A 56,850-nucleotide genomic window follows, 5' to 3' on the forward strand; every position below is an offset into this window, starting at 1 on the left:
CTCCTTTCGGAGTCAGCCGGCGTTGTAGTCGTACTCGTTTGTCGTCTGCTACTCGCTGACAGCGCTCTCGGCTGCTTCGGCCCACTCACGCCACTGCTTTGCCTGAGCGAGAGCCTTCTCCGCGTCCTTCGTCTTTCCGGCAGCCTGAGCCTTGGCGGCCTGCTCCTCGAACTGGCTCACCCGCTCCTTGAACTGCGCGACGCGGGCCAGCGCTTCCGGATCGGTGCGACGCCACTCGGCGTCGACGGCGTCGCGCACCTTGGTTTCGATGGCCCGGAGCTTCGCTTCGAGTTCCTGCATTCGTTCGCGCGGCACCTTGCCGATCGCGTCCCACTTCTCCTGCAGGTCGCGAAGCGCTGCGCGAGCGTTCTCGAGTCCGTGTGCCGGATCGATATTCGCGTTCGCAGCGAGCAACTCTTCCTTCGCGACTGCGTTCTGCTCGAATTCGGCGTCGCGCTCGGATGCGGCAGCGTTGCGGGCGGCGAAGAACACGTCCTGAGCGCCCTTGAAGCGCTTCCACAGGTTGTCGTCGGCCTCGCGCGGTGCGCGGCCGGCAGCCTTCCACTCGCTGAGCAGATCGCGGAATTCTCCAGCTGTCTGTCCCCATTCGGTGGAGGTCGACAGCTTCTCGGCGCGCTCGACCAGTTCTTCCTTCGTAGAACGTGCGCTCGCGCGATCACGATCGAGTTCGGCGAAATGCGCTCCACGCCGTCGGTTGAAGGACTCGCGAGCCTTCGAGTACCGCTTCCACAGTGCGTCGTCGACCTTGCGGTCGATTCCGCGAATCGTCTTCCACTCGTCGAGAATCTCGCGCAGTCGATCACCCGCGGTCTTCCACTGGGTCGACTCCGAACCGATCTGTTCGGCCTCGACTGCGAGGGCCTCCTTGCGGGCGGTGCTCGCCGCGCGAGACTGTTCCTTCTCTTCCTTCGCGTGCGCCGCGGCCTCGTCGGATCCGGCGATGATCACGTCGAGTCGGCGGGCCAAAGCGTCGAGGTCACCGATCACGGCGGCGGTGGAGAGGGATTCGGACAGAGCGATGGCGGCAGCCTTGGTCTTCTTTGCGTCTCCGGCGCCCGACGTCAGTCGCGCCTCGAGCAGTGAGACCTCGGTCGCGAGGTCGTCGTAGCGACGACCGAAATGGGCGAGGCCCTCGGTGGCGTCGCCGGCCTGCCACGAACCGATCTGACGTTCACCGTCAGCGGTCTTCACCCAGGCGGTGCCGTCGTCCTCGACGCGGCCGAATTTGCTCGGGTCGCTGGTTGGTGCAGCGGTGACGGCATGCGAGGCCGCTGGACCGGGGCGAGGTGCTCCGGGGCGGGGCGCACCGGGGCGTGGTCCACCAGGTTTGGGTGCTCCGGGTTTGGGAGCAGCCGGGCTCGGGCTGGCCGAATTGCTGTCGGCGCCGGTGGTGGGTTCACTGTTCTCGGTCATCGGTCCTCGTCTCTGCCGCGCGTCACGGCTGCCTGATCGCATTCCTGGTTCCATTGAACCCGGTACTCACGTTCTCCGACTATTGAATCAGGTAAGAGGGTGTGAGGTCGCCACCTCGGGGTCGACTAGCGTGGCAACTGTGTTGACTTCCGCTGTTCTCGTCCCCTCGGCGCCGTTGCTCGTGCCGGAATTGTCCGGTGATTCGGCCGAGTCCGCCCACGTGCGCGCTGCGGCATCGGCCGCCGTGCGCCGGCTGTCTCACGAGGCAGTTCAATGGGTAGGCGTCGGTGTCGACTCCGAGAAAGCAGCTGACGAACTCTGGCGAACTGGCGTCGGACGTGGACAGATCGGGACTTTCGCCGGATTCGGCGCCGATGTCCGGACGTCTCTGGACGCAGATGCGGCAGGCGAACCGGTGCCATCACTCGAACTCTGCGCCCTCGTGGCCGGCTGGCTGCGTGCCCGGACGGACGTGGAGATCACCGTCGACATGCACGTTGTCAGCCCGGAGGCGTCTGCGAGCGAGTGCCGTGAATTCGGGCATCAACTCCGCAAGCAACTCGACAGCGACGATCGACCGCAGGGACTTCTGATCGTGGCCGACGGTGCATCCACATTGACGGCAAAGGCGCCGGGAAGCTTCGACGAGCGTGCGGCGGGTGTGCAATCGATCATCGACGACGCCCTGGCTGCCGGTGACCCGGAGGCACTTCTTGCTCTCGATCCGCAGCTTTGCCGCAGTGTCGGAGTTCAGGGGCGTGCGGCATGGCAGGTCCTGTCTGGTGTCTTCACGGACTCGCCCGGGTCAGCTCGTCCTCGTTCGACGGTCGATTACAGCGGTGCGCCGTTCGGTGTCGGCTACCACGTCGGGACGTGGCGGCCGTGAACGTCCCTGAAGAACTTCGCCCGATTGCAGTTGTCGGTCCGACGGCGTCGGGAAAGTCCGATCTCGCATTGGCGTTGGCCGAGGAGTTCGGCGGCGAGATCATCAACATCGACGCGATGCAGCTCTATCGCGGCATGGATATCGGGACGGCGAAACTGACGCTCGCCGAGCGCCGCGGGATTCCCCATCACCTGCTCGACGTTCTCGACGTGACAGAGACCGCCACCGTTGCGCGTTATCAAAGCGACGCGATCGCGGTCGCCGAGAACCTGATCGCGGCAGGCAAGGTTCCGGTGATCGTCGGCGGCTCCATGATGTACGTCCAGTCTTTGCTCGACGAATGGTCTTTTCCGGCAACGGATCCCGACGTTCGTGCAAAGTGGGAAGCGGTGTTGGCCGAGGGTGGGGTCGATGCGGTGCACGCGGCGCTCGTTGCTGCCGATCCAGTCGCGGCGGCGTCGATACTGCCGACGGACGGTCGGCGGATGGTTCGGGCGCTCGAAGTCGTCGAACTGACAGGTCAGCCCTTCGCGGCCTCGGCGCCTCAGATCGGTGACCCTCGTTGGGGGACCCGCATTCTCGGCGTGGATCGTGACACCGAAGAACTCGACGCCCGGATTCGCTTGCGAACGGAGCTGATGTTCTCAGGCGGACTTGTCGACGAGGTTTCCGCACTTGTCGAGCAAGGATTGCGTGAGGGCGTCACAGCGCCGCGAGCGATCGGCTATGCGCAGGTGCTCGCATATTTCGACGGTGAATACGATCTGGCCGAAGCGCTCGAACGGACGTTCATCGGGACGCGGCGCTACGTTCGCCGCCAACGATCGTGGTTTCGTCGTGACACCCGCGTGCAGTGGCTCGACGGTGCCGATCCGGAGCTGGCCAACTCCGCCTTCGCGGCCCTCGCAGATCGCGGTCTGTAACACGGTCGAGCCGATCAGCTATCTTACAGTTAGCTGTTCGCGATCGATCCGTTTCGCGATCGACGGAGTGAAGGGCAACGAACATGGCGCAGACCGGGACACACGCGCGTCCGACACGTCGACGCGCGGGCCGGTTGCCGCTGGTTCTTCTGCTCGTCACATTTCTTGCTGTCGGCGGGGTGTTGATCTACTTTGCGGTGAGTGCGGCCGGGAAACCCATCAGCGCGCCTGTTCCCGAAGCGCCGTTCGACGTAGGTGCCCCAACCGATCCGGGGGCAACGTGGGCGCCCGCACCCACAGATCTACCGCCGAACACCTTGGCGATTCCCGACCTGGATGTGCGTGCCGACATCGTGACCAGTGGGTTCGGTGCGAACCGCGGAATGATCCTTCCTCATCCTGACAAGGTCTCGCACTTCACCAACGGTGTGCAGTTCGGATCTTCGGAGGGTACGAATCTTGTTGCCGGTCACGTCGACGACGGTGATCGCACACACGGCGCTTTGTGGGCGCTGCACCAGATCGAACCGGGAACACCGATCTACGTGAGTGACGACGCCGGAACGATGTTCACCTATCACGCAGCGAGCCTGAAACTGTACGAAAAGGTGGCTTTGCCTGCGGAGTTCTTCTCCGAAACTGGTGCGCCCAGGCTGGTCCTCGTGACCTGCGGGGGCGAGACGGTGCCCGACCCCTCGTTGCCGTCCGGATTCACGTATGAACAGAACGTGGTGGTCACCGCGTTACCCGCGTAGGTCGGTCGGTACGTCCGGATAGGATGGCGACCATGGATTTCAGTAAGGGCCACGGCACGCAGAACGACTTCGTCGTTCTCCCTGACCTCGACGTTCGGATCGATCTCGAACCGGCGCGGGTTTCCGCGTTGTGTGATCGTCAGCGTGGTCTCGGCGCCGACGGCATCCTTCGTGTCGCGCGGGCGGGTGCACTCACGGACGCGGGCGTGCTCACCGCGCTTCCGGACGGCGTCGCTGCCGAAGACTGGTTCATGGATTACCGCAACGGCGACGGATCGACCGCGGAGATGTGCGGAAACGGCGTTCGCGTGTTTGCGCACTATCTCAAGGCCTCCGGCCTGGAGAGCAGGGACGAGTTCGTGGTCGGCAGCCGCGCGGGAGCGCGTCCGGTCGTGGTGCACAGCTACGACGCCACACGCGGCGACGTGACCGTGGCGATGGGCCCGATCAAGGACCTCGGCACCAGTTCGGCAACAATCGACGGCCGCGTCTTCTCCGGCGTCGGCATCGACGTCGGCAATCCGCATCTGGCGTGTGTCGACGAGCATGTGACGGCCGAGGTTTTGAGTGCACTCGATTTAACTGTCTCTCCGGGCTTCGACCCCGGGTTCTTCCCGCACGGGGTCAACATCGAGATCGTGACACCGATCCACGACGGTGGGGTCCACATGCGCGTTCACGAGCGCGGTGTGGGTGAGACTCGTTCCTGCGGAACCGGAACGGTCGCGGCTGCGGCTGCGGCGCTGAAGTACGACGGCCGCGAGGAGGGTTCGGTCCTGGTTCGCGTCCTCGGCGGCGAAGTGCAGGTCACCGTCGAAAGCGGCGAAGGGTCCTTGCGAGGGCCCTCGGTTCTGGTGGCGAGCGGAACGATCAGCGACGCCTGGTGGCAATCGCTTGTGTGATAACCCCCGCGTGAAATACGCCTGCAGGAAATACGGATGCATCGTGCCAGGGTTTCGTGGGACCATGGATCTTGTATGACGAACACACAGGAAAACGAAGAGTCCACCGCTCGCGAGCAGTCCGAGTACGCGCAGGCCGAATACACGGCAGCGTCCGCATCGGACAACCCGTCGACCGGTGAGATGCAACTCGCAGATCGCGGCGCCCTACGCCGCGTGGCCGGTCTGTCGACCGAGCTCGAGGACGTCACCGAAGTCGAGTACCGCCAGCTTCGACTCGAAAGAGTTGTCCTGGTCGGCGTCTGGACGCAGGGAACCGCCGAGCAGGCTCAGGCGAGCATGACCGAGTTGGCCGCACTTGCCGAGACGGCCGGCTCCGAGGTCCTCGAAGGGCTGGTCCAGCGGCGCGACAAACCCGACGCCGCCACGTACATCGGTTCCGGCAAGGCGCAGGAACTGCGCGAAGTCGTGTTGGCGACCGGTGCCGACACCGTCGTCTGCGACGGTGAACTGACGCCGGCCCAGCTCACGGCGCTGGAGAAGATCGTCAAGGTCAAGGTCATCGACCGGACGGCCCTTATTCTCGACATCTTCGCCCAGCACGCCACTTCCCGTGAGGGCAAGGCGCAGGTCGCTTTTGCTCAGATGGAGTACATGCTCCCGCGTCTGCGTGGTTGGGGCGAGTCGATGTCGCGCCAGGCCGGTGGCCGCGCCGGAAGCAACGGCGGCGTGGGTCTACGTGGTCCGGGTGAAACCAAGATCGAGACGGACCGTCGCCGTATCCGCGAGCGCATGGCAAAACTGCGCCGCGAGATCAAGGGCATGAAAGCCGCTCGCGACACCAAGCGCACACGTCGACTGCAGAGCGACATCCCGTCGATCGCCATCGTCGGATACACGAATGCGGGCAAGTCGAGTCTGCTCAACTCGCTCACCGGATCCGGTGTGCTCGTGGAGAACGCGTTGTTCGCCACGTTGGACCCGACCACCCGACGCGCTGCGCTCGACGACGGCCGTGAGTACGTCCTCACCGATACGGTCGGTTTCGTGCGGCACCTTCCGACTCAGTTGGTCGAGGCATTTCGCTCGACCCTCGAGGAAGTGACCGACGCGGATCTGCTGCTACACGTCGTCGACGGCTCGGATCCGTTGCCGACCGAGCAGATCAAGGCTGTGCGGGAAGTTGTGACCGACGTTCTGCGTGAGACGGATTCGAAGGCTCCGCCGGAGTTGATCGTGGTCAACAAGATCGACGCGGCAGATCCGGTTACCTTGACGCAACTGCGTGGTCTGCTGCCGGGCGCTGTGTTCGTCTCGGCGCGGACCGGCGAGGGAATCGCCGAACTGCGAGCACATCTCAGCGAGGTTCTGGTTCGGCCGGAGGTCGAGGTCGACGTGCTGGTGCCGTATACGCGCGGTGATCTGATGGCTCGAATCCACTCGGACGGAACGATCTTGGAATCGACTCACGAAGAGGCGGGGACGCGGGTGCACGCACGCGTGCCGCAGATGTTGGCCTCGGCTTTGGTGGAGTACGCACCTAGTGCGTAGTTTCGGCGCAGTGGTCTCGGCGCTTGCTGTGACCACTGCGACTGTGCTGCTTCCCGGAGCGCTCGCACAGGCGTCGTCGTTCGAACCGAGCGAGTTCGCCCCGCTCTGTACACCTACTGATCCTGCGCTCCAGGAGTTGTCGGGGATGGTCGTCGTCGACGATCGGATCTACGCGATGGGCGACGGCGGCAGTGACGACTACGTGTTCGAGATGGATCTGAACTGTGTTGTCCAGAAACAGATTCCGGTCCCGATCGATCCCTACGACGTCGAAGATCTTGCGGTCAGTGGTCGGACGCTCGTTCTGTCGGACACCGGAGACAACCTCCGAACCCGCGAAACGGTGGCGTTCATCACGATGGACCTCGATTCAGGCGACGGTGCGTTGCACCGCCTGACGTACCCGGACGGTGCGCACGACACCGAGTCGATTCTGCTCGACCCCGACGGCCATGTCTTTGTCGTGACCAAGGAATTGTTCGGCGAAAGCAGTGTCTACACACCGGTCGGGGATCAGAAACTGAGTGACTTGGCGCAGCCCGGCCCGACGCCGCTCGAGCGCGTCGGAGCGGTGTCCCTCGGACCGGAGAAGCCCGTGTCGGTGATGTTCACCGGGGGAGCGGTGTCGTCGGACGGTTCGGCGATCGCACTCCGGAGTTACTCCGACCTGTACCTGTACCAGATCGTGGACGGCGGAATCGGCGCGACGCTCACCGGTACCGAACCCCTGCGGATCCCGCTCCCGACGGAGCCTCAGGGTGAGGCGGTGGCATTCAACAATGCGGGCGATGTTCTGATCGGTTCGGAATCTGCCGGTGGAGCGTTGCCACCGGTGTACGTGATGCGCGCGCTCGTGGACGCGACGGAAGCGACGGCTGACTCGTCTGCCGGTTCGGTCGGTGTCGGAGTCGATCCGTGGACATTCGTGTGGGCTGGACTGGTCGCGGCAGGATGTGCGATCGGGGCCGTGGCGTTCGTGAATTTACGACGACGCCGCTGATTCCCGAAAATTCCACGATTCGCAGACCGCCGGTAGATGTGGATACTGGAACGAATGCACGGGCATCAACTCCTGACGCGGCTCTCGCGTATGTCACTCGAGCACGGACACATCACCGCCGCGCTGCTCGTGGGTTCCGTCATCGTCGGCGTAGGTGCGCTGCTTCTGCTTCGGTGGTTGCCGCGTAGGGCCGCGTTAGCCGCGCTGGGTCTGTCAGTGGGCGGGTCGGCCATCGCTGCGATGTTGGTGTGGCTCAGCTTTCGGCCGTTGCCCGCGCAGCTACCGGCGTCGAGTTTTGTGTGGATAGCGCTGGCGATGTTCGGAGTCGTCGGCGCCGCACTTGTTCTCCGTCGGCGCCCAGGGCTTGCGCGTGGTCTTTCGGTGACGGCATTCGCCGGGCTGGCCGCGATCGTCGCGGTAGGTCAGGTCAATGCTCAGACCGGCACCTATCCCACACTCGGCTCACTGGTCGGGCACTGGCCGGTCGGCTCGGTCGAGAATGTTGCCTTCGATTCACTCCCCGGGGCCGAACCTCGGGTGCAGCGGGGACTGCCCACCGAAACTCATTGGCAGGTTCCGGTGCGGATGCCGAGCAACGGTGTCGTGACGGAGGCGGCGATTCCGGGAAACATCTCGGGATTCGACGCGAGGCCTGCGACGCTGTATCTCCCGCCGGCCTACCTTGCCGATCCGCGTGCCGAGTTGCCCGTCCTGGTGTTGGTGGCAGGTGAGCCCGGCAGCCCCAGCGACTGGCTGGACAGTGGCCGGCTCGCGACCACCGTCGACGCCTATGCGTCGAGGCATTCCGGGCTTGCTCCCGTGGTGGTGGTCCCTGACGCGTTGGGGGACTACGACGCCAACCCCGGCTGCATGGATTCTGCGCTCGGCAACGTCGCGACGTATCTGGACCAGGACGTCCCGAACTGGATCGAATCGAACCTTCAAGTGAATCCGGATGCAGCTCAATGGGCAATCGGCGGGTTTTCCTACGGCGGAACCTGCGCGATCGAGATGGCCGTGAACTTCCCGGACCGATACCCCTCGTTCCTGGACTTCTCCGGCCAGGACGAACCGTCGACCGGTGATCACGAGGACACAGTGGCGGCCATGTTCGACGGTGACGAAGACGCGTTCGACGCGGTCAATGCCCGAGACCTGATGGCGCAGAATCGGTATCCGCAGTTGTCGGGTGTATTTGTCGCGGGTGAAGACGACGACATCTACCGTCCCCAGCAGGAGATCATGTACGAGGCTGCGCGCGCCGCCGACATGAATGTGGACTACTACACCCTCCCCGGTGGACACTCGGGTGATGTGTGGGGCACTGCTCTGGAACTCGAAATGGACTGGCTGGGCCGGACACTCGCACTGACTCCGTGAGAGTGTCCGGCCCACTACACAGCACCGGCGGAAATCGGGTCAAGCGTCGAGATCAGCGGCTACCAGTTCGGCGACCTTGGCGAGCGCGTCGGCGTCGTCGGATTCGATCGTGACTTCGGTGTCCTTGGCGGCTCCGAGCGTCATGATCATCAGTGCCGAACCTGCATCCACGGGTTCGCCGTCGGCGACGGCGAGGGTGACCGTGGCGCCGGAGGCTCCGACTGCTTCGGCGATGAGGGCGGCGGGACGGGCGTGTAGGCCGACTGCGGAGCCGACGGCAACTGTCTTGCTGGGCATGGGATCTCCTCGTTGTAGAGCTGTCGTTGCGGACGTTTTGGGGTGTTCGGGCGAATCTGGTGACTACAGTGTTGCCTGCTGTCGATCATGCCGCAGCGGGCACGATTTCGGGGTCGAGTTCGGCATCGGAGGGCCCCTTGCGGAAGAACTCCTTGGCTCCGACGACAGCGAGCGCAGCTACCACCGTTCCCGCGGCGAGCGAGACGAGGAACCAGCCGATACCGCCGACTGCGAAGAAGACGAAGATCCCGCCGTGTGGAGCGCTGAGAGTGACGTCGAAAGCCATGATCAGCGCGCCGGTGACGGCGCCGCCCGCCATCATCGAGGGGATCACGCGAAGCGGGTCGGCAGCGGCGAACGGAATCGCGCCCTCGGAGATGAAGGCTGAACCGAGCAACCAGGCAGCCTTACCGTTCTCACGTTCGGCTTCGCTGAAGAGCTTGGGACGCAACACCGTCGAGGCAAGTGCCATGGCGAGCGGCGGAACCATACCGGCGGCCATGACTGCCGCCATGATGCGCAAGGTGGCAGGGTCGTTGACGTTGAGTCCGGCTACGGCGAAGGCGTAAGCCGCCTTGTTGACCGGTCCGCCGAGGTCGAAGCACATCATCAGGCCGAGAATGATGCCGAGGAAGATGGCCGAGCTGCCGGACAATCCGTTGAGCCAGTCGGTGAGACCGGAGGTGATCGCGGCGAGCGGACGACCGAGGACGATGAACATCAGCCCTCCGACGACCAGCGTCGCGAACAGTGGAATGATCACCACTGGCATCAGGCCTCGCAGCCACTGCGGGACGGCGATCCGGCCGATGTAGAGCGCGACGACACCGGCGATGAGACCACCGACCAGGCCGCCGATGAAACCGGCACCGACGAACACGGCGACCGCGCCGGCCGTGAAGCCGGGAGCGATGCCAGGCCGGTCGGCGATGGCAAAGGCGATGTAGCCGGCCAACGCGGGGACCAGGAAGCTGAATGCCAACGAACCGATCTGGAACAGCACTGCGCCGAGATAGGTGGCCAGACCGCCGTCGGGAAGGTTGGTGATCGAGTTGTTGAGAACGATGTCCTTGGCAGGACCGGAGATCTCGTATCCACCGAGCAAGAAGCCGAGTGCGATCAGCAGACCGCCGGCCGCGACGAACGGGATCATGTAGCTGACACCGGTCAGGAGGACCTGACGGAGGTGGGTGCCGAACCCTACGGAACCGGCATCGGAATCCGCAGCCGCGGCGGCAGTGCCGTCCACGGTGGCAGCGGCGGGATTCTCGGAGGCGCGTAATGCTTCTGCAAGCATCTTGTCCGGCTCGTTGATCGCCCGTTTCACACCGGAAGCGACGACGGGTTTGCCGGCGAATCGTTCGCGGCCCTTCACCCCGACGTCGGTGGCGAAGATGACAGCGGCGGCTCCGGCGATGACCGACGGGTCCAGCGGGGTGCTTCCGCTCGAGCCCTGCGTTTCGACGTGAACCTTGACGCCGGCGCGTTCACCCGCGGCGACGAGTGAGTCCGCCGCCATGTAGGTGTGAGCGATTCCGGTCGGGCAGGCGGTGACCGCGACGATGTGACGCTCCGCGGGCGCTGGTGCCGGGGTCTCGTCGGTGGCGTGTTTCCCTGTGGAAACAGGTGCCGGGGGCGTCACTGCTGCGGTCTTCGGGGCGGAATCCTTCGGTGTGGGATCCTTCGGTGCGGGACTGAGGACCTCGTCGACCAAGCGCACGATCTCGTCCGGCGTCGATGCTTCACGAAGTGACGTGACGAACGCAGGCCGAACGAGTGCTCGGGCCAAGGAGGAGAGCAGCTTCATGTGCTCGGCTCCGGCGCCTTCAGGTGCCGCGATCAGGAAGACCAGATCGGCGGGGCCGTCGGGTGCACCGAAATCGACCTTCGGATCAAGTCGAGCAAACCCCAGGGACGCGGACGAGACGGCCTCGGCGCGGCAGTGAGGAATTGCGATTCCGCCGGGCAGTCCGGTCGCGGACTGCGCTTCGCGAGCGAGTGCTGCATCGACCAGTCCCGCGGCGTCGCTCGCCCGACCCGCAGCAGTCAATCGCGCTGCAAGAGAACGAATGACATCTTCCTTGGTCGAGCCCAGGTCGGTGTCGAGTGAGATCAGTTCGGGACTGATGATCTCCGGGCCGGAACTGCCGGCTGCGGTGGTATCGGACATGTCAGGTTCCTTAGGGCGTCAGGCGAGTTCGGTGGGGACGGGGAGGGGAGAGGAGGTATCAGCTGTAGATACCGAAACCGCTGCCAGATCGATCTGGTCGGGCGTGGGAAGGGTTGTGCCGGGAAGGGAGGCAGCGGCGCTTCCGTAGGCGACCGCGTGACGTAGCCGCTCGGATTCCGAGCCGCCTCCCGCTTCGGCGAGGATGTAGCCGGCCAGCGACGAATCGCCTGCGCCGACGGTACTGACTGCGACAATCGGAGGAGCGGTGGCGATCCACGCGCCGTCGGCCGTGACGAGGACCGCACCGGCTGCGCCGAGCGTGGCGAGCACACTGCCGACGCCGCGATCGACCAATCGCTGTGCCGCCGTGATTGCAGGCCCGGTATCGCCGTTCTCTGCAGCACGTTCGAGGACGTGGCCGTCGACGCCGGTGAGTTGCGCGAGTTCCTCGCCGTTGGGTTTGAGCAGGTCAGGTGCCGAGCCGGGGAACCCGTCGGCGAGTGCCGTCAGCGGGGCGTCCGAGGTGTCGACCGCTACCTTGCACGGGTGATCGCGCAGCGCAGCGACAAGTTCGCCGTACCAACCGAGCGGAACGCCGGGGGGCAGCGATCCGGACAGTGCGAACCACAGCGCGGTATCGGCGCGAGCGATCAACTCCTGAGCCAAAGCGTCGAGCGTCGAACCGGACAGTGTTGCGCCGGGCTCGTTGATCTTCGTCGTGGTCCCGTCTGGTTCCGCGATGGTGATGTTGGTGCGAGCCAGACCCGTTGTGGCGACGCCGATGTGGGGAATCCCACCGGCGGCGAGCGCCGAGAGTAGGGGGTCGCCGCCGTTCCCCGGTAGGACCGCGAGGACGTCGAGGTCGGCTGCGGCGAGAACACGTGCGACGTTGACCCCCTTGCCGCCTGGGTCACTGCGAGTGGAGTGCGCGCGTAGGACGGAGCCTCGTTCGAGCCGTTGCTCGAGTTGCACGGTCCGATCGATACTCGGGTTGGCTGTCAGTGTGACGATCATGCGATCACCACCTCGATTCCGTGGTCGTGGAACTCGGATGTGTCTGTGGGACTGATGTCTTCGTCGGTGATGAGGACGTCGATGCTGTCGAGTGGGGCGAAGCTGATCAAATGCTCGCGGCCTACTTTGGTGGAATCGGCCACCACGACAACATGATTGGCGGCTTTGACCATCGCTCGTTTGACCGCGGCCTCCTCGCTGTCCGGCGTGGAGAGTCCGTGCCCGACGCTGATCGCGTTGGTTCCGATGAAGGCGACGTCGACCCGCAACGTGCTCAGCAGTCGTAGGGCGTCCTCACCGACCGCGGCTTGCGTCACCCCGCGTACTCGTCCGCCGAGCAGGATCAGGGAAATCGAGTTCATCGACGCCAGTCGTGCGCCGATCGGGACGGAATTGGTGACGGCTGTGAAGTCGTTCTCGGTCGGCAGTTCGGGGATCATGCGGCCCGTGGTCGTGCCCGCGTCGAAGATCACGCTGCCGCCGGTGGGGGGAAGGTAGGTGACCGCACAGCGGGCGATCCGGTCCTTCTGTTGCGCGCGGGTCTGATCGCGTTCCGCCATACCCGGTTCGGTCACGTGGAGGGATCCGGTCGGAACGGCGCCGCCGTGCACGCGCCTTATCTGTCCGATCCGTTCGAGGAAGGCCAGATCGCGACGCACGGTCTCGGTGGTTACACCGAAGGTCTCCGACAGAGCCGCCACGGACATGCGTCCGCGCTGCGACACCATGGTGCCGATCGCTTGTTGGCGTTCTTCCGCGTACACGTTCACTCCGATTCCGAAACGTGATCCGACGGTGCGGTGTGGATCACAACGAATGTTGCTTTATGTTGTTTTACGCCCGAGTGTGTTGACATGTCAAGAGTTGGGAGTAATCTTCGTCACAACGAAGGTGTGGGCTTTACGCGCTCGAGGTGCTCCGGTGTGACACCGGGCCCATCGCTCAAGGAGGACAGATGACCGAACAGCTCAATCGCATCACCGTGCACGGCACTCCCGTCGTGCCCGGAATTGCCTACGGCCCGGCTATCTGGCCGTCCAGCCGACCAGAACTCGTCACCGATGCGCCGGCCCTCGACGAGGCGGATCGAGAGACCGCCGCAGACGCCTTCGTCGCAGCGGCGAAGACTGTCGAGAACCGCCTTCTCGGACGGGCAGCCGAAGCCACGGGCGCTGCCGCAGAGGTCTTGCAGGCCAACGCGGCCATGGCAGCCGATCGAGGCTGGATCGGAGCGGCCAAGAAGTCGATCGCGGGCGGAGTTCCTCCGGTCCAGGCGGCGATCGCGGCGACGGAGCAATTCGTGGTGTTGTTCACCAAGGTCGGCGGTGTGATGGCGGAGCGCGTCACCGACCTCGAGGACATCCGCGACCGCGTGATCGCAGAACTCTCCGGATTGCCCGAACCCGGAGTTCCGATGCCCGAGACGCCGTCGGTGCTGTGCGCGGACGATCTTGCTCCCGCCGATACCGCCGGCCTCGATGCAACCAAGATCATCGGACTCGTGACCATCTACGGCGGCCCGACCAGCCACACGGCAATCATCGCGCGGCAGTTGGGCATCCCGTGCATCGTGGCCGCGAAGGAATTGGAATCCGTACCGGCAGGAACACCGATTCTGATCGACGGAACCACCGGCGACGTGATCGCGGAGCCGGATCCCGAGCAGGCGCGCGAACTGGTCGAGCAATCCCGAATCGATCGCGAACGCGTCAGCACGTGGACCGGACCCGGCCGGACGTCGGACGGCCGGCCGGTAGACGTCCTCGCCAATGTCCAAGACGGCGCCGGCGCTCGGGCCGCGGCGTTGACCGCAGCGGGAGGCATCGGGCTCTTCCGGACCGAACTCTGTTTCCTCGGCCGTGAGACCGAACCGACCGTTGACGAGCAAGCGGCAATCTACGCCGAGGTTCTCGAGGCCTTCGCGGGCAAGAAGGTCATTATTCGCACGTTGGACGCGGGTTCGGACAAGCCACTCAAATTCGCCAACCACCAAGAGGAAGCGAATCCGGCACTCGGCGTTCGTGGGGTCCGAATCGCCTGGCAGGACATGGGGATTCTCGACCGCCAGCTCGACGCGATCGCCGCAGCCGCGGCGTCGACGAACTCTTCGCCGTGGGTCATGGCGCCGATGATCGCCACCCCGGCTGAAGCACAACGCTTTGCCGACGCGGTGCGGGCGCGCGATCTTGTTCCCGGAGTGATGGTGGAGATCCCGGCGGCGGCGCTGCTGGCCGACCAGATCCTCGAACACGTCGAGTTCCTCTCGATCGGTACCAACGACCTCGCTCAGTACACGATGGCCGCTGATCGAATGTCCTCCGAACTCGCCGACCTGACCGACCCGTGGCAGCCCGCCGTGCTCGCCCTGGTGGCACGTACGGCCCAGGCTGGTCAGGCGGCAGGCAAGCGCGTCGGGGTCTGCGGTGAGGCGGCTGCCGATCCGCTGTTGGCATGCGTACTTGCCGGTCTCGGTGTTTCGTCACTGTCGTGTGCTGCGGCGTCGGTTGCCGGGGTGGGAGCGAAGGTCGGGTCCGTCACCATGGCGCAATGTGAGGCGGCTGCGGCGGCGGTGCTGGCGACCGGTGATCCGGTGGCGGCACGCAAAGCGGCGGCTGACGCAATCAGCTGAAGCGGTTTCGTCGGTCTCGGTCGGCGAGCGAGTGCCTGACCTCTAGTATTTCGACCTGTGATCGAACGAGAAACAATGACCGGGGCCGGCGGAATCGGCTGGACTGTCCATGGAGACGGCAAGCGGATCGCCGACGGCGCCGTCGTGGCGCCGGACGAACGACTGAGTTGGCCGCGCACCATCGGGATCGGGATGCAGCACGTCATCGCGATGTTCGGAGCGACACTGCTCGTTCCGACCATCACGGGCTTCCCCGTCACCACGACGCTGTTGTTCTCGGGTATCGGCACCGCGCTGTTCCTGCTCATCACCCGGGGCCGGATCCCCAGCTACCTCGGTTCGTCCTTCGCGTTCATCGCCCCTCTGACGGCGTCGGCAGGATCGGGGCCGGCCGCGCAGCTCGGCGCCGTCATGGCTGTCGGCATCGTGTTGATGTTGATCGGCGTCGCCGTACGTCTGATCGGCGGTCGGGTCATCGACGCGGTCATGCCGCCGGTGGTGACGGGTGCCGTCGTCGCGCTGATCGGTCTCAACCTCGCTCCGACCGCGGCCGGTTCCTTTGAGTCGCAGCCGTTGATCGCCACGGTGACGCTCTTTGCGATCCTGCTCGTCACGGTCGTGGGGCCCGGTCTGCTCGGCCGGTTGGGCATTCTGGTCGGCGTAGTGATCGGCTGGGTCTTCGCCGCGGTCGTCGGCGGACTCGACAGTGAACGAGTGTCGGCTCTGCGTGATGCGGACTGGTTCGGGCTGCCGAGTCTGCACGGACCGTCGTTCGACTGGTCGGTGATCGTGCTCGCGCTGCCCGTGGTGATCGTTCTGGTCGCCGAAAACGTCGGACACGTCAAGGCGGTGTCCGCCATGACAGGTAAGTCGCTCGACGACCTGGCCGGCAACGCACTCTTTGCAGACGGCCTCGCCACTACCTTGGCAGGTGCCGGTGGTGGTTCCGGAACCACCACGTATGCCGAGAACATCGGCGTGATGGCAGCGACGCGGGTGTACTCGACCGCTGCGTACTGGGTAGCCGCCGCCACCGCTGTGATCCTGGCATTCTCGCCCAAGTTCGGTGCGCTGGTCTTCACGGTTCCGAACGGGGTCATCGGCGGCGCGACGATGGTTCTCTACGGCCTCATCGGCATTCTCGGTGTGCGTATCTGGATGGACGCGAAGGTCGACTTCACCGATCCGGTCAACCTGACGGTCGCCGCGGCTGCGCTGGTCGCCGGCATCGGGAACTTGACGTTGACCATTGGTTCGGTCGAGCTGGGCGGCATCGCCTGGGGGTCGATCGGCATCCTTGTCGCGTACCCGATCATGCGGTATCTCGCCAAATTCCGTACTTCGAGTAACAGATAACCGCTACAGTCACGAATCGTGATCGTTCGGGTCATCGACGGGTATCGCAACAGGTTCTACCGTCGGAAGCAGTGACGTGGGCCCGCGAACTTCGGCGTGCCCGGTCTCAGCGAAAACATCCCGAGCGGGTACATCCCCAGCGGGTACAACACTGAAGTGCCGTTTATCGAATTGCAAGGAGTCGGCGTGGAGCGCACCCTGTTCGAACCGGAACATGATCTCTTCCGGGAGTCGTACCAGAAGTTCTTGGCACAGCACGTTGCGCCGAACCACGAGAAGTGGGAAGAACAGAACATCGTCGATCGTGACGTCTGGGTAGAGGCCGGAAAGCAGGGCTTCCTGGGAACCGCGGTACCCGAGGAATTCGGCGGCGGCGGCGTCAAGGACTTCCGCTACAACGCGATCATCACCGAGGAAACCACCAAGGGTGGCTTCAGTGGTATCGGCTTCACACTGCACAACGACGTGGTGGCGCCCTACCTCCTCGAACTGACCAATGACGAGCAGAAGCAGCGTTGGCTGCCCGGATTTGCATCGGGCGAGCTGATTTCCGCGATCGCGATGACCGAACCGGGTACCGGTAGCGACCTGCAGGGCATCAAGACCAAAGCGGTTCGCGACGGGGACCACTGGGTTCTCAACGGCTCGAAGACCTTCATCACCAACGGCATCAACGCCGACATCATCATCGTCGTCGCCTGTACCGACCCGGACAAGGGAGCGCAGGGCTTCAGCCTGCTCGTCGTCGAGCGGGACATGCCGGGCTTCGAGCGTGGACGCAACCTCGACAAGATCGGCATGAAGGCTCAGGACACTGCCGAACTCAGCTTCACCGACGTCCGCGTTCCTGCCGCCAACTTGCTGGGCGAAGAGGGAATGGGCTTCTTCTACTTGATGAAGAACCTTCCCCAGGAACGACTCTCGATCGCAGTTGTTGCCGCTGCCGCAATGGAATCGGTTCTCGAGAGCACTATCCAGTACTGCCGGGACCGCAAGGCATTCGGCAAGTCGATCGGCAGCTTCCAGAACACCCGATTCGTACTGGCCGAACTGGCAACGGAGACCACCGCGGTACGCATCCTGGTGGACAAGTTCATCGAGCAGCTCAACGCCGAGAAGTTGACTGTGCAGGAAGCTGCGATGGCGAAGTGGTGGACCACCGAAGCTCAGGTCAAGCTGATCGACCGCTGCCTCCAGCTGCACGGAGGCTACGGCTACATGAAGGAATACCCGGTTGCCAAGGCGTACATGGACTCTCGTGTGCAGACCATCTACGGTGGCACGACCGAGATCATGAAGGAGATCATCGGGCGTTCGCTGAATCTCTGATTCGGGTGAAGCACCGCTGATCTCTGTGAAGCGCTGATCGACGAAAAGACTGTGAGCCCCGGCATCAGCCGGGGCCCACAGTCTTGTGTTCGTGTGGTGCTTGTGTTCGTGTGGTGCGAGCGAACTCAGATCTTCCGCATGACGGTGACAACCTTGCCCAGGATGACGGCGTTGTTGCCGGGAATCGGTTCGAAGAGTTCGTTGTGCGGCATCAGCCACACCTCCTTCTTCGTGCGCTTGAACGTCTTGACGGTGGCTTCACCGTCGATCATGGCGGCCACGATGTCACCGTTCTCTGCGACGTTCTGCTGGCGGACGACAACCCAGTCGCCATCGCAGATCGCTGCATCGATCATCGACTCGCCGACGACCTTGAGCATGAAAAGCGAACCCTGGCCGACGAGCTCGCGGGGGAGTGGGAACACGTCCTCCACCGCTTCCTCGGCGAGGATCGGTCCGCCGGCGGCGATGCGGCCCAGGATGGGGACGAACGCCGGCTCGGGTAGCGGGTCGGCGCTGTTGTACTCGCCGGAATGCTTCGACACCGACGCAATGGCGGTATCGGCAGCAACCTCGTCGAGACCCCGAACATCGACAGCGCGAGGCCGATTGGGATCGCGCCGAAGGAAGCCCTTGCGTTCCAACGTCCGCAGCTGATGTGCGACCGACGAGGTGGAGGTGAGCCCCACTGCATCACCGATCTCGCGAATGCTGGGCGGGTAACCGCGCTCGGTCACGGAATCGCGGATCACTTCGAGAACGCGCCGCTGGCGCTCGGTGAGGGTCTCGCTCGACGGAGACGGAACTGCAGAAGCTCCTGCCTCCGCGGCACTGCTGGAGCGATCGTCCTTCATGGCCTGTTGCCTCCGTGTCTAGAGAAAGTGCGTGTCTGAAGAAGTGCGTGTCTGAAGAAATGGCATGTCTGAAAAAGCGTCTGGCGTAAATCGTGTGGTGCATATCGCGCGGAACTTGTCGGTGCCCCCTGCCAACATTCGAGCTGTCGACAAACACGGAGGCTTTCGCAATTCCCGCTGTGTGGTCTGACACGAATCTAGCCGGATTTGCTCGCGTTTTCAAACATCTGTTCGATTCGTGTCGTTCGAAGTAGAGACATTGTCGGCCAAGCGTGGTAGAAATTCGAACATGCGTTCCATCGAACGCATGATCGAACACATCGATCGGTGTCGACCAGCGGAGGTCACGATGGGTAACGCAGCAGTTAAAGGCAACAGGGTTTTCGACGATGGGATCGGGTTCGACGGCACGTCGGCGTTGAAGTATCACCCGTCGTTCTACGGACCCGATGCTGATGACGTGGCTTTCGAAAGGCGCGGCACCGCCGAAATGCGGGGTGTGCCCAGGCATGTCGAAGACGAACCGCAGGTGGCCGTTGTTCGTCGTTTCCCCGTCGCAGGCGGAACGTCAGGTTCGCGTTCGCTGCGTGAATCTCCTCGCCGATGGGACAGCGAGCATGATTCGTCACGCCCGTACGGAGGCAGTTTTGCGCACCGAAACAGGGTCGGTGTCTCGCGGGTCGAACACGAAGTGCAGGCCGAGGACGTCAGTTGGAAGACGATGTTCCTGGGCGCGGTGTTCACTGCGATGGCCGTTTTGGCGCTGGTCGGGATCGGCGCTTTGTCCAGTGGTGATGTTGTTGCGACAAACGGAGCGACCGATGTGGTTCGCGTCGCTGCGGGTGAATCCCTCAGTGATATCGCTGCCAAGGTTGCGCCTGGCCAGGCTGTCGGCTCCGTGATCGAGCAGATCATGGATCTCAACGCGATGTCGAGTTCCGGACTGGCCGTGGGGCAGACGCTGATCGTGCCGGCCTCGGGTCGCTGACCGTACCCGTAAGCAGGCGGGGGCGTACCGAGCGTGAGAGCAGTCCGTTCACAGCGAGTAAGCTGTCCAGTTGACAGTCCCACCACCTCGGGTGGTCGCGTTGAGTACGTGGATCTGCTCTGTAAATCGTCGGAGGATTTGCAGTCGGTAGCGAATCTGAGTTGCGGCCATTTCGGCGACAACGAAGGAACCCCGATGCATTGCCCGTTCTGCCGGCACCCTGATTCCCGAGTGGTCGATTCGCGCGAGGCCGACGAGGGCCAGGCGATCAGGCGGCGCCGTTCGTGCCCCGAGTGTGGACGTCGATTCACCACGGTCGAGACGGCAGTGCTTTCGGTCGTGAAGCGTAGTGGCGTGACGGAGCCGTTCAGTCGGGAAAAGGTTGTCAAAGGTGTGCGGCGCGCATGCCAGGGTCGCCAAGTGGATAACGATTCGCTGAATTTGCTGGCGCAGCAGGTGGAGGACGCCGTGCGTGCTTCTGGTTCTGCCGAAATTCCCAGTAACGAGGTAGGCCTCGCGATTCTCGATCCGCTTCGAAATCTCGACGAGGTTGCGTACCTACGGTTTGCATCGGTGTACAAATCCTTCAGCTCTGCCGCGGATTTCGAACGTGAGATCACGGACATGCGCGAGCATGCCGAGACCCGTGCCGCCGACAAGGCTCCCGGTGCCGAGACCGTTTCCGTCGATTGAGGTCTTCGCCTTAGGTAACGCTGAGAGCACAAAGCGGCATTAGGTAACGCTGAGAACACAAAGCGAACAAACGAACAAATCGGGCATGTTATTCGCTTAGTGTCTACCGGGTACGTTCGTCCGCATCTCGGATCTTCACGGAGGCGTTATGAACTTAGTTGCAGTCCTCGGAGTCGTGAACAGCCTGGTAACCCTCGGGTTCGCCAATACTGTTGCCACCTTTGGTGGTTTCCTCACCAACGTCAACATTCAGACAATCTACTGATCGCGCAATCTCACCGATCGCGCTGAGCATCATCGCTTGATCGCTTCGATAGCTTTCAGGACTCGCTTTTCGGAAATCGGTGTGGGTGTACCGAGGGACTGCGCAAACAGGCTCACGCGCAGTTCCTCGATCATCCAGCTGATCGCGTCGACATCTCGAGCAGTGCGACGCTCTTCGGGCAACGATCCCAACAACCGGTCGTACGCTGCGTACACCCGGTCGAGGACATCCATCGCCTGCTGATCTCGTTGTGCGCTTGCAGGCAGAGCTTCGAGTCGGAATTTTGCTGCGGCAAGATATCGCGGCAAATCGCGTAGGCGTGCTGAGCCCAATTCCGCGACGAATCCCGGAAACAGCAGTGAGGTCAACTGTTCTCGGACGTCGTCGGCTGCCTCGCCGCGGGAGCGGTCGAGGACGACGCTCAGTTGGTGTGCTTGTTCGAGGATCGGGACAATCATGCGCAGGATCGCGGAGACGCGTCCGGCCAGTTCGGAGCGTGCGATCTTCACCAGGGCTTCGAACGCCTCAGGTGTGCGTACCGGTCCACCGTGGGCCGCAATCACTTCGTTGGCAGCTGCCACTCGGCAATCGTCGACGAGGGCCTCCAAGCCACCGTCTGGATTCTGGCCGAGCGCCAGACGCTGAGTGTTCGACAAGCCGGCGGTCACTGCCTTGAGTTGGGTGGGAACGGCCGACAGAAGGAGCGCTCGCGTTCCCTCCCTCATCGCCTGCGCCTGCGCAGCCGGCGTACTCAGGACACGGACGGCTACTCCGCCGTTTTCCGGTACCAGCGCTGGGTAGCCCGTCACCTGCTGTCCACCGATGGAACGAGTGATGGTCGGCTCCAATGCGCCGAGTGTCTCGGACGTCCAGACGGCAGCGGCTGCTCGTTCGGTTCCGGTGGCCGCCTTGGCTACTTCCTTCTGCACGCGCGGTGCGAGTGTGCGTCGTAGCTGCGCCAGGTCCTTGCCCTTCGCGAGGACCTTGCCTGATTCGTCCTCGACGACAAACGTCATCTTGAGGTGATCGGGCAGCGCGGCCGGATCGAAGTCCTTGGCGTCGATCTGAATTCCGCCCAAATGCGAGAGTTCGCGGGCCATTGCGGTCATCAACGGCTCGGATCGAGGTTTGACTGCTGCCAACGCTGCGGCGGCGTAGTCGGGTGCCGGCACGACGGCGCGTCGAATGTTCTTGGGCAGCGTCTTGATCAGAGCAGTAACCAGATCGACGCGCATACCGGGGACCAACCAGTCGAAGCCGACCGGCTGAAGCTGCGCAAGTAGGCCGACCGGGATGTGTGCGCTGACGCCGTCGTCGTCCTTGCCCGGCTCGAATTGGTAAGTCAGCGGGAACTGCATGTCGCCCTGGCGCCAAGCGTCCGGGTACTCCCCACCCAGTACGGCAGCCGCGTCGGAGTTGACCACGGTTTCCGGGGTGAAGGTCAGCAGACTCGGATTCTTGCGCCGCTCGGACTTCCACCACTGGTCGAAATGCTTGGCGGATACGGCTTCCTGGCCGACGCGTTCGTCGTAGAACTCGTAGAGAGTCTCGTCGTCGACGAGGATGTCGCGGCGGCGCGCACGGTTCTCGAGCTCCTCGACGTTGTCGAGGAGTGCGCGGTTCTCGTGGAAGAACTTGTGGTTCGTCTGCCACTCGCCCTGCACGAGCGCATGGCGGATGAAGAGATCGCGTGAGGCCTCGGGATCGATTCGCGAGTACGTCACTGCGCGGCCGGTCACCAGCGGAACGCCGTAGAGAGTGACCCGCTCGTATGCCATCGCGGAGCCGCGCTTGGAGGACCAGTGCGGTTCGGAATAGGTGCGTTTCACCAGGTGCGGTGCGAGCTTTTCGGCCCATTCCGGTTCGATACGCGCGGACATGCGCGCCCACAGCCTCGACGTTTCCACGAGTTCGGCGGCCATGACCCAGCGTGGTGGCTTCTTGAACAATCCGGATCCGGGGAAGATCGCGAAGTGGCTGCCCCTGGCGCCGAGATAGTCCCGCTTCTCGCCTTCGCGCAACCCGATGTGCGAGAGCAATCCGGCGAGCAGTGACTGATGGATTGCGTTCTCGCTTGCGGGGGTGTCGCCCACGGTCCAGCCGAGACCGCGGGTGATCTGCCGGAGCTGCCCGTGCAGATCCTGCCATTCGCGGATACGGAGCCAGTGCAGGAACTCGTTCCGGCACATCTTGCGAAACTGGTTGGAGGACAAATCGTTACGCTGTTCACGTAAGTAGTCCCACAATTTCAGGTAGGCCAGGAAGTCGGAGTTCTCGACGTTGAAGCGGGCGTGCTTTTCGTCAGCGGCCTGCTGGAACTCGGCGGGCCGCTCGCGAACGTCCTGGATGGACAACGCCGCGACGATGACAAGGGTTTCGTGAAGGCACCCGTTGTTCTTGGCTTCCACCAGCATTCGTGCCATTCGCGGATCTACCGGAATCTGGGCCAATTCGCGGCCGACCGGCGTCAGTTCGGGGTGGCTGGCCTCGGAACCTCGCGCAATGGCGCCGAGTTCTTCGAGGAGTCCGATTCCGTCCTTGACGGCGCGCTGGTCCGGCGGCTCGACGAAGGGGAAGGCAGCGATGTCGCCCAGACCGAGGGCCGTCATCTGCAAGATGACCGATGCGAGATTGGTCCGCAGGATCTCCGGCTCGGTGAACGCCGGCCGTGACTCGAAGTCCTCCTCGGAGTAGAGGCGGATGCAAATTCCTTCGGCGACGCGGCCGCAACGTCCGGAACGCTGACGAGCTGACGCCTGCGAAATGGGCTCGATCGGCAATCGTTGAACCTTGGTGCGCACCGAATATCGAGAGATGCGCGCGGTTCCCGGATCGACGACGTAGCGAATGCCGGGCACGGTCAGTGAGGTCTCTGCCACGTTGGTGGCAAGGACGACGCGTCGGCCGGTGTGCGGTGAGAACACCTTGTGTTGCTCGGCAGCTGACAACCGCGCGTACAGCGGGACGATTTCGGTGTTGCGAAGACGCCGGTCACGCAAAGCGTCTGCGGTGTCGCGAATTTCGCGTTCGCCGGAGAGGAAGACCAAGATGTCGCCTTCGCCCTCCGAGCTCAGTTCGTCGACAGCCTCACAGACCGCGTCGACGGGATCGCGGTCGAAGGTGATGTCGCCGGATTCGACGGTCAGTGGCCGGTAACGCATCTCGACGGGGAAGGTTCGCCCGGAGACCTCGACGATCGGCGCAGGCTTACCGTCGACGGCGAAGTGCTTGGCGAAGCGTTCGGGATCGATGGTCGCCGACGTGATGATGACTTTGAGATCGGGTCGGCGGGGGAGCAGCTGCGCCAGGTAACCGAGGATGAAGTCGATGTTGAGGCTGCGTTCGTGCGCTTCGTCGATGATCAGCGTGTCGTAGCGTCGGAGCATGCGGTCGCGCTGAATCTCGGCGAGGAGAATGCCGTCGGTCATGAGCTTGACGTAGGTGCGGTCCGACACCTGGTCGGTGAATCGCACCGTGTATCCGACGGCGTCGCCCAGTTCGGTGTCGAGTTCTTCGGCGATACGTTCGGCCACGGTGCGTGCGGCCAACCGGCGAGGCTGCGTGTGTCCGATCAGGCCGCGAATGCCGCGTCCGAGTTCGAGACAGATCTTGGGGATCTGAGTTGTCTTACCGGAGCCGGTCTCGCCGGCGACGATGACAACTTGATTCTCCGAGATCGCGGTGGCGATATCGTCTTTGCGCTGACTGACGGGCAGTGCTTCGGGGTACGAGATCGCGGGGACGTTCGCGGCGCGGTTCGTCAATCGAGTGCGTGCGGAGTCTATTTCTTCGGCCAGCGCCACCAGAGCGTCGGGTGTGCGGGCACGGTCGAGTTTGCGACGGAGTCGACTCTCGTCGCGGAGTGAGACCTGCGCCAGTGCGCTCTTCAGGTCACTCCGCTTGGGGGAGAGCGGGGCCGGTGGTGTTGTAGACATGCTGATGACAGCCTATCGAACGCATTGACAACTACCGCTCGCAGATCGTGCTGATGTGCAAATATCGACCAGTGACGACAAATACCGCAAATGAGTCATCGGTGCCTGTCTTGTCGACGCCGATCGCCGTGCGAGTCCTGAGACTGTTGTTCGCGGTGTTCGGACTCGCCGCGTTGCTGTGGATCCCGATCCGCGACGCGGCTGATCTCTCTCTGTCGAACTATCTGAGCTACTTCACCATCGAGAGCAACATTCTTGCGGTGATCGTGTTGCTGGTCGGTGCAATTCGAGATCCACAATCGCAGGCGTGGCAGTCGATCCGAGGGGCGGTGACGCTGTACATGGTGATCACCGGCATCATCTACGCCGTCCTCCTGGCGGATATCGACGTCAATTTGAACGATGCCTGGATCAACTCGGCACTGCATCGGATTCTTCCGCTGGTCATGCTGCTCGACTGGGTGTTCTTCGCCTCGAGGCACAGGATCTCCGAAGCACGTTCACTGCAGTGGTTGCTGTTCCCGGTCGTGTACGGCGTGTACACGTTGATCCGAGGCTCGATCGTCGACTGGTATCCCTACCCGTTCATGGATCCGCGCCACCAGGGCTATCTGGCCCTGTTCATCGGGTTTGTCGTGCTGGCCATCGCGATGGCCCTGATGGCGTTGGCAGTCAATGCCGTCGGACGGTTGGGCGCCGGGCTACGGGGCCGGAACGCTCCGCAGCCCTAGCCCGTTTCCGGTGGAGATCACCTGATCGAGTCGGTCGATGTTGGGGTGCTTGCCCGGGTTCGCCCGCGCGTCCTCGGTGTGTTCGGCGAAGATCGTCAGTCCTGCTGTCGCGGCTTCGGGTGTCAGTGCGCCGTAGACCGCGGCGAGATGGTTGTACACCTTGACCGAGCCGGACTTTCCGGGCTTGTTCTCCACGGTGTCGATGACGTTTCCGTCGGCGTCGAGTACCTCGATGGCGGCCAGATGATCGATGGCGGGCAGTGCTGCAAGATTGTCGGCAAAAGTCATGGTCGACAGATTACGGGTGCGCCCGTGAAAGCCGGTGCCGGGCGAGCGCCGTCGTGCGCGGATTTCCGGTGTCGATATAGTCGCAGCACATCGTTTGCACACCAGCATCGTTTGTATTCGAAGGGGACAATGATGGCTTCGGCATTGTGGCACGGGTTCGCGGACATGGGCGCTGTGGAGAAGAACGGCGCGTTTGTCGTCTCACGCGGTGAGGGCGCGTACATCTGGGACCGCGAGGGCACTCGGTATCTGGATGCGACGGCGGGCCTGTGGTTCACCAATGTCGGGCACGGGCGCACCGAGATCGCGGATGCGGTGGCGGCTCAGTTGTCGAAGATCGCTCATTTCTCCAACTTCGGTGATTTTGTTCCCGAGACCACGCAGGTGTTGGCCGAGCGTCTGGCGGCCATCGCGCCGGTTGCCGGGAGCAAGATCTTCTTCACCTCGGGTGGTTCGGATTCGGTGGACACTGCGGCGAAGCTGGCTCGCCGGTACTGGCACGAGGTGGGGCAGCCGGAGAAGACGATCATTGTCGGACGCCAGAAGGCGTACCACGGAATGCATGTTGCGGGAACGGCTTTGGCTGGTATTCCGGTGAACCGTGAGGGTTACGGCGAGCTGATGGCGGATGCGGCGACCGTCGGCTGGGACGATGCGAAGAGCCTGCTCGAGTTGATCGAGAAGATCGGTGCGAACAAGATCGCGGCGTTCTTCGCGGAGCCGATCATCGGTGCGGGTGGGGTGTATCTTCCGCCGGAGGGGTATCTGGCCGAGGTGCGTGACATCTGCCGTGAGCACGACATCCTCTTTGTCGTGGACGAGGTCGTGACCGGTTTCGGCCGGATCGGTGGTGAGTGGTTCGCGTCCACCCGTTTCGATTTGCAGCCCGACATGATGACCACGGCAAAGGGTTTGACGTCGGGTTACGTGCCGATGGGTGCGGTGTTCATCGCGCCGCGGGTGGCGGAGCCGTTCTATGCCGGTTCGTGGTGGCGCCATGGGTACACCTACGGCGGGCATGCCGGTGCTGCTGCGGCGGCGATGGCGAACCTCGACATTCTCGAGCGTGAGAATCTGCTCGCGGAGTCGAAGCGTTTGGAGGCGTCGTTGCATACGCATCTGCAGCCGCTGGCCGAGCATCCGCGGGTGGCGGAGGTTCGTAGTGGGCTCGGTGCGGTCGCGGCTGTGCAGTTGGCTGATCCGGCGGAGGCGTTGCCGTTCGTGAAGACGCTTCGCGAGCATGGTATTTCGGGTCGCGCTGCGGGTCAGGGTGCGATGCAGATTTCGCCGACGTTCGTGATGACCGACGATCAGGTCGCGGAGATGGCCGCGGGGATCCTCGCAGCCCTCGGCTGATGTCAGCTGCGGCGCCGAAAGAGTTTCTCGATTCGGCGCCGCACTGCGTTGGGCGCAGGTTCCAGTTCCAGAACCTCTTGCTCCGACTGCTTGGCGTACGCCTGGGTGTAGCGCTCGTGTAGCACCGAGCGAATCTCGTCCGGAGAGTAGGCCCGACGCTGGCGTTCGCCGCGCGCAACGAGGACCCCGGTGGCGGCAATGCCCATGGCACCGGCGAGGCCGACCAGTTTCCATACGTGCGAGGCGCGCAGAGGAGTCGTGAGTTTCATCCCTCTACGCTAGAGGCATGGACCGACGATTGCTTTCGCAGGTGAGTCTCGACGAGGCCGCCGCCGCGACCCGCACGGGTGACATCTGGATCTTCCGCGGAGAGTCGACGGCCGATCGAGCCATCCAGACGCTGACCAACAGCCCGGTCAATCACGTGGGAATGTCGGTGGTGATCGACGACCTCCCACCGCTGATGTGGCATGCGGAACTCGGTCACTCGCTGCAGGACATGTGGACCGGACGCTTCCAGCGTGGTGTCCAACTGCACGATCTGAGATCGGCGGTTCAGGTGTGGGGCGCCAAGTACGGTCAGCGCGGATGGTTGCGCCAGCTCGACCACGAGATCACCCGTGAGCAGGAAGACGCTCTGCTCAAGACGATCGCGCGACTGGACGGCGCGCCGTTCCCGTCCACGGCCAAGCTCGCCTCACGCTGGTTCGGAGGCCGGATCCCGAAGCTGCGCAAGAAGTCCGACGTCTCCGCGGTGGCCGTCGAAAGCGCCTACTGCGCCGAAGTTGTTGCCAAAACCTATGAGTCGATGGGTCTGCTTGTCGGTAATCGTCGTATCAACTGGTTCGATCCGGGCAAGTTCTGGAGCGGCGATCAACTGCCGCTTGCACCCGGAGTTGCCCTCGGCGACGAGATCTCGGTGTCGCTCAGCGCAGGCGATCTCGAAGCCGGACGTAATCCGGCCGGGTACTCACAAGGTTCGTGACGGCTCGGCAACCACACGTCCGCCGACTTCGAGCCACCCTTCCGGGGAGAACGTGGTGTGCAGTACCGATCCGCGTCCCTGGGTGATGAGGAGCGATTTCCTCAGTCGGTCCGTGATGCGCAAAGCTGCCGATCCGGTTGCCTCGTCCTCGGCGATTCCCATCACGGGTGCGAACATACGTGCGCGGATCGCAGCTTCGAGCTTGTCCTGCCAGGCCCACAGATACGAATGATCCGCCTCGTAGTCGGACGGATCGGCGCCGATGACCTCGTCGACCGTGTCCATCGGGTAGATCGCGAATTCCGGTGCCCATTCGGCACGGGCGCGTACCCACGTGAGAGCGCCGGATTGGCGGACGTCGACCCTGCCGGCTGGAACGTCGAGGGAGGTCACGCGGCGGCCCTGCTCGCTCAGCCACCACGTCGCCCCGACGGTGGGGTGCCCGGCGAAGGGGAGTTCTGCTGCCGGAGTGAAGATCTGAGCCCGGGCACGCGAGACGCCGTCTTCCGGGACGTCGATGAAGATGGTCTCGCTGTAGTCGAGTTCCTTCGCAACGGCTTGTCGATCCGATTCTGCAACCGTGGATGCGTCGACGATTCCCAGCGGATTGCCGTGCTTGCCGTTTTCGTCTGTGAAGACCCGGACCACACTCACCTCGATACCCATCGGTCCACCCTAGCGCGCGAAAAGCCCTCCCCACCGTCATGGTGGGGAGGGCTCGTCGAACTGCAGTCAAGTACGAGGATCAGACCTGTGCGGCAGAGAGGATTTCGTTGGCTTCGACAGCCTGTGCGACGCCCGCGACGATGGAACCGGCGCGGATTGCTTCGAAGATGACCTCGCGGTCGACACCTTCCTGGCGGAGGGTGTTCTCGTGAGCTTCGAGGCAGTGGTTGCAGCCGTTGATCGCGGACACTGCAAGCGACCACAATTCGAAGTCGGCCTTGTCGACGCCCGGGTTGCCGATGATGTTCATCCGCAGGCCGGCACGAAGATCGTCGTACTTACCGTCGAGGTAGCCCTTGGTGCGGTAGAAGACGTTGTTCATGCCCATGATCGACGCTGCGCCGAGAGCGGCGTTGTACGCCTCTGCCGACAGGTTGTCGGCAGCCTCGGATGCAATCTCCTTGAGCGTGGACGCAGACTTGGTGGCTGCGGCCGTTGCGAGGAGTGTTCCCCACAACTGCTGCTCGTTCAGGACCGTCGTGCGCGCAATGGAACTCAGGTTGAGCTTGAGGTCCTTCGCGTACTCGGGAAGCGAGTTCTTGAGGTTCTCGACGCTCATACTCAGACGCTCGCAGTCAGGAGCTCGCCGGCGTTGATGGTCGGGTCGCCCTTCTTCCAGTTGCATGCGCACAGCTCGTCGCTCTGGAGAGCGTCGAGGACGCGGAGAACCTCGTCGACGTTACGGCCGACGGAACCGGCTGTGACGGAGACGAACTGGATCTCGTTGTTGGGGTCGACGATGAACGTCGCGCGGTCTGCAACGCCGTCAGCGTTGAGGACGCCGGTGGCCTCGGCAAGCTCGCGCTTGAGGTCCGAGAGCATCGGGAAGGGGAGGGTCTTGAGCTCCTCGTGCTGTGCGCGCCACTGGAAGTGCACGAACTCGTTGTCGACGGAAGCGCCGAGGACCTGAGCGTCACGGTCTGCGAACTCTTCGTTGAGCTTGCCGAATGCAGCAATCTCGGTGGGGCACACGAAGGTGAAGTCCTTGGGCCAGAAGAAGACGATGCGCCACTTGCCTGCGTAGTCGTCACTGGTGACGGTGGTGAAGTAGTCATCGGGCTGCTGGGCATCGACCTTGGACAGGTCGCCGCCGATGACAGCCGTGAGGTTGTAAGCGGGGAACTGGTCGCCGATTGTGAGCAGAGCCATGTGTCTCATTCTCCTACGTGTCTCGTGAACAGGAATTTCTTCGCACACGATCTGGCTGTTCGGATTGTGACGGCCGAACGTGCTGGATCGAGAGGGTTTGTCACCGTCAGCGGGTCGGACGGTTTCGACTGAACTGTCGAGGTTGTGACCGGCGCTTTTTGGTATGAGTCCATTCTGCATCAAACCGTTCAAAAGGTAAAGGTGATGGGTGGCACTACACTGATAGGCATGTCTGATCAGACTTATCAACCTTCCTTGTCACAGCTGCGTGCCTTTGTGTCGGTGGCGGAGTATCGGCACTTCGGCACTGCCGCAGCACGTTCCGGTGTGAGCCAACCCACACTGTCGCAGGCGCTGGCGGCTCTCGAGGCGGGGTTGGGAGTCAAACTGATCGAGCGCAGTACCCGACGCGTGCTCGTGACCGCGGACGGCCAGCGCCTACTCGGTCAGGCCAAGCAGATTCTCGAAGCTGCCGATGGATTTGTCGCGAGCGCCGCCGGCTCCGGCGACTCTCTGACCGGACCGCTACGCATCGGGCTGATCCCCACCGTTGCGCCCTACATCCTTCCGGGGTTGCTGCCCGAGCTACGCGAGAAGTTGCCGTCGTTGGCGCCGCAAATAGTCGAGGATCAAACGGCGCGCTTGCTTGATGCACTGCGATCGGGAGCGCTCGATGTCGCTGTGTTGGCGTTACCCGCCGGAACACCCGGCCTGGTGGAAGTTCCTGTGTACGAAGAGGATTTTGTGATGGTCGTGCCGAACGATCATTCTTTGGCCGGACGCGTCGATCTCACGGCGGACGTGCTCGACGCGCTGCCGTTGCTCTTGCTCGACGACGGCCACTGCCTGCGTGATCAGACGTTGGATCTGTGCCGTTCCGTGGACGCTCATCCTCTTGCCGGTGACACGCGGGCGACCTCCCTTGCAACGGTCGTGCAGTGTGTGGCCGGGGGACTCGGGGTGACTTTGGTCCCGGAATCTGCTGTTGCAGTGGAGGTTCGACGCGGGGATTTGTCGACGGCGCGCTTCGCGTCGCCGGCTCCAGGTCGCACGATCGGCGTCGTGTTCCGCTCTTCGAGTGGTCGAGCAGAAGGATTCCGCCAGCTGGCTGAGCTGGTGAAATCTGTTGCGCCGGGTAAGAAGTGCCTCGATCGCACCGCGATTGTCGCCGGGGCAGATTCTGTTTGATCCATTCGGATCGATATTTTCCAGGTTGGGCTCCGGAGACGCCGAAGGATCAATACAGTCTCGACCGGAACCAGTGATCGAGGCTGATCATGTCTATCTGGTGCATGTCGAGACCCAGCTGGGCAGCTACGTTCACTGCGTCGGCGCGGGGGATAGAGTTCTGAGGCAGAGTCCAGTTGGTCTCCCGCGCATGATGCTCGAGAACGTCGATGACTGTCCGTGGGGCAGGTTCGTTGACGTGAAGTGTTGAGCCGTAGCGAAATTGCTGTTCTGTCGACAGTGCGTGGATAGATCGCGCGAGTAGGTCTACGTCGACTACTGACAGGACCGCATTACCGTCGTCGATGATCGAGTCGAGTCGAGAGACAATTCGCGTCAGGGTGGGCAGAAACCATCTGTCACCGGTTCCGTACACGAGGTGGGGCCGGATGACCAGGCCTCCGGCGTCGCGCACGAACTTCTCGGCGAGAGCGCGCGTGCGACTGGCAGGTGAGTGTGGTTTGAGAGGTGCGCCGTCGACCGGCAAGTCTCGAAAGGGGCCTGGCCCGTACACGGCCGCGGTGCTGACGTAGAGCAACCGTTCGACGCCGACGGCGGCGGCGACCGACGCAACGTTCCGTATGCCGTGTTGGTTGACGTGAACGCACTGTTGTTCGTCGTCGCCCACGTACGACACGCAACAGATGACGGTAGACGCCTGACTCATTGCACCTCGTAGAGAAGCGCTGTCGTTGATGTCGCCGATCGCGGTGGCAATACCGTAGCGGCTGAGTTGTTCGGCTGCGTTCTCCGTGCGAACGAAACCGATTGCAGCGTTCCCGTCCCGGGAAATTAGCTGGTTCATCACCGCCGAGCCGATGAAACCCGCGGCCCCGAGTACCAAAGTCGTCACGGTGTGTCCGTGTCGAGAGCGTTGCTGCCGGGCCTTTCGACGTATCGTTGAGACACATTCCGTTGGCAACGAGAGCTGGGTTGATCATGCAGGAGCGTGCGGTCCTCACGCGCCAGGCCGTCATTTTGGGTGCTGCTAAGAGCTTCGAGAAGTTCGGGTACTCCGCCAGTCTGGGCACGATCTTGCAGCATGGGGGTGTGTCCAAAGGTGCGATGTATTTTCATTTCGCGTCGAAGGAGGAGCTTGCGCACGCGGTCATCGCTGCCCAGCACGGTATGGCGATGGAGGGTACCCGGCGGGTTGCTGCGCATTCCGACATCGCGGTCGAAACCCTGGTGCTCGTCTCGCAGGAGATGGCTCGGCAGCTTGTGACCGAGCCCATCGCGCGAGGTGGCATGCGTTTGACGATGGAGATCGGCAGTATTCAAGGTCCCATCGAACAGCCGTACCTCGACTGGATCGAGGCTATCAAGCAGGTGGCAACCCAAGCGGCCGAAGCCGGCGATATCGTACCGGGCACCGACATCGACGCGTTGGCTCGGTTTGTCGTGGGATCGTTCACCGGAGTGCAGATTCTCTCGGAAATGCTGACGGGCCGAACCGACCTGTACGAGCGGTTGAGTCAGATGTGGAACTTGGTGTTGCCAACTATCGTCCGCGAGGACAAGTTGGCGCATGTCATGCAACTGGCGTCGCTTGCACCGCGAGAGTGGGAAGCTCCGAGCGTGTGACGTGGACGACGCGACGAGAAGAACGTGGTCACCCTTTCTCACAATCGGTCCGCAACTGTAAGTTCAAGTTCCGCGGTGGTTTCCTGTTCTTGAGTGAACCGAACGCGGTGCACATGGCCTGAGGTGTCAAGGGGGGTCGTTGACACCTCGCACGGCGTTTCCCATTCGGTGAACCTTGGAAAGACCGCCGAGAGTGAGGCGATACTTGTTGCTGGGTTGCCGATGTGGAATCGCACGGCTTGCCGAGCGGCCTCGAAAAGGATCATTCCTGGGATGTGGTCGACGGGGTGGTCGAAAAGGGAGTGGTTGCGCGGATCTGGCGCGCAGAACATCGTGTGCCGAGCAGGATCAGTGCTGATGAGCACATCTGCATCGGTTAAGCGTCCGACTCGGTCCGATCCGACCACCGCGGTTCCGGTGGGAAGGATGCGTTGGCTTTGGCGGTGATCTTCGCGTCCCCGCCGAATTCGGCGGTATCCCTCGGGGCTGACTCCTCGCGCGACAGCGTTGCACTTGGCGACATGCCGAGCGCCTTCCCGGAGGATTCCGGATACATCGACGCCCGAGACCGCTCCGTCGCGGTGGGTGAGGTTGTCCACTGTCATCGAGAAACTCAACGGCTCCGCTACCGGTTGCACGTCGAGTGCATCCAACATCTCGAAGCGGAATGTTTCCATGAGGAACTTGTAGTGCAGTGGAATGTCGTATCGGGTGTGGCAGAGAAGCACCACTGCCTGTCGAAATGCTTCTGCCACCCCGAGCGGATCGTGTTTCTCACTCGATGCGTCGAATATCCGGTGCGAGATCGGGAGCTGCACAGCAACCTGGTACCCCGAGTTCGATTCGAGCTGATAGTCCGTCAAGAAAACCTCGGCAACAGCATGTCTGTGGACGAGATGGCGCGGCACTGTGCGTGTGTATTCCATTGATTGAATGCACCTTTCGATGTTCACTCGAGACTTCGGTGTCGTGGTGGACCTAATGTTCGACGTCCGGGGACGTCGTCGAATCGTCAAAATTGACGATCTTTGCGAAGGTCGAACTCGATCGGGGTGAGCGTCCGTCTCAATGAGTGCCCGTCCCGATGAGTGGCTGGGGCACTTCCTGCTAGAAGCGTCCGATCCGAAGTTCCAGTGGTTGTCTGCGTGCGTCGTGGCCGGAGCGGTGGAGCATCCCGCAGGCCTCTATCTGGGAGTGCACCCCCAGCTTCTGCAAGATGCTTCGGATGTGGGCGCGAACCGTGGTCGGGGCAATGTGGGCGGTTCGGGCAATCGAGTCGACATTCGAACCGCCGTGGAGGAGGCCCGCGATTTCGAACTCGCGATCCGTGAGACTGCCGATTCGTGCGGTTTCTTCGGTGCGCAACCGGATGCGTTGTACGAGAGAGGACTTGTCGTGTGCAAGCTGAGTGGAATTGGGGTCGAGAGCGGCCTGTAGCTCATCGAGCAGCGATGAGAACGGTAGTTGAGAGTTGAGCGCGGTGTGGGCGCCCGCCGCGAGCCCCCGAACCATGGAGTGGCCGCCACTGAGATCGCCGACCAGGATCGATCCCTCGAGTGCGGAGAGCTCCTTCACCTGCCAATCGACGCCCCCGAATGGTAGGAGAACAAGCGCTCTACCGTGATCGCTGGTGTGGTGCTCTAGCAGACTCATATCTGCGGTCGGTGTCCCGGAATCAGCCCTCGCGCTGATTCCGGCAGCGATTGCTTCGGCGAACCTTCGATCGCTATGAGTGGTGTACACGGTGACTGTGCTGGTGTGCGTCATAGCGACTACACCACCGGTGGAAGTCCAGTCCGCTCCGCTCTCGTCACGGCGCAACCAAAACCGTTGGTTTCAGCGTGGTTTCGTCGGCGGGCTACCCCTGCGCGACGCCGGTAACAGCGATATCGGACGTGCCCGTCCGCCCAGAGAAACTCGCGCGTTCGACGGAGTACCGGCCTGGGCCTTGGGCGGATTCCATGAGTCGTTGCACCACAGGGCTTCTGAGTCGCGGCGAATTGATTCCGCGGCGTCCCCGAAGTTGGAATCGAGGAGTTGTTACTTTGCGACGATCACTGCTCCGGGATTGAGTATTCCCAGCGGGTCGAGCGCATCCTTGACCTTGCGATTGAGGGCCATGACGTCTTCACCCAACTGGGACGGCAGCCAGTCGCGCTTGAGCCGGCCGACCCCGTGTTCGCCGGTGATCGTGCCACCGAGGGCAATGGCGAGATCCATCACCCGTCCGAAAGCGATCTGTGCGCGTTCCGTCATATCCGGGTCAGCGGGGTCGAACACGATGAGCGGGTGTGTGTTTCCGTCCCCGGCATGCGCGACCGTGCAGATCAGGACGTCGAGGTCGTCGGCGATGGCTTCGACGCCGGTCACCAACTGGGGGAGTGCGCGCATGGGAACGCCCACGTCTTCGAGAAGCAGACTCCCCATCGCGAGCACTGCGGGGAACACAGCTCGCCGAGCCGCTGCAAACGCGTCACCTTCGGCCTGGTCGTCGGTCGCGAATACCTCAGTGGCTCCGTTGTTTTCGCATGCCTGAACGATGGTCTCGATTTCCAGCACGCCTGCCGCGCCGGGTGCGTCGGACTGCGCGAGCAGCAATGCGTGAGCCTTGCGGTTCAGACCCATGCGCACCGAATCCTCGACGGCATTGATGCTGGCATGATCCATGAACTCGAGCATCGCCGGACGCATGTTGCTGGTGATCGCCAAGACCGCGTCGGCAGCTTCCTGCACCGAGTCGAACGAGGCCACGACGGTCGATGCGGGCGGTTGTGCCGGAATCAGACGCAACGTGATTTCCGTGATGATGCCGAGAGTGCCCTCACTGCCCACGAACAGTTTGGTGAGTGAGAGTCCGGCAACGTCTTTGAGAAGTGGGCCACCGAGGCTGACCGCTGTCCCGTCTGCCAGGACGACCCGAAGTCCGAGAACGTAGTCGGTGGTAACTCCGTACTTGACGCAGCAGAGCCCGCCGGCGTTGGTAGCGGCATTGCCCCCGATGGAACAGATTTCGAAGGACGACGGGTCGGGTGGGTACCAGAGTCCGTGCTCTGCGGCGGCTTTCTTGACCTCGGCGTTCATCAAGCCGGGCTGAGTAACCGCCACCCGGGCGACCGGGTCGATCGTGATCTTTCGCATTCGCTCGGTGCTGACCACGATGCAACCGTCGACGGCGCTGGATCCACCGGACAGGCCTGAGCCTGCACCTCTGGGAACCACCGGAACGCGGTGGGCGGTTGCCCATCGCATCACGGTTTGGATGTCTTCGGTGCACGTTGCGCGAACCACGGCAGCGGGGTGGCCCGCGGCCGGGTCGGCGGCCCAGTCCTGGCGGTAGCCCGCGGTCACGTCCGGATCCAGCAGGACGGCTCCCTCGGGGAGCGCTGCTACAAGTTCGTCCATGGCGTGGGAATTTTCAACCGTCATCACTCCATCATGCGTCCCGCAGCGCCGCTGAGGTCCTGACTTGGTCAGATTTGGGCGCGGCTCCGTTGCCCTGGCCCCTACCGGGCCGCACCTTCCGGCCAGCCGGGGTAGTTGGGGAGGACGAGGGGTGGGGTGAAGTCGGTGCTCAATCTGGAATATCGTTGGTCGTGACGGGACTCGAACCAGTCGTAGCACTCGTCCTTGTGTTCGCGGTTGCTGGTGGAGCTGGTGAATTGGTCAAAGACCCAGCCGCCGAAGATGTCGCTTGCGGGGGCATCGCGCGGTCCTTCGAACCGGGGGTAGGCGGCATCTGTCGGAGTGGGCGCCGTGTTGTGCATCCGTATCTCGTAGCTGGCACTCATTGGTCGGAACCAATCCGGTTGTCGGCCGTCGAAGTCGGTGTCGTAGGCGTCGGCACAGACGTAGGCGACGACAGTGGAATCGCCCGGATACCCAGCGGTGATTGTTTGAATACTCAGTATTCGGTTGAAACTTGTACCTCGGTAGGTGCGGGGTGGTACGTCTGGAGCGCTCACGTAGCGGCGATCGCTCGAGACCGTTCCGCGGGTGTCTTCGGTAGCTCGCGCGAAACCGGGGTAAGCCTGTGCTGTATCGCCGCTGCTGTTGACTATGTTGTCGGATTCTACGAATGCTCGGACGACGGTGCCTTCTTCACTGAAGAGATCGGTGCCGGGATCTGCGATCCATTGGTTGCGGTAGTCGGTCATGTAGCTCGGCAGCGTGTAGACACTTGGTGTTGCTGGTGTGGTTGCGGCTGTGAGTGTTTCGCCACTTTCCGACGGCGAGCAACCTGCGATGCCGAGTCCGAGGATGAATGTCAATGCGAGAACCGTTGCACGGTAGCTGTTTTGGCGCCGTGCATTGATGAGCAACTTATCCGACATCGTCTAGTCCGTCCCTCAAATTGGTCATGAAGGTGTCGCGATTGAATCCGCGGTATCTCAAATAGTCTTGTAAAGCACCGTCGAGTCTTGTGCTGGTGCTCGTGGATCCCGGGTCCAATGGACTGAGTGGCCGGCTCGGATCACCATCGACACGATATTCGTTCAGGGCGCGGAAATCCGAAGTCCCGTAGGCGTTGTCGAGTGCCTGAACCAATCGGTAATCGAGAAGGGTCGTCGAAGCCGAACTCTGGTCTGCGAAGTTGAGTTGTGCCGGAGGAACTTCGACCGGGGAGCCCAGGACGTGATCTTTGAGTTCGACTCCCAGCATGCTGACTGCAACGCTGGTGGGTGGTCCGAAGCCTGGGATCATGGCGGCACCGCCGGAAATCAGCCAACCGAGTTCGTCGTATGTTTTCCCACGTCTGCTGATGATGTCCTGTTGCGCCGCCGCAGCGTCACCGGTTCGGTTGAGGGCTTCTTCCTCGAGAGCACCGTCCATCAGTGCCTGCACGCGTCCCGCATATATTGCATATTGCGAAGAACCCGCGGCGATGTCTCCGCTCATGCTGGTTTCGACGAAGGTCCCTTGGAGTTGGCCCGCGGCTCCGAGCATGTTCGCATTGAAACTTGCGGCTGCGTGGGGGTCGCTGTCGATGATCGCGATCACCGATTTTGCATTGGCGAATCTGTCGTCGTAGGCATCGAGATTTTCGAAACCGAGGGTACCGGTTTGATCGGGTTCCAATCCGACGAGATTCCCGATGTACGGGGTCACCGCGGAACCGATGGATTGCGTCAACGCGGGATTCACTTCTCCGACGGATCTGTTGTCCAGGCCGGCGATGTCGAGGTAGGCACCTTTGTTGTCGGCGAGATTGTGGGCGAGTGCAAGGGCAGAGGCGCCGGCCCGTTCGGCAACAGCTGGGTTGGAGTTGGTGGCGTCGGGTCCGATCCAATCGGTGAGGCCGCTGACGGCTCGTCCGTCATCGTTCCATTCGCGGGTGAACAGATTCACCACGTCGTCCTGATGAGCGGGGGTGGTGAGGAAGTCGGCGTTCGAAGGTATGTCCCGAGTGGCAACGTCGAGGGCTTTGGTGAGGCTGGAGTCGAGCTCATCGTTGCTGACGGGCTGGTCGTCGTCGTCGAAGACCAATCGCATCGGGGCGCTCGATGAAGTTTGCGATTGGAGAGGGGCGAGATCTGCGCTGCGATCGAGCAGTGCAGAACTCAAAGCGCTGCCGGATTGTGTCGCCGGGTCTGCATTTCGAAGTATGTCCGTGAGGGCATTCGAATCGTCGAAATGGTTGACGTTCACGGTGGTGGAGTACCCGCCCGGTTGGAGTTGCGAGCTGTACGCGGGGTCGCTGAAGATTTTGCGGACATCTGGCGGAAGGTTGTCGAGGCTGCCCATGTTGCCGTTGCCGTCGGTGACGTTGGGATTGGAGACGGTGAACATGCCCGAGGCGAGGGCGCTGGGGATTCGCGCGTCGGCGGGGACATTCGCATCGGGGAAGTTGACCGTGCGGAATCCTTCGGCTCCTGCACCGATATTCTTCAGCTCGTCGAGGTCGGTATCGGCATAGAACTCACGTAGGTAGGCGAGTTGTTCCGGGTCGACGACCACGGGCCCGCCGGCAGCAAGTTGCGCTTGTTGTTCCGGAGTGAAAGTCGTCGCGGCGATCAACCGTTGCTTGGCCGCCTCGCTCTCGGGTGTTGCGCCGGGGGACTGCGCGAGAATGTCGGAGTCGTGGGCTCCCTGACCATCGAACCGAACGTGATGTGAAGGAGTGGTCGACGCTGCATCGGGGATCCCGAAATCGGCCTTGCGGTCGATGAGCGAGGTGCCTGCGGCGGTGATCTCCGTGAGGATTCTGGCGGCGCTCGCGTCGGTCTCGTCGACGTCCGTGAGTGCCGTGCCGATGCGCCACGAGTGATATTCGAGGCGGGCTTCTACTTCGCGCGGATCCGTGCTCGCCAGAGTTGCGGGCGTCGCGGTGACGGAACCGTCGTCAGAGACGGTGAAACCGTCGGCGCTCGCGTCGTCGACGCGGCTGACCAGTGTTTCGCGGGCGTACCGGAGGTTTGCCGATTGCGCTGCGACACAGCGCCCGGCGTCCCCGACTATCGCGACGGCGTCTCGCCCGAAGGCATGCTGCTGCGTTGCCGAATCCCACGCTGCGGTCGCCGCGCTGCCGCTCCAATCGCTCGTTGCGGTGTCCATGATTCGGTGCGCGATGTCGACGTTGCTGTCGAATACGTCATGTCCGCGGCCCAGGGAGCCGGCATAGTTGTCGAGGGCGTCCAGATTCCAGGATCGGATCTGCGAGATCGACAGTGTCATCGCACGTCTCCCGAATCCTCGATCCGTGCGCCGTTGGCGATGTCGACCCGGGCGAACTCTCGTGCGGAGTTTTCCAGTTTCGTGCGGGTAGCAGTGATCCCCGCTCCGATTGCGCGGCCGAGTTCGTCGACGGTGACGACGTTGTCGGCTATGGCTGCAGCGAACGCCGACCCGGCGGCTCCGGCCGAGGCGGCGGTAGCGGCCTCCGAAGCCGAGAATCCACCGAGTTCCTCGGCAGGTGCCGTCAGCCCCTCCGCAGCACTTGCCAATTCGGCTGGATCAGCTGAAAAAGTATCCATACCCATGAACGAATCCCCCCGAATTCATCTGCGAGATCACAGTGAATCGAGGATAGAGCATGCCAGATGACCCGACTTCGAGGGGTGCGTCATCGTCCTCGCGGTCGAGGGGGTTCTGTGAAAGCCCTAACGGCCCTTCTGCTTTCCGGAGAACCGGCCACCCGAACTCTTGGTCCCGCCGGTCTTGCCGCTACCCGATTTGCCACCGGCCTTGGCTTTGCCGGAACCGGCGTTGCGGCCGGAAATGTTCTTTGCGGTGCCGGCGCCCTTTGCTTTCTGACCGTTCTTCGCAGCTTCTGCGCGACGCTCGCGGGCCGCGATCTTTGCTTTGACAGAGCCCTTGATCTTTTCGGCCGGCTCACCGTTCCGGCCGCGGGAACTCTGTGCCGTGCGCCCACGCACGATGCCGATCAGTTCCTCCACCAGATCTGTGGTCTTGGACTCCAACCATGCCAAAGCCACAGGAGCTTCGGGTGCACCGTCCACCGGACGGAATGTCAGGTCCTTGCGATGGTGGAACCGCGCCAGCGAATGGGGAACAACGACAACGCCGACGCCCGCGGCTACCAACTCGATGGCATCGGCGATACTCGCGGGTCTTTCGGCGGCGGCCCTGCCTGGACGTGTCGGCCAGTCGAGTCTGTCGTCGAGCGGATCGAGCACTATTTCGTCTGCCAAGTCGTCGACGGAGATTTGTTCGACAGCGGTGAATACGTGATCTTTCGGTACCACCACCACTGGGGTTTCCGCGTACAGGGAGATCGCGCTGATACCGGTCCGGTCGATCGGCAAGCGAACCAAACCTGCATCTGCTTCACCTGCGCGAAGCGCCGCTTCGAGTTCGAGAACGGGGAACTGAACAAGCTCCAGACGCACCTCGGGGAGTCGCTCGTGCCACACCCGGACCCACTTGGTGGGCGTCACCCCCGGGGCGTACGCGAGTCGAAAAATTGCCTGACTATCCGCGTCTGTCACCAGGCAAGGCTACCGCCTTGGTAAAAGCACCCGTATCGGCTGGTTACTCTTGTTGCATGACGTCGAACAAAACTCCCCAGACGATGAAGCCGACGACGGCTGCCAAGAAGCTGGGTGTGTACCTGGAAGCAACACCTGCGCAGTTCCAGGAAGGCGACGTGACTCGTGACGAGCTGACCGCTCTGCAGACCGATCCGCCGGAGTGGCTGCTGGAGCTGCGACGCACCGGACCGCACCCGCGCCCGGTCATCGCCGCCAAGCTGGGCATTTCGATCGCCGGCCTCGCTCGCGGTGGCGTCGAAGAAGCACTCACCACGGATCAGATCGCCGCTCTCCTCGAAGAGAAGCCCGAGTGGCTCGAGAAGGAACGCGCTGTTCAGGCCGACGTGCGGGCCGAGAACGTTCGGATCAAGGAAAAGCACGCAGCTCGTCGTAACCAGCCGCGAAAAGCAAAGAGGGGCTGACGCCCCTGTGCGCCTTTTTGGTAGCGCCGACTACCAGAAAGGCGCACAGGCGCTAGCCTTCTACGACGCTGAGCTCGTCGAACACAATTTCGCCCGCAGCATCCGATTCCGGGATGTCGACAACGGCGAGCAGCGCCCAGCCGTGATCACCCTCCGGATCCTCGAGCACCTGCCGCACCCGCCAGAACTCGCCTTCTTCAGTGACCTGGAAGAGCGCCGGCCCGCGCGCTGACGGCCCGGTTCCGATCGTTGCGTACTCCTCGAAGTACGGAAGTAGTTGCTCTTCCCACTCGGCGGCGTCGATACCGTCTTCGAGGTTTTCGAGCTCGTTCCACTGCCGACGCGACGCGAGGTCGATGCGTCGGAACATCGCATTGCGCACCATGACGCGGAATGCGCGAGCATTCGCCGAGATCGGCCGCGGGATGTCGGCTCCGAACGCGACCTGGACGTCGTCCGCCTCGGCCCCGGGATCGGTCAGTGACTCCCACTCGTCGAGGAGGCTCGAGTCGACCTGACGGATCAGCTCACCCAACCACTCGATGATGTCTTCGAGTTCCTCGGTGCGAGCTTCCGTCGGGACCGTCTGCCGAAGCGCGCGGTAAGCGTCGGCGAGGTAGCGCAGGACCAGGCCTTCGGAACGGGTGAGCCCGTAGTGGCTGATCAATTCCGCGAACGTCATTGCGCGCTCGACCATGTCGCGAACCACCGACTTGGGGGAGAGCGCGAATTCCGTGATCCACGGATGGCCTCCGCGGTACATCTCGAAAGCCGGGAACAGCAAGTCCGACAAGGGTTTCGGCCAGGTCACCTCTTCGAGGAGTTCCATCCGCTCCTCGTACTCGATGCCGTCGGCCTTCATCTGTGCCACCGCTTCACCGCGGGCGAAATGCTGCTGCGCCATCAGAACCTGACGCGGATCGTCGAGCGTCGATTCGATGATCGAGACGACATCGAGTGCGTAACTGTCGGATTCGACGTCGAGAAGCTCGAATGCCGCCAAGGCGAATGGTGAGAGCGGCTGGTTGAGCGCGAAGTCGCGCTGCAAGTCCATGGTCAACCGAGCCATCCGGCCGTACTCGTCGGGTTCGTCGAGGCGTTCCACGATGCCGGCGCTGAGCAATCCGCGATACAGCGAGATCGCTTTGAGGATGTGCTTGCGTTGCGCCGGACGCGATTCGTGGTTGTCCTCCAACAGATGTCGCATCGCCTCGAAGCAGTTGCCCGGTCGGGCAATGACATTGAGCAGCATCGAGTTGCTGACCGAGAATCGCGACACCAACGGCTCGGGCGATGCGGCGACCAAACGGTCGAACGTCGCCTCGCTCCAGGACACAAACCCCTCGGGAGCCTTCTTGCGTTGAATCTTCTTGATCTTCTTCGGATCGTCGCCGGCCTTGGCGACGGCCCGCAGATTCTCCACCTCGTGTTCGGGTGCCTGGACGACGACTGTGCCCATGGTGTCGTAGCCCGCACGACCCGCACGGCCGGCGATCTGATGGAATTCGCGGGCTTTCAGATGGCGGGTGCGGACGCCGTCGTATTTGGCCAGACCGGTGAGCAGGACCGTGCGGATCGGGACGTTGATGCCGACGCCGAGGGTGTCGGTACCGCAGATGACCTTGAGCAGTCCGTCCTGCGCGAGGACTTCGATGAGCCGCCGATACTTGGGCAACATGCCGGCATGGTGAACGCCGATGCCGTGCCGGACCAGGCGGGAGAGAGTCTTTCCGAACCCGGTGGTGAAGCGGAAACCACCCAGCGCCTCGGCGATCGCTTCCTTCTCTTCCTTGGAACAGAAGTTGACGCTCGTCAGTGCCTGGGCGCGTTCGAGCGCGGCGGCCTGCGTGAAATGCACGATGTAGACGGGGGACTGGTTGGTGGTGACCAGATCTTCGATGGTTTCGCCGACCGGTGTGGTCGCGTACGAGAACATCAGGGGCACGGGGCGTTCCGTACCGGAGACGACCGTGGTGGGCTTGCCGGTACGGCGCGTCAGATCCTCGGAGAAGAAGTCGACCTCGCCGAGAGTTGCCGACATCAACAGGAACTGCGCGTGCGGCAACTCGATGAGCGGAACCTGCCACGCCCAACCGCGATCGGGTTCGGAGTAGAAGTGGAACTCGTCCATCACGACCTGGCCGATATCGGAGTTCGGGCCCTCGCGCAGTGCAAGATTCGCGACGATCTCGGCCGTCGCACAAATGATCGGCGCCGACGAGTTCACGGCAGCGTCGCCGGTCATCATGCCGACGTTCTCGGCACCGAAGACCTCACAGAGCGCAAAGAACTTTTCACTCACCAGCGCCTTGATCGGCGCTGTGTAGTACGTGCGCTTGCCGAGCGACATCGCGTAGAAATGCGCGCCGATCGCCACCATCGACTTGCCGGACCCGGTCGGCGTCGCAAGGATCACGTTTGCACCCGAGACCAACTCCATGACGGCCTCTTCCTGGGCAGGATAGAGCGTCAGACCTCGTTCGAGGGTCCACGAGGAGAAAGCGTCGAAAACGGAATCAGGATCCGCGTTGTCGGGGAGAAGTTCCGTCAGCAGCACTCGTACAGGCTAGCCGCAACCGCGGATCACGTTGCGCTTCGCTCGTCCGAGCCCATGGCGTCGAGCACTGCCATGCGGGTGGACGACGTTCCGGTGATGGTGTTCTCGCCGACGCCGGAGATCAGCATGTGACGCCAGCGGGCCTCGTCGAAAACGAGCGGCGCTGTGCTGGAAAGGAAATCTTCGACGATCTGCAGGAAACGCATCGGATCGTCGCGGAACGGGAAGTGTCCCGAGCCGCGGAAGATTTCGAGACGTGAGTTCGGCATCGCCGCGTGCGCGAGGTGAGCGTGGGAGACGGGAATGACGGAGTCGTCGTCGCCCCAGATCAGTTGAACCGGCAGATTCTCGGTCAGATAACAGCGGTCGAGCATCGTGACGACCTGTCCGCGCCAGTCCACGACTGCCCGCAGAGTACGAAGATAGGCCTCGTAGGCAGTGGGGTCGGGGAGATCAGCGAGCACTCGAATCAGGTCCGGAGTGTCGTGCAGCATGGTGCCGGGGCGCAGATTCGAACCGTGGACGACACCGGCAAGGTTTCCGGCCATCCGGACGAGCGGCATCGCGCCGGGAATCCGAAGCAGTTTGACGACCTCGTTGACCACCGGAACGGACATGAGCCGCAGCAGCGGGTGAACATCCTTGGTGACACCACCGGCCGACACCAACACGAGGCGATCGACCATGTGCGGGAACTGGTACGAGAACTGCATCGCTACGCCGCCACCAAGCGAATGCCCGATGACGGTGACGTGCTCGATACCGAGCGTCGACAGAAGATCACGCATGCCGTTGGCGTACGCGGCTACCGAATAGTCGGCGCGCGGCTTGTCGGAGCGGCCGTGACCCAACAGGTCAGGCGCGATGACGGTGTACTTCTTGGCGAGGTGGGGAATGATCTCGGTCCACGTCGACGAGTTGTCGCCGATTCCGTGCAGGAGCAGTACTGCCGGGCCCTCTCCGGCTATCCGAAATGCGCGTCGGTAGCCGTGAATGGTCCGGAACATCATCCGCGGTTCCTCGTCGGGGACCGGTCGGAGCTGACGGTTCCGTGGTCTGCTCATGTCGCCTCCTGGCTCAGCGTGAGACCACGTTGACTGTCTGCTCCAGTTGTTGAGCCGTCAACGAAAATCTCACAGAGTTCGAGGCTATCCGACGGATGTGTCCTGAACAACAGCCCAGGTAACGGAGGGGTTGCGGAATGCGCACAATGTCGAATTATGCGCTCCACCCGTCACGTTTTGGTCAGTTGTCGCCCCGATCGGCGTCTCCAGCTGAGCCGAAATCGTCGTTTCCGGCCTGTTCGGCCAGGAACTTTTCGAACTCTGCGCCGATCTCGTCGCCGCTCGGCAGGTCGGCTTCGCCGGCCAGAAGTGACGACTGTTGTTCCTGAGCGGCGACAAAAGTGTCGTATTGCCGCTCCAAAGCGTGGACTACAGTCTGAACTTCTTCGTTCCCAGCGATGTGCTCGTTAACCTGTTCCCGAACGCGTGCCGCGGCCTCACCCAAAGCCGCCAGGGGAAGTTCCAGATCCGAAACCTCGGAAACGTTTTCGAGCAAAGTCTCTGCTGCGCCCGGGTAGTCGGTCTGCGCGAGGTAGTGGGGCACGTGAACCGAGAAGCCCATCGCCTCGTGGCCGTGCTGAGACATACGAAGCTCGAGCAGGGACGACGCGCTACCGGGAACCTGCAGTTCACCGGACCAGCGCTGATGGTCCTGGATGAGGTCCTTGTTGGTCGAATGTGCTGTCACGCCCAGCGGCCGGGTGTGGGGAATCGCCATCGGAATGGCATTGAGGCCGATGGTTCGACGTACACCGAGCTGTTCGGACAGCAAGCGAACGGCCGTGGTGAAGCGTTCCCACTTGAGGTCCGGTTCCATGCCGGCGAGCAGCAGAAACGGCGTGCCGGTCGTATCGCGCAATGCGTACAGATTGAGGGCCGGTGCGTCGTAGTCGGAGAAGTGATCGGCCTTGAAAGTCATTGTCGGTCGACGCGAGCGGTAGTCGATCAGCTCGTCGACAGCAAACGACGCGACAAGTTCGGTTTCCAGGCTTTCCCGCAGATGAGTTGTTGCCAATTTCACGGCATGGCCGGCGTCGGAGTAACCCTCGAGTCCGTGAATCAGGATCGGTCCCTGGCCGTCGGCAGCCGCCAGTTGGGGCGCCGGGAATTCCAGCTCGTACATCCTCGACTGTTCGTCCATCGCAGTCCCCTTCGCTCTTCGGTCTTGATCTCAAGTGTCCACTATCGGCGCACGCTCGACAGCATCGGAGTCAGGTGCCCGACAGCACTGGATCAGACGTTCATCGGTAAGAACACCGAGTCGGTGACCGATCATTCCCGATCCGACGAGACGGGCGTTCGCCGAGAGCGAAGGCGAGCGGTATCTTTCGACACTTGGCCTGGGCGTTCGGCAGATGTCCGGTGCGCGGCTTCGGGCATGGCAGAGTGGAACACAAGGTCGGCGCGGCCGATTTGTCCGAAATGGACCGGTTGATTGTCCGGATCGGTCGAGGTCGAGTGCGGAGGCTTACATGCGAGTGTGTCCACGATCGTCCAGGCGAGTGGCAGCATGTTCGTTTGCGGCCGTGGCCGCCGCCGCACTGCTCGCGGGCTGCTCCGGATCGGTACAAGGTGCACCCGTCCCGGACTCCGCGCCCGCAACAGCCGGTGCGACCGACAGCGGCTCCGAGGGGCCGAGTACGACGGCCGCGCCCAAGACATCGGCCCCCAAATCTTCTACTCCGAAAACAGCGGCATCGCTGTCGGAATTGCTTCTCACTCCGGCGGAATTTCCCACACCGTTCGATGCCGTCGTGCTGCCGCCGCAGGCCGTTCCGATGGCAGCGCCGGATCTTGTCGGCGTCCCGCGCGGTGCCACCGTCGATCCATCCGAATGTGAGCCACCGGAACAGGACTACGGGCCGAACGGGACCGTGATGGCGGTCGGGACCGACAACGCGACGAGGGCGACCATTTCGGTCGAACTCACGAAGGTCGACGCACCACTGGGCGAGTTGGAAGCGCAAACTCGGCAGTGCCCGTCCATGACAGTTACCGCGAACGGTGTCACCACAACTGTGACTACGGAAATTCTTCCGCCCTCGCCGATCGATGCCGACAAGACGATGTCACTTCGCCGCACAGTCGTTTCCCCCAAAGCCGCAGCCGGCGATCAGACGATGCTGACCTTGATCGCGCAGGTCGGCGACGTACGGGTGGCGACAACACTGATGACGTTCGGTTCTGCGACACCGTCGACAGCACCGTTGGATCAAGCGTTCACGGCAGCCGTACAGAAGGTCAAAACAGGTAAGTGATTTCGCAGCACACAGGTCCGACAAGGAGCGGAACTGTTCGGTGCGGCGCGGTACTTGGTCCCCAACAAAAGCGGTAATCCACAGATAACTTCGAGGCAGGTGTTTTCCCTGGTCGAGCAGAGCGCCGGGTCGGGGTGATCAGCGACGGTCTGTGCATGACAACATCACCTCTTCCGGGAGAATTCGAATTCTCCGACGACGATCTTGCCGCCCTTCTCGGATGCGTCGAACGCGTCTCCGATCCAGGGGAATTGATCGCGGCAATACCCGCACTCCTGGGATTTCATCCGTCCAACTCTGTTGTTGCGCTGTCGCTGACGGGCAGCTCCGCGTCGACGCTCGGCCCGGTGATGCGACACGACTACTTTCCCAGCGCCGGGGGTAAGCCTGCGCGGCAGATGAGTGCGGCGCTGCGCCAGTTCGCCGCCGTGTGCGCCGGGGAGGGTGCGCGTGCAGTCGTCCTCGTGGTGATCACCGATTGTTCGACCGGTGAAACTCTTCTCGACGAAACCATCGAGCTGGCCGAGGTATTCGAAGACATACTCGCCGGAACCTGTGTCGAGCTGGCCGACGTATTATGCACGGCCGCAATAGAATCCGGTCAAACATGGGCGAGCGTCATGCGTTCGATTCACCGTGGCACCGTGCCTGACCCGGCATCCTCGCCGGTCGCGGCGGCACAGGTGTTGGGAGGGAGGGTCATTCGCAGTTCGCGTGAGGAACTGGTCCACTGGGTACACGGTGCCGGCCGCAATCACGAGACGATTGCGCGACTGATCGCCGGCGGAAGAGAATCGAGTGCGTACGGCGGGGGATCAGGCGGTGATGCCGCAGTCCAGCGCCGGGTCGACCTGGTGTTGGAACATGTCCGCCGTGCGGAGGCTGGCTCTTACCCGGACCCGCAGGAATGCGCAGATCTGGTGGTGGCTTTGACGAATGTTCACGTGCGTGACGTGGTGTTGGGTCTGGCGATCACGTCAGTTGCGGCAGCCGCCGAGCAATTGTGGCTCGTACTCACTCATGAAGTGCCTTCTCCCGAACGGGCTTGGCCAGCAACACTTCTCGGGTTCTTCGCATACGTGCGCGGAGACGGTCCTCTGGCAGGTGTTGCACTGTCGGCCGCACTTTCGGCCGATTCGGAACACACCTTGGCCGGATTGCTGGATTTATCCCTTCAATCCGGCGTGCGCCCCGACGGGATCCGCGACCTCGCGGCCGTCGGATTGTCCATCGGGGAATCGCTCGGAATCGGCGGCTTACCGCCGGCACTGCCGAGTGGAGGCTAGCGAGCTGCGTGCGAGCGGTCGCCCAGATCCTGGAGGAACTGCCATGCATCGGCGACGATGACATCGAGATCGGTACGCGTGGGCGTCCAACCCAACTCGGCAATCGCCTTGTCGCTCGACGCGATCAGTACGGCCGGATCACCCAGGCGTCGTGACGCGTCTTCGACGTTGATCGGCAGGCCGGTGACCCGCGCACAGGCAGCGATCACCTCGCGCACGCTGAAGCCCGCACCACTTCCGAGGTTGTAGATGCGGTGCTCGCCGGGAACCGAGGATTCGAGAGCCAGGAGATGCGCTTCGGCGAGGTCCAGCACGTGGATGTAGTCGCGTACTGCGGTTCCGTCCGGCGTGGGCCAGTCGGTTCCGAAGACCGAGATCTTGTCACGCTGCTCGAGCGCGACTTGCAGGACGAGCGGAATCAGGTGGGTTTCGATCACCCGGTTCTCGCCGGCGGACTTGTATGCGCCCGCGACGTTGAAGTAGCGCAAGCTGGTCGCGCCGAGGCCGTGAGCGATCGAGTACGAGGTGATCGCATGATCGATCGCGAGCTTTGTCGCGCCGTACGGATTGGTAGGGCGGGTCGGAGCGGTCTCCACGATCGGGGACTGCTCCGGTTCGCCGTACGTTGCGGCGGTGGAGGAGAACACGAGGCGGGGAGTACCGGAGATACGGATCGCCTCGAGCAACTCGATGGTCGTGACGACGTTTCCGCGCCAGTACTTTTCGGGGTGCAGTACCGATTCGCCGACCAGCGACTGCGCCGCGAAGTGAAGTACGCCGTCGAAAACCGGTGAGCCCGCACTACCGAGGACCTCGGCAGCCAGAGCCCCCACGTCCCCTTCGATGAACTCGGCACCGGCAGGCACCGCGTCGGCATTTCCGGTGGAGAGGTCGTCGATGACGACAACTTCGTGCCCACGCTCGAGCAACACAGTGCTGCACACACTGCCGACGTAACCGGCGCCGCCGGTGACCAGGAGTTTCATCTAATACTTCCTCAGACCTGCTTGACCTGAACGGCGTGAGCCATTTCCTCGGACAGGTCGAATCCGCTGTGACCCGGCACGATGATGGTCACCGAGCCCGGACGGGTTTCGACCGTCACCCTGGCGTCGGGAACGACGCCGGCGTCACGCAGCTGCGCGATCACCTCGGGATCGGACTGCACGTGCTCGGCGAGTCGCCGAACGACCACAGCTGTCTGTGCGCCGTGCGGAATATCGGTCAGGCGCACCAACGTTTCGGTGGTGGCAACCGGGCCGTCGAGTCCCAACTGGTCCAACCCCGGAATCGGGTTGCCGTAGGGCGACGTCGTGGGGTTGTTCAGAACGACGACGAGCCGACGCTCGACCTCCTCGCTCATCACGTGCTCCCAACGGCATGCCTCGGCATGTACGTCTTCCCATTTGAGACCGATGACGTCCACCAGCAGGCGCTCTGCCAACCGGTGCTTACGCATGACAGAGATCGCGAGATCGCGACCCTTGTCGGTGAGTTCCAGATGTCGATCGCCGGCGACCATCAGCAAGCCGTCGCGCTCCATACGCGCAACTGTCTGGCTGACGGTGGGTCCGCTCTGTTCGAGCCGTTCGGCGATCCGCGCCCGGAGTGGGACTACGCCCTCTTCTTCCAAGTCGTAGATCGTCCGGAGATACATCTCCGTGGTGTCGACTAGATCCTTCACACTCAACCCCTTCGTCAGTTGATCATTCTACCGTTCAGTTCGTGGTTCCGGTGCCGCCTCCACTGCGGCGAGTCCAGCGCATGCCCGAAATGGATTCGTGTCACTCGATCTCGGTCTCCGTAGCGGGCCACGAGTGTGGTGTGCGGCACGAAACGAGAAGGAAGTAGCGTGATCCCATGACCGCGTCGATCAGATCTGACGGGGACCCCGCGGCGTCTCGAGCGAATCGAGTCGTGGTGTGGAGTCCGGAGTACCTGAGCTATCGGTGGAGCGCCGATCACCCGATGAATCCCACCCGTCTGGATCTCACGATGGCGCTCTCGCGAAGCCTCGGACTTCTCGAGGGCATCGAGTTTCTCGAACCGAGCGCCGCGTCCGATGCCGACCTCCTCAGAATCCACACACCGGCATATCTTGCAGCGGTCAAAGACGCGGGTAACTCTGCGAACAACGGTGTGAGCGGCCAGGATGTTCCCCACGGGTTGGGTACCGAGGACAACCCCGTGTTCCCGCACATGCACGAAGCAAGTGCGATCCTCGCCGGCGGCTCGTTGGCCGCAGCGCAGGAAATCGCTTCGGGACGTACCCGCCGCGCGGTCAGCATCGGCGGCGGCATGCACCATGCGATGGCGGATTGGGCTTCGGGATTCTGCGTCTACAACGATGCGGCTGTGGCGATTTCGTGGCTGCTCGACAACGGTTACGACCGCATCGCCTACATCGACGTCGACGCGCACCACGGCGACGGTGTGCAACATGCGTTCCTCGGGGACCCCCGAGTACTCACGGTCTCGCTGCACCAGCATCCGGCAACGTTGTGGCCCAACACCGGGTGGTCGAGCGAAGTCGGCGACGGCGCGGCCGAAGGTACAGCGGTGAACATCCCGGTGCTGCCCGGGACCGTCGACGCGTTGTGGCTGCGCGCTTTTCACGCCGTCGTCCCGGGTGCCATTGCAGCCTTCCGCCCGCAGATCATCATCAGTCAGTGCGGGGTGGATTCGCACCGCGAGGACCCGCTCGCGGACCTCGCCCTTACCGTCGACGGTCAGCGTGCCGCGTTCCTGGCGATGCGCGACCTCGCCGACCGTTACTCCGAGGGACGGTGGCTGGCGGTCGGCGGCGGGGGATACGGACTGGTTCGCGTCGTGCCGAGAGCCTGGACCCACCTGATCGCGGCCGCGCTCGATCGCGAGATCGACGTCGACACAGCTGTCCCCGAAGACTGGAAGGACTCGACGAAACTTCGTGCGCCGAGCGTCGACCTCCCGCCGACCATGGGTGACGGCGGCGACGTCGCTTACACGCCGTGGGACGGCCCGGGTGGTACACCGGAGACAGGTGTCGCCTCGGTGGACCGTGCGCTCACCCGCATCGACTCGGCGATCATCGCGACGCGCCGCGCTTCGTTCCCGCTACTCGGACTCGACCCGGAGGATCCCCGTGACTGAACAGTCCGATACCGAAGCAGCCGGAGCCGGAACGAGCGGTGAGGCTCCCGCGACCGATCCCGCCCACACCTATCCGCATTCGTGGGTAGTCGACGTCCTCGCTTCCGACGGAGGTGCTGTGGCGCTGCGACCCATCGTTCCCGAGGACGCGGACAAGCTCGTCGAATTCCACGGCAAACTCTCCGAGCGCACGCGTTACCTGCGGTACTTCGGCCCGTACCCCACGATGTCGGCGCGCGACGTCAAGAATTTCACGACCGTCGACCACCACAATCGCGTCGCGTTCGTGATGATGCTCGGCGACGAGATCATTGCGGTCGGACGATACGAGCGACTCCTCGACGTAGGGGACGGCAAGTCTGCCGAGGTCGCCTTTGTCGTCGCCGACGCACACCAGGGGCGCGGCCTCGGACCGATCCTGCTCGAATACCTGGCAGCAGCAGCGGCCGAGAACGGTCTGACGATGTTCGTCGCCGAAGTCCTCTCCGAGAACCGCAACATGGTGACGGTCTTCCGTGAGGCCGGGTACCAGGTGAGTCGCTCGTTCGACGGCGGCGTACTGCGACTCGAATTTGCGATCGACCCGACGGAAGCGCTTGTTTCGGTACGTAATTCGCGGGAGCGGGCAGCCGAAGCACGCAGCATGGGTAACGTACTCAGCCCACGATCGGTGGCCGTGATCGGCGCATCGGCGGACCCTGCCAAGGTGGGTAACGCGGTGTTGACCAACCTGCTGCGCGGCGGATTCACCGGACCTGTTTACCCCGTCAATGCCGAGCATCGGTCGGTGCACGGGGTGCGGGCGTACCCGACGGTTCGTGACATCCCCGACGACGTCGACCTGGCTGTCGTGGCGGTTCCTGCGGAATCGATCAATTCGGTACTCGACGACTGCCTCGACAAGGGCGTCAAAGCGCTGGTGGTCGTCTCGTCCGGCTTCAGTGAGAGTGGTCCGGACGGGCGTTCGTCCGAACGCAAACTGGTCCACGCGGCCCGCGCCCACGGAATGCGGCTCATCGGCCCGAATGCGCTGGGCGTCGCGAACAACGACCCGGCGATTTCGTTGAATGCGACGCTCGCGCCGGTTTTGCCGGTGGCAGGCAACGTGGGCTTCTTCTGTCAGTCCGGCGCGCTCGGTATCGCCATTCTCGACGAAGCCGCGCGCAGCCGAATCGGATTGTCCGCCTTCGTTTCCGCCGGTAACCGTGCGGATGTCTCGGGCAACGACCTTCTGCAGTACTGGGATTCCGACCAGTCCACCGAAGTGGTACTTCTCTACCTGGAGAGCTTCGGCAACCCCCGAAAGTTCTCCCGCATCGCCCGTCGAGTTGCGCGGAAGAAGCCGATCGTCGCGGTCAAGAGCGGTCGGCACGCGGTTCCGCCAGTGCTTGCGGCCACCGGAGTCGAGATCGACGATTCGATCGTCCGCGCCCTCTTCGAACAGGCCGGCGTCATCCAGGTGGGCTCCATCTCACAGTTGTTCGACTGTGCGCTGCTCTTCGGATATCAGCCGTTGCCGGCCGGTCCACGGCTTGCCGTCATCGGCAACTCGACCGCGCTCGGTGTCCTTGCCGCGGACGCCGCCCGCAGTGAAGGTTTGCAGGTCAGCGACCCGGTCGACCTCGGCGCACAGGCGAGCCCGGAACTGTTCGCCACGGCCGTGCGCGACGCGTTGGCGTCGTTCGACGTCGATGCCGTCATCGCCGTCTTCGTTCCTCCCGTTGCCATACCGGTCGAGCCGTTCGCGAAAGCGCTCAAAGACGCGGTGGCCGGGTCGGACAAGCCGATTCTCACGACGTTCCTCGCGGCCGAGGGTGTGCCGGACGTCCTGGCGGTCCGTGACGAAGTCGGTAACCCGACCCGCGGTTCGGTGCCTTCCTACCCGGGGCCAGAGCGCGCCGCCCTGGCGTTGGCGAGGGCTTGGCGTTACGCGGAGTGGCGCAGCAAGCCTGCGTCGAAGGTTGTCCGCCCCGTGGGAATCGACTCCGAACGAGCCCAGAAGATGGTGGCCGATTGGCTTGAAAACTCTCCTGGTCGTTGGCTTTCGGATGTGGAAGCGGCGGCTCTCCTCGAGTGCTACGGCGTCGCCGTCGTCGAATTCCGTTCGGTCCTGAGCGAAGACGAAGCGGTAGAGGCAGCGGATGCGGTCGGTTATCCGGTCGCGGTCAAGGCAACCGGCGAAATGTGGCGTCACCGACCGGATCTGGGCGGCGTCAGGCTGGACCTGAGTGGACCGGAATCTGTGCGCCTCGCATACCGCGACCTTGCGGCCGCGTCCGGTGAACCGCTGCTGCACGTGCAGAAAATGGCGACCAAGGGCATCGGATGTGTGGTCGGTGTCCAGGACGACCCGTCCTTCGGCTCGCTGATCTCGTTCGGGCTCGCCGGTGTGATCTCGGACCTCCTCGGCGACCGTGCGTATCGCGTGCTGCCACTCACCGAGGACGCTGCAACGGAATTGATCGACGCACCCAAGGCAGCACCGCTTCTGTCCGGATATCGCAACGCCGTTCCGGTCAACAAGGGTGCGTTGGTGGATCTGGTTCAGCGCATCTCGGCGCTGGCCGACGACCTTCCGGAAGTCCGCGAACTGGCCTGCGAGCCGGTACTCGCTTCGGCCACGGGAGCGGAGATCACCGATTCACGCGTCCGAATCGGACCTGAACCGAGCGCAATCGACCTGGGGCCCAGGCGGTTGCGGTAAATACAGCGGTTGCGGTAGATACAGCGTTTGCGACAGACGCAGCGAACAACACCGGCCACCGCACATTTCCCGAGGGGGAGGGAAATAGCGGTGGCCGGTGCTCTGTGCGGTGCGTCAGCGCGAGCGGTGTGGCGCGCCGACGCACGTGCTGTGTTCGATCAGACGGCAGCGTTCGATCAGACGGCAGCGTTATCAGCTGGCGTATGACCGCAGTTTCTCGGCGCGATCACCGACACGGAGCTTGCCCATGACCTCACGCTCGATCTGACGAACCCGCTCGCGCGAGAGACCGAAGAGCTTGCCGATCTGATCGAGGGTGCGGGGCTGGCCGTCGTCGAGACCGTAGCGGAGCCGGATGACCTGCTGTTCACGCTCGTCGAGAGTTCCGAGCACGCTGCGCACATCGCTGTGAAGCAGACCGGCGATGACGGCGTTCTCAGCCGAGGTCGCCTCGGAATCTTCGATGAAATCGCCCAAGGGCGCTTCTTCGTCGTTGCCGACCGGCATGTCGAGGCTTACCGGGTCGCGGCTGTGGTCGAGCAGGTCGGCGATCTTGTGCGCCGGGATGCCCGACTCTTCGGCCAACTCGTCGTCCGTCGCTTCGCGCCCGAGCTGCTGGTGCAGTTCGCGCTTGATGCGGGCGAGCTTGTTGACCTGCTCCACGAGGTGGACTGGGAGCCGGATGGTGCGGCTCTGATCAGCCATTCCGCGGGTGATCGCCTGACGGATCCACCAGGTGGCGTACGTCGAGAACTTGAAGCCCTTGGCGTAGTCGAACTTCTCCATGGCACGGATGAGTCCGAGGTTGCCTTCTTGAATGAGATCGAGGAGCGGCATGCCGCGGCCGGTGTAGCGCTTGGCCAGCGAGACGACGAGTCGCAGGTTCGCTTCCAGGAGGTGGCTGCGCGCCGACTGTCCCTCGCGAACGATCGTTGCGAGATCCCTCTTCTTGGCGACTGTCAGGCGCTTTCCCGTGGCAAGAACGTGGCTGGCGTACAGCCCCGCTTCGATTCGCTTCGCCAGTTCGACCTCGTCTGCTGCTGTCAGCAGTGCGGTACGACCGATCCCGTTCAGGTAGACGCGGACCAGGTCTGCGGCCGGGCTCTGGGCGTCCAGATCTGCGGCGCTCGGACGAATGCGAGTAGTGGTGCTGGGGCTTGTCATGACTTGCCTCCCTATCGGCGGTCTCTCACACAGTTCAACGTGTGAGAGTTCCGGGAAAGTTCCCGCGCCGATTTCCGCTAAATCGCCGTGACCTGCAGTTATTTCCCAGTCGTCCTGAGAAGTTGCTGAGAACACAAAAATCTGCAACTCGCCGGGAACTCAATTCGTGACGGGAAGCACCAACCCGTGACGGACCAGCGAGACCAGCAGTGTGACGACGGCCTCACGTAGTTGGTCAGGGTCTTCGCCGTTCGCAGCGGCGAGAAGTTCCACCAGTTCGTCGACCACTAATCCGTCCGCTCGGAGCCCGGCGAGCAGCGCAGCACCGAGTTCGTCGATCTCGTGTTGCCAATGCGGGCCGTTGCCGCGATGTACGCGCGTGACTACTTGCTGCCATCCTTCGTCACCGGGGAGGTAGACGCGTTCGAGAGCCGTGTCCGGATCGAGGACGAATCGTTCCTCGAGGACGTCGTGTTCACGCAACCAGGCAAGACGATCGAAGTACGCCGACGACTCGGCCCCGAGTGGGTCCGAGAAGCCGTGCATGAGGTCCTCGGCCATCAGATCGGTGGGGAAGTCGGTGCGACGGAGGAAGACGAACCCGAATCCGACGCCTTCGACGTCGGCTTCTTCGAGGTGGTCAAGCCAGGCGTTCGCCCTGGACGCCGTTTCCGGGTCCCGTGGATCCTGCCCGCCGTCCTTGAGCCACGTTCCGACGTACAGAGCCGGATCCGCCACGTCGCGCTGCACGACCCAGGCATCGACTCCGTGCGTCGGCAGCCACGACGCGATCCGCGAACGCCAGTCCTGCCCTTCGATGTGCACCCACGACGCCAACAGTGCTGCCGTGCCGCCGGGGTTCAGGTAGTCGATCGAGCGGGAGATCATCAATTCGCTCGCACCGTCGAGATCGAGGCCGGAATCGCGGTACGTGTGATGCACGCGTGCCTCGCCGACGACAAACGGGGGATTGGCGACCACCTGGTCGAAGGTTCGACCCTCGACGGGTTCGAACCAGGACCCTTGAAGGAGTTCGACGTCGAGTCCGTTGAGCGCCATCGTCGCGGCCGTCAGATCGACCGCGCGTTGATTGATGTCTGTTGCCGTCACCGAATCGGCATACGTGTTCGCGTGCAGGGCTTGGATGCCGCATCCCGTGCCGAGGTCGAGCACGCTGCCGACCCTCGCGGTGGGCGTCGCCTGCAACAAGGACAGCGATGCATGGCCGACACCGAGCACGTGATCGGCTGTGGCCTTCTTCGGGCGGATTCCGCCGTCGAGATCCGAGATCACCCAACGATCGCCGTCGCCGACGTCGATGGGGCGAAGATCGACTGCGGCCCGCACCAGCGGGTTCTCACTGTCGAAGTTCTCACCTTCAAGCAGACCGGCGTCGACGCACTGCGCCATTGTCAACGGAGCCAGCGCTGCTGCGACATCGGCCGCGGGGCAGTCATCGGCGAGAAGGAACAGTCTGATGAGAACACCCAGATCCCCGTGTTCGAGGCTGGCGCGGCGGACAGGTACCGGCTCACTACGGCCGAGGGCGGCGTGAACTTCGGGCCCCAATGCGTCGAGCATGGTTCCGGTGTCGAATCGATTGCGAAGCAGAGCCTCACGCAGCGCAGGGGTGATGGACAGGAGCGTTTCGCTTCTCACCCGGTCATTCTCGCAGGCGGAACGTGTCAGCCTTCGATGGTGTGGTGCGTCGCGGATTCGATCTCGCCTGCGGTCTTCTTTCGCCCGTCGTATCGACTCGGCTCGTCCTTGGTGCGCGGTGGTCGGTCGTTGGCGATCAGGACGGCGATCCAGGGAAGCGGGATGGATGCACCGATGATGAGCATCGAGATCCAGGCGTTGGCCCAGAT

Annotated in this window: 50 protein-coding genes (1 of these 50 only partly in view); 22 read left to right on the forward strand and 28 right to left on the reverse strand. The window is 63.1% G+C overall.

Annotated features, from left to right (window positions below; genetic code table 11):
• Positions 1–48: 48 nt before the first annotated feature.
• On the reverse strand, positions 49–1,434 hold the full coding sequence (locus ACFT1A_RS02990) for a DUF349 domain-containing protein (RefSeq protein WP_378445780.1): 1,386 nt from the start codon (positions 1,432–1,434) through the stop codon (positions 49–51).
• Positions 1,435–1,573: 139 nt separating this feature from the next.
• Here ACFT1A_RS02990 and ACFT1A_RS02995 point away from each other — a divergent pair, with 139 nt between their 5' ends.
• The 7 genes from ACFT1A_RS02995 to ACFT1A_RS03025 all read left to right on the forward strand — a co-directional run bounded on the left by ACFT1A_RS02995 (position 1,574) and on the right by ACFT1A_RS03025 (position 8,831).
• A complete protein-coding gene (locus ACFT1A_RS02995) occupies positions 1,574–2,320 on the forward strand; it encodes a class III extradiol dioxygenase subunit B-like domain-containing protein (RefSeq protein ID WP_378445781.1) in 747 nt (248 codons plus the stop codon).
• Positions 2,308–3,243, forward strand: a complete 936-nt coding sequence (gene miaA, locus ACFT1A_RS03000; RefSeq protein ID WP_378445782.1) for a tRNA (adenosine(37)-N6)-dimethylallyltransferase MiaA — start codon at positions 2,308–2,310, stop codon at positions 3,241–3,243. The genes ACFT1A_RS02995 and miaA overlap by 13 nt, the downstream gene beginning before the upstream one ends.
• An 83-nt stretch (positions 3,244–3,326) precedes the next feature.
• On the forward strand, positions 3,327–3,998 hold the full coding sequence (locus ACFT1A_RS03005) for a class F sortase (protein ID WP_378445783.1): 672 nt from the start codon (positions 3,327–3,329) through the stop codon (positions 3,996–3,998).
• A gap of 32 nt (positions 3,999–4,030) precedes the next feature.
• Complete coding sequence (gene dapF / locus ACFT1A_RS03010; protein ID WP_378445784.1) at positions 4,031–4,900, forward strand: diaminopimelate epimerase; 870 nt, start codon at positions 4,031–4,033, stop codon at positions 4,898–4,900.
• Positions 4,901–4,975: 75 nt separating this feature from the next.
• Positions 4,976–6,451, forward strand: a complete 1,476-nt coding sequence (gene hflX / locus ACFT1A_RS03015) for a GTPase HflX (RefSeq protein WP_378445785.1) — start codon at positions 4,976–4,978, stop codon at positions 6,449–6,451.
• Positions 6,444–7,451 carry a hypothetical protein gene (locus ACFT1A_RS03020; protein ID WP_378445786.1) on the forward strand — a complete coding sequence of 336 codons (1,008 nt, stop codon included), beginning with the start codon at positions 6,444–6,446 and terminating at the stop codon, positions 7,449–7,451. The genes hflX and ACFT1A_RS03020 overlap by 8 nt, the downstream gene beginning before the upstream one ends.
• Before the next feature lie 54 nt (positions 7,452–7,505).
• Entirely contained in the window at positions 7,506–8,831 is a 1,326-nt protein-coding gene (locus ACFT1A_RS03025) for an alpha/beta hydrolase (RefSeq protein ID WP_378445787.1), read from the forward strand.
• Positions 8,832–8,870: 39 nt separating this feature from the next.
• Here the strand turns inward: ACFT1A_RS03025 and ACFT1A_RS03030 are convergent, their stop codons facing one another.
• The 4 genes from ACFT1A_RS03030 to ACFT1A_RS03045 form a co-directional block, all read right to left on the reverse strand.
• The gene (locus ACFT1A_RS03030) at positions 8,871–9,128 is read right to left on the reverse strand and encodes an HPr family phosphocarrier protein (protein ID WP_003942144.1); all 258 of its coding nucleotides are present in this window, start codon (positions 9,126–9,128) and stop codon (positions 8,871–8,873) included.
• Positions 9,129–9,213: 85 nt separating this feature from the next.
• Entirely contained in the window at positions 9,214–11,298 is a 2,085-nt protein-coding gene (locus ACFT1A_RS03035; RefSeq protein WP_378445788.1) for a fructose-specific PTS transporter subunit EIIC, read from the reverse strand.
• An 18-nt stretch (positions 11,299–11,316) separates the two neighbouring features.
• The gene (locus tag ACFT1A_RS03040; RefSeq protein ID WP_378445789.1) at positions 11,317–12,312 is read right to left on the reverse strand and encodes a 1-phosphofructokinase family hexose kinase; all 996 of its coding nucleotides are present in this window, start codon (positions 12,310–12,312) and stop codon (positions 11,317–11,319) included.
• On the reverse strand, positions 12,309–13,076 hold the full coding sequence (locus tag ACFT1A_RS03045) for a DeoR/GlpR family DNA-binding transcription regulator (RefSeq protein ID WP_317554800.1): 768 nt from the start codon (positions 13,074–13,076) through the stop codon (positions 12,309–12,311). The genes ACFT1A_RS03040 and ACFT1A_RS03045 overlap by 4 nt, the downstream gene beginning before the upstream one ends.
• Positions 13,077–13,267: 191 nt before the next feature.
• Between ACFT1A_RS03045 and ACFT1A_RS03050 the strand changes: the two genes are divergently transcribed.
• The 3 genes from ACFT1A_RS03050 to ACFT1A_RS03060 all read left to right on the forward strand — a co-directional run bounded on the left by ACFT1A_RS03050 (position 13,268) and on the right by ACFT1A_RS03060 (position 17,626).
• Positions 13,268–14,941 (forward strand): putative PEP-binding protein, encoded by a 1,674-nt coding sequence (locus tag ACFT1A_RS03050; protein ID WP_378445790.1) that lies wholly within the window; start codon positions 13,268–13,270, stop codon positions 14,939–14,941.
• A gap of 75 nt (positions 14,942–15,016) precedes the next feature.
• Positions 15,017–16,297 carry a uracil-xanthine permease family protein gene (locus ACFT1A_RS03055; protein ID WP_378445791.1) on the forward strand — a complete coding sequence of 427 codons (1,281 nt, stop codon included), beginning with the start codon at positions 15,017–15,019 and terminating at the stop codon, positions 16,295–16,297.
• A 186-nt stretch (positions 16,298–16,483) separates the two neighbouring features.
• Positions 16,484–17,626 carry an acyl-CoA dehydrogenase family protein gene (locus ACFT1A_RS03060; protein WP_378445792.1) on the forward strand — a complete coding sequence of 381 codons (1,143 nt, stop codon included), beginning with the start codon at positions 16,484–16,486 and terminating at the stop codon, positions 17,624–17,626.
• 125 nt (positions 17,627–17,751) lie between these two features.
• Here ACFT1A_RS03060 and lexA read toward each other — a convergent pair whose 3' ends face one another.
• Positions 17,752–18,480, reverse strand: a complete 729-nt coding sequence (gene lexA, locus ACFT1A_RS03065) for a transcriptional repressor LexA (RefSeq protein ID WP_230817157.1) — start codon at positions 18,478–18,480, stop codon at positions 17,752–17,754.
• A 289-nt stretch (positions 18,481–18,769) separates the two neighbouring features.
• Here lexA and ACFT1A_RS03070 point away from each other — a divergent pair, with 289 nt between their 5' ends.
• Together ACFT1A_RS03070 and nrdR are read left to right on the forward strand one after the other, a co-directional pair.
• Complete coding sequence (locus ACFT1A_RS03070) at positions 18,770–19,468, forward strand: LysM peptidoglycan-binding domain-containing protein (protein WP_378445793.1); 699 nt, start codon at positions 18,770–18,772, stop codon at positions 19,466–19,468.
• A 195-nt stretch (positions 19,469–19,663) separates the two neighbouring features.
• Positions 19,664–20,161, forward strand: a complete 498-nt coding sequence (nrdR, locus tag ACFT1A_RS03075; RefSeq protein ID WP_283303956.1) for a transcriptional regulator NrdR — start codon at positions 19,664–19,666, stop codon at positions 20,159–20,161.
• A 294-nt stretch (positions 20,162–20,455) separates the two neighbouring features.
• Here nrdR and hrpA read toward each other — a convergent pair whose 3' ends face one another.
• Entirely contained in the window at positions 20,456–24,361 is a 3,906-nt protein-coding gene (gene hrpA / locus ACFT1A_RS03080; RefSeq protein ID WP_378445794.1) for an ATP-dependent RNA helicase HrpA, read from the reverse strand.
• 101 nt (positions 24,362–24,462) lie between these two features.
• On the opposite strand from hrpA, the gene ACFT1A_RS03085 reads away from it, so the two are divergent.
• The gene (locus tag ACFT1A_RS03085) at positions 24,463–25,092 is read left to right on the forward strand and encodes a Pr6Pr family membrane protein (protein WP_378445795.1); all 630 of its coding nucleotides are present in this window, start codon (positions 24,463–24,465) and stop codon (positions 25,090–25,092) included.
• Here ACFT1A_RS03085 and ACFT1A_RS03090 read toward each other — a convergent pair.
• Positions 25,063–25,380: a DUF2322 family protein gene (locus ACFT1A_RS03090; protein ID WP_378445796.1), complete on the reverse strand. Its 318-nt coding sequence runs from the start codon at positions 25,378–25,380 to the stop codon at positions 25,063–25,065. The genes ACFT1A_RS03085 and ACFT1A_RS03090 overlap by 30 nt on opposite strands.
• 132 nt (positions 25,381–25,512) lie before the next feature.
• Between ACFT1A_RS03090 and ACFT1A_RS03095 the strand changes: the two genes are divergently transcribed.
• Positions 25,513–26,736: an aspartate aminotransferase family protein gene (locus ACFT1A_RS03095; protein WP_058039339.1), complete on the forward strand. Its 1,224-nt coding sequence runs from the start codon at positions 25,513–25,515 to the stop codon at positions 26,734–26,736.
• Between the two features lie 2 nt (positions 26,737–26,738).
• On the opposite strand, the gene ACFT1A_RS03100 is transcribed toward ACFT1A_RS03095, so the two are convergent.
• The gene (locus tag ACFT1A_RS03100) at positions 26,739–27,005 is read right to left on the reverse strand and encodes a hypothetical protein (RefSeq protein ID WP_378445797.1); all 267 of its coding nucleotides are present in this window, start codon (positions 27,003–27,005) and stop codon (positions 26,739–26,741) included.
• A gap of 17 nt (positions 27,006–27,022) precedes the next feature.
• Between ACFT1A_RS03100 and ACFT1A_RS03105 the strand changes: the two genes are divergently transcribed.
• Positions 27,023–27,721 carry a hypothetical protein gene (locus ACFT1A_RS03105; RefSeq protein ID WP_378445798.1) on the forward strand — a complete coding sequence of 233 codons (699 nt, stop codon included), beginning with the start codon at positions 27,023–27,025 and terminating at the stop codon, positions 27,719–27,721.
• Here ACFT1A_RS03105 and ACFT1A_RS03110 read toward each other — a convergent pair.
• From ACFT1A_RS03110 to ACFT1A_RS03120, 3 genes are all read right to left on the reverse strand, one after another.
• Positions 27,707–28,387, reverse strand: coding sequence for a PhzF family phenazine biosynthesis protein (locus ACFT1A_RS03110; RefSeq protein ID WP_378445799.1), 681 nt, complete (start codon positions 28,385–28,387; stop codon positions 27,707–27,709). The genes ACFT1A_RS03105 and ACFT1A_RS03110 overlap by 15 nt on opposite strands.
• Positions 28,388–28,466: 79 nt before the next feature.
• Complete coding sequence (locus ACFT1A_RS03115) at positions 28,467–29,006, reverse strand: carboxymuconolactone decarboxylase family protein (RefSeq protein ID WP_003942122.1); 540 nt, start codon at positions 29,004–29,006, stop codon at positions 28,467–28,469.
• Between the two features lie 2 nt (positions 29,007–29,008).
• The gene (locus ACFT1A_RS03120) at positions 29,009–29,596 is read right to left on the reverse strand and encodes a peroxiredoxin (protein ID WP_003942119.1); all 588 of its coding nucleotides are present in this window, start codon (positions 29,594–29,596) and stop codon (positions 29,009–29,011) included.
• A gap of 228 nt (positions 29,597–29,824) precedes the next feature.
• On the opposite strand from ACFT1A_RS03120, the gene ACFT1A_RS03125 reads away from it, so the two are divergent.
• Complete coding sequence (locus tag ACFT1A_RS03125; protein WP_378445800.1) at positions 29,825–30,784, forward strand: hydrogen peroxide-inducible genes activator; 960 nt, start codon at positions 29,825–29,827, stop codon at positions 30,782–30,784.
• 49 nt (positions 30,785–30,833) lie between these two features.
• Here the strand turns inward: ACFT1A_RS03125 and ACFT1A_RS03130 are convergent, their stop codons facing one another.
• Positions 30,834–31,676, reverse strand: coding sequence for an NAD-dependent epimerase/dehydratase family protein (locus ACFT1A_RS03130; protein WP_378445801.1), 843 nt, complete (start codon positions 31,674–31,676; stop codon positions 30,834–30,836).
• A gap of 86 nt (positions 31,677–31,762) precedes the next feature.
• On the opposite strand from ACFT1A_RS03130, the gene ACFT1A_RS03135 reads away from it, so the two are divergent.
• Complete coding sequence (locus tag ACFT1A_RS03135; RefSeq protein WP_378446112.1) at positions 31,763–32,407, forward strand: ScbR family autoregulator-binding transcription factor; 645 nt, start codon at positions 31,763–31,765, stop codon at positions 32,405–32,407.
• A 38-nt stretch (positions 32,408–32,445) separates the two neighbouring features.
• Here ACFT1A_RS03135 and ACFT1A_RS03140 read toward each other — a convergent pair whose 3' ends face one another.
• From ACFT1A_RS03140 to ACFT1A_RS03170, 7 genes are all read right to left on the reverse strand, one after another.
• On the reverse strand, positions 32,446–33,333 hold the full coding sequence (locus ACFT1A_RS03140) for a ScbA/BarX family gamma-butyrolactone biosynthesis protein (protein WP_378445802.1): 888 nt from the start codon (positions 33,331–33,333) through the stop codon (positions 32,446–32,448).
• A 181-nt stretch (positions 33,334–33,514) separates the two neighbouring features.
• Complete coding sequence (locus ACFT1A_RS03145; RefSeq protein WP_378445803.1) at positions 33,515–34,174, reverse strand: response regulator transcription factor; 660 nt, start codon at positions 34,172–34,174, stop codon at positions 33,515–33,517.
• Positions 34,175–34,447: 273 nt separating this feature from the next.
• On the reverse strand, positions 34,448–35,833 hold the full coding sequence (locus ACFT1A_RS03150) for an FAD-binding oxidoreductase (protein ID WP_378445804.1): 1,386 nt from the start codon (positions 35,831–35,833) through the stop codon (positions 34,448–34,450).
• A 77-nt stretch (positions 35,834–35,910) separates the two neighbouring features.
• The gene (locus ACFT1A_RS03155) at positions 35,911–36,738 is read right to left on the reverse strand and encodes a hypothetical protein (RefSeq protein ID WP_378445805.1); all 828 of its coding nucleotides are present in this window, start codon (positions 36,736–36,738) and stop codon (positions 35,911–35,913) included.
• Positions 36,728–39,079, reverse strand: a complete 2,352-nt coding sequence (locus tag ACFT1A_RS03160; protein ID WP_378445806.1) for a hypothetical protein — start codon at positions 39,077–39,079, stop codon at positions 36,728–36,730. The genes ACFT1A_RS03155 and ACFT1A_RS03160 overlap by 11 nt, the downstream gene beginning before the upstream one ends.
• On the reverse strand, positions 39,076–39,384 hold the full coding sequence (locus tag ACFT1A_RS03165) for a type VII secretion target (protein ID WP_378445807.1): 309 nt from the start codon (positions 39,382–39,384) through the stop codon (positions 39,076–39,078). The genes ACFT1A_RS03160 and ACFT1A_RS03165 overlap by 4 nt, the downstream gene beginning before the upstream one ends.
• Positions 39,385–39,504: 120 nt before the next feature.
• Complete coding sequence (locus ACFT1A_RS03170) at positions 39,505–40,353, reverse strand: LysR substrate-binding domain-containing protein (RefSeq protein WP_378445808.1); 849 nt, start codon at positions 40,351–40,353, stop codon at positions 39,505–39,507.
• 56 nt (positions 40,354–40,409) lie between these two features.
• Between ACFT1A_RS03170 and ACFT1A_RS03175 the strand changes: the two genes are divergently transcribed.
• The gene (locus ACFT1A_RS03175; RefSeq protein ID WP_317553060.1) at positions 40,410–40,817 is read left to right on the forward strand and encodes a DUF5997 family protein; all 408 of its coding nucleotides are present in this window, start codon (positions 40,410–40,412) and stop codon (positions 40,815–40,817) included.
• 52 nt (positions 40,818–40,869) lie between these two features.
• On the opposite strand, the gene ACFT1A_RS03180 is transcribed toward ACFT1A_RS03175, so the two are convergent.
• From ACFT1A_RS03180 to ACFT1A_RS03190, 3 genes are all read right to left on the reverse strand, one after another.
• A complete protein-coding gene (locus tag ACFT1A_RS03180; protein WP_378445809.1) occupies positions 40,870–43,374 on the reverse strand; it encodes a DEAD/DEAH box helicase in 2,505 nt (834 codons plus the stop codon).
• A gap of 26 nt (positions 43,375–43,400) precedes the next feature.
• Positions 43,401–44,438, reverse strand: coding sequence for an alpha/beta fold hydrolase (locus tag ACFT1A_RS03185; protein WP_019748230.1), 1,038 nt, complete (start codon positions 44,436–44,438; stop codon positions 43,401–43,403).
• A 181-nt stretch (positions 44,439–44,619) separates the two neighbouring features.
• A complete protein-coding gene (locus ACFT1A_RS03190) occupies positions 44,620–45,579 on the reverse strand; it encodes a proteasome assembly chaperone family protein (protein ID WP_378445810.1) in 960 nt (319 codons plus the stop codon).
• Between the two features lie 361 nt (positions 45,580–45,940).
• On the opposite strand from ACFT1A_RS03190, the gene ACFT1A_RS03195 reads away from it, so the two are divergent.
• Together ACFT1A_RS03195 and ACFT1A_RS03200 are read left to right on the forward strand one after the other, a co-directional pair.
• Positions 45,941–46,696, forward strand: a complete 756-nt coding sequence (locus tag ACFT1A_RS03195) for a sensor domain-containing protein (protein WP_378445811.1) — start codon at positions 45,941–45,943, stop codon at positions 46,694–46,696.
• Positions 46,697–46,851: 155 nt separating this feature from the next.
• Complete coding sequence (locus tag ACFT1A_RS03200; protein ID WP_378445812.1) at positions 46,852–47,982, forward strand: DUF4192 domain-containing protein; 1,131 nt, start codon at positions 46,852–46,854, stop codon at positions 47,980–47,982.
• Here ACFT1A_RS03200 and galE read toward each other — a convergent pair.
• Both galE and ACFT1A_RS03210 read right to left on the reverse strand, forming a co-directional pair.
• Complete coding sequence (gene galE / locus ACFT1A_RS03205) at positions 47,979–48,968, reverse strand: UDP-glucose 4-epimerase GalE (protein WP_378445813.1); 990 nt, start codon at positions 48,966–48,968, stop codon at positions 47,979–47,981. The genes ACFT1A_RS03200 and galE overlap by 4 nt on opposite strands.
• An 11-nt stretch (positions 48,969–48,979) precedes the next feature.
• Entirely contained in the window at positions 48,980–49,666 is a 687-nt protein-coding gene (locus tag ACFT1A_RS03210; protein WP_003942150.1) for a metal-dependent transcriptional regulator, read from the reverse strand.
• Positions 49,667–49,842: 176 nt separating this feature from the next.
• On the opposite strand from ACFT1A_RS03210, the gene ACFT1A_RS03215 reads away from it, so the two are divergent.
• Entirely contained in the window at positions 49,843–51,114 is a 1,272-nt protein-coding gene (locus ACFT1A_RS03215; protein WP_230817180.1) for an acetoin utilization protein AcuC, read from the forward strand.
• Positions 51,107–53,818, forward strand: coding sequence for a bifunctional GNAT family N-acetyltransferase/acetate--CoA ligase family protein (locus ACFT1A_RS03220; protein WP_230817181.1), 2,712 nt, complete (start codon positions 51,107–51,109; stop codon positions 53,816–53,818). Before ACFT1A_RS03215 ends, ACFT1A_RS03220 begins: the two co-directional genes overlap by 8 nt.
• Positions 53,819–54,010: 192 nt before the next feature.
• Here ACFT1A_RS03220 and ACFT1A_RS03225 read toward each other — a convergent pair whose 3' ends face one another.
• The 3 genes from ACFT1A_RS03225 to ACFT1A_RS03235 all read right to left on the reverse strand — a co-directional run.
• Positions 54,011–54,982 (reverse strand): sigma-70 family RNA polymerase sigma factor, encoded by a 972-nt coding sequence (locus ACFT1A_RS03225; protein ID WP_003942639.1) that lies wholly within the window; start codon positions 54,980–54,982, stop codon positions 54,011–54,013.
• A 159-nt stretch (positions 54,983–55,141) separates the two neighbouring features.
• Positions 55,142–56,641, reverse strand: coding sequence for a methyltransferase (locus ACFT1A_RS03230; RefSeq protein WP_378445814.1), 1,500 nt, complete (start codon positions 56,639–56,641; stop codon positions 55,142–55,144).
• 26 nt (positions 56,642–56,667) lie between these two features.
• On the reverse strand, positions 56,668–56,850 hold the 3' portion of the coding sequence (locus ACFT1A_RS03235; protein WP_019748237.1) for a DUF3099 domain-containing protein. The gene runs 177 nt beyond the window's last position; the window shows 183 of its 360 coding nt (coding positions 178–360); its start codon lies beyond the right edge, outside the window; it ends in the stop codon at positions 56,668–56,670.

Origin of the sequence: Rhodococcus sp. NPDC057135, from assembly GCF_042670865.1 — a bacterium.
Lineage (GTDB): Bacteria > Actinomycetota > Actinomycetes > Mycobacteriales > Mycobacteriaceae > Rhodococcus_F.

Bases quoted from the DNA above. Each gene is read 5' to 3' on its own strand.
- ACFT1A_RS02990 (WP_378445780.1), bottom strand. From the start codon at position 1,434: ATGACCGAGAACAGTGAACCCACCACCGGCGCCGACAGCAATTCGGCC.
- ACFT1A_RS03005 (WP_378445783.1), top strand. From the start codon at position 3,327: ATGGCGCAGACCGGGACACACGCGCGTCCGACACGTCGACGCGCGGGC.
- dapF (WP_378445784.1), top strand. From the start codon at position 4,031: ATGGATTTCAGTAAGGGCCACGGCACGCAGAACGACTTCGTCGTTCTC.
- hflX (WP_378445785.1), top strand. From the start codon at position 4,976: ATGACGAACACACAGGAAAACGAAGAGTCCACCGCTCGCGAGCAGTCC.
- ACFT1A_RS03025 (WP_378445787.1), top strand. From the start codon at position 7,506: ATGCACGGGCATCAACTCCTGACGCGGCTCTCGCGTATGTCACTCGAG.
- ACFT1A_RS03030 (WP_003942144.1), bottom strand. From the start codon at position 9,128: ATGCCCAGCAAGACAGTTGCCGTCGGCTCCGCAGTCGGCCTACACGCC.
- ACFT1A_RS03035 (WP_378445788.1), bottom strand. From the start codon at position 11,298: ATGTCCGATACCACCGCAGCCGGCAGTTCCGGCCCGGAGATCATCAGT.
- ACFT1A_RS03040 (WP_378445789.1), bottom strand. From the start codon at position 12,312: ATGATCGTCACACTGACAGCCAACCCGAGTATCGATCGGACCGTGCAA.
- ACFT1A_RS03050 (WP_378445790.1), top strand. From the start codon at position 13,268: ATGACCGAACAGCTCAATCGCATCACCGTGCACGGCACTCCCGTCGTG.
- ACFT1A_RS03055 (WP_378445791.1), top strand. From the start codon at position 15,017: ATGACCGGGGCCGGCGGAATCGGCTGGACTGTCCATGGAGACGGCAAG.
- lexA (WP_230817157.1), bottom strand. From the start codon at position 18,480: ATGAAGGACGATCGCTCCAGCAGTGCCGCGGAGGCAGGAGCTTCTGCA.
- ACFT1A_RS03070 (WP_378445793.1), top strand. From the start codon at position 18,770: ATGCGTTCCATCGAACGCATGATCGAACACATCGATCGGTGTCGACCA.
- nrdR (WP_283303956.1), top strand. From the start codon at position 19,664: ATGCATTGCCCGTTCTGCCGGCACCCTGATTCCCGAGTGGTCGATTCG.
- hrpA (WP_378445794.1), bottom strand. From the start codon at position 24,361: ATGTCTACAACACCACCGGCCCCGCTCTCCCCCAAGCGGAGTGACCTG.
- ACFT1A_RS03090 (WP_378445796.1), bottom strand. From the start codon at position 25,380: ATGACTTTTGCCGACAATCTTGCAGCACTGCCCGCCATCGATCATCTG.
- ACFT1A_RS03095 (WP_058039339.1), top strand. From the start codon at position 25,513: ATGGCTTCGGCATTGTGGCACGGGTTCGCGGACATGGGCGCTGTGGAG.
- ACFT1A_RS03100 (WP_378445797.1), bottom strand. From the start codon at position 27,005: ATGAAACTCACGACTCCTCTGCGCGCCTCGCACGTATGGAAACTGGTC.
- ACFT1A_RS03105 (WP_378445798.1), top strand. From the start codon at position 27,023: ATGGACCGACGATTGCTTTCGCAGGTGAGTCTCGACGAGGCCGCCGCC.
- ACFT1A_RS03110 (WP_378445799.1), bottom strand. From the start codon at position 28,387: ATGGGTATCGAGGTGAGTGTGGTCCGGGTCTTCACAGACGAAAACGGC.
- ACFT1A_RS03115 (WP_003942122.1), bottom strand. From the start codon at position 29,006: ATGAGCGTCGAGAACCTCAAGAACTCGCTTCCCGAGTACGCGAAGGAC.
- ACFT1A_RS03120 (WP_003942119.1), bottom strand. From the start codon at position 29,596: ATGGCTCTGCTCACAATCGGCGACCAGTTCCCCGCTTACAACCTCACG.
- ACFT1A_RS03125 (WP_378445800.1), top strand. From the start codon at position 29,825: ATGTCTGATCAGACTTATCAACCTTCCTTGTCACAGCTGCGTGCCTTT.
- ACFT1A_RS03135 (WP_378446112.1), top strand. From the start codon at position 31,763: ATGCAGGAGCGTGCGGTCCTCACGCGCCAGGCCGTCATTTTGGGTGCT.
- ACFT1A_RS03140 (WP_378445802.1), bottom strand. From the start codon at position 33,333: ATGGAATACACACGCACAGTGCCGCGCCATCTCGTCCACAGACATGCT.
- ACFT1A_RS03145 (WP_378445803.1), bottom strand. From the start codon at position 34,174: ATGACGCACACCAGCACAGTCACCGTGTACACCACTCATAGCGATCGA.
- ACFT1A_RS03150 (WP_378445804.1), bottom strand. From the start codon at position 35,833: ATGACGGTTGAAAATTCCCACGCCATGGACGAACTTGTAGCAGCGCTC.
- ACFT1A_RS03155 (WP_378445805.1), bottom strand. From the start codon at position 36,738: ATGTCGGATAAGTTGCTCATCAATGCACGGCGCCAAAACAGCTACCGT.
- ACFT1A_RS03160 (WP_378445806.1), bottom strand. From the start codon at position 39,079: ATGACACTGTCGATCTCGCAGATCCGATCCTGGAATCTGGACGCCCTC.
- ACFT1A_RS03165 (WP_378445807.1), bottom strand. From the start codon at position 39,384: ATGGGTATGGATACTTTTTCAGCTGATCCAGCCGAATTGGCAAGTGCT.
- ACFT1A_RS03175 (WP_317553060.1), top strand. From the start codon at position 40,410: ATGACGTCGAACAAAACTCCCCAGACGATGAAGCCGACGACGGCTGCC.
- ACFT1A_RS03185 (WP_019748230.1), bottom strand. From the start codon at position 44,438: ATGAGCAGACCACGGAACCGTCAGCTCCGACCGGTCCCCGACGAGGAA.
- ACFT1A_RS03190 (WP_378445810.1), bottom strand. From the start codon at position 45,579: ATGGACGAACAGTCGAGGATGTACGAGCTGGAATTCCCGGCGCCCCAA.
- ACFT1A_RS03200 (WP_378445812.1), top strand. From the start codon at position 46,852: ATGACAACATCACCTCTTCCGGGAGAATTCGAATTCTCCGACGACGAT.
- galE (WP_378445813.1), bottom strand. From the start codon at position 48,968: ATGAAACTCCTGGTCACCGGCGGCGCCGGTTACGTCGGCAGTGTGTGC.
- ACFT1A_RS03215 (WP_230817180.1), top strand. From the start codon at position 49,843: ATGACCGCGTCGATCAGATCTGACGGGGACCCCGCGGCGTCTCGAGCG.
- ACFT1A_RS03225 (WP_003942639.1), bottom strand. From the start codon at position 54,982: ATGACAAGCCCCAGCACCACTACTCGCATTCGTCCGAGCGCCGCAGAT.